The sequence below is a fragment of the Bacillus sp. Marseille-Q3570 genome, from assembly GCF_946151055.1.
In the GTDB taxonomy this organism is placed as follows: domain Bacteria; phylum Bacillota; class Bacilli; order Bacillales; family Fictibacillaceae; genus Pseudalkalibacillus.
Window position 1 is genome coordinate 1 of sequence record NZ_CAMGYZ010000015.1, and the last position, 57,671, is coordinate 57,671.

Below are 57,671 nucleotides of genomic sequence, written 5' to 3' on the forward strand. Positions count from 1 at the left end.
AGTATAAGAGCCAGAAGAACTCCTTTTTTGGTGTAGCCATCAAATCCCCCTTAAACTTATTCATTATGTCCTACTTACCACAGTTCTTTAAACTGGAAACAGAATCAATCTTCAGTTCTCGCCCCCTTATATTGAAGACTTACTATTTTTTATAAATCAATTTATACATTAGAAAAACAATAAATAGGCCAATGATGAGTACAACACTTCCACCAAGTGGAGCACAAGTTCCCTTTCCTCCCATTACACAAATTTGAGGAGTTTCTGATTTTAGAAATTCAATAAAATCGTTCATATATCACCTCATAATCTAAATGGCTTACTCCAGAATCCTGCCCGTTTGTTGAATAACGTCAAATTTGTATTTAATTACAATTTTAGCATATTATCCAACATTAATTTTAAAAAATCTTGATCACCTTCCGCATTTTAACAAAAAATCACATTATTAAAATGATAGGTAATATGCAGGTCAATCTGCAAACATACAAGGGGTTTTCTGTAGGGTTACAAATTCATATGTAAATGGTCATCCGATTTAACGTTCTATTTGTTCAATAATCCTTATTCATAAACAAAAATAGTGCCTCAAATTGCTATGCAATTCGGGGCACTATTTTAGTCAACATTTGTATTGTTTGTGATAATAACGAAACCCGTTAAGGACAGAAACGGTTTTTTATTTTTTAAACCTGTAGTAGTTTCTTGTTTTTTGCATTTCAAGGAGATGAAGCCCCTTCACCCAAGCCGTCAATCCAAACTGACTTACCTTGAAAGCTGGCCAGCACTTGTCTCATTTCCAATACTCATATTTTTGGTTATGAACAAATACAACACCATGGAAATGGTCACTGAAATCGCAGAAGCGATGTAAATTTCACTATATCCATACCACGACGCGATGACCCCAAAGAACATTGCCCCTGTACCTACCCCTAAATCAAAAGAAGAAAAGAATGTAGCATTAGCCATTCCTCTACGGTTCTTAGGTGCGGATTGTACAGCCCAGGCTTGAAGTGCCGGCTGGACAGAACCGAATCCTACACCGAAAAAGAGAGCTGCAGCGATCAGCATCCATTCATTTGCCAATAGAGATAAATCAATCATCGCAAGCAAAATTAAAAATGTTCCTGGTAAGAAGACAGCTTTATGCCCTAAACGATCATAGAGCTTCCCGGAGAACGGGCGGACCATCATCAATGAGAAGGCAAATACAGTGAAGTACCAACCTATTCCGCTAATATTCAACTGCTCTGCATATAACGGAAGAAATGAGGTGATTCCTCCAAAAGCCATCGTTATGAAGAAAAGTAATAACGCTGGGACCAAAGCAGTCTTTTCATACAAATCCCATTTCCTTTGAGGTGCATGACTCTTCTCTCCTGGCCGATAATGGATAAGGGCCGCAATAATCAGAGATGCAAGTCCACAAAAAGCAGCGATCGCAAATGTAATTGAGAAATTCGCTTTGACTACCAACATCAAACCTAGAGCAGGTCCGAATGCCATTGCCAGAGTTCCAGCCAGGCCGAAGAAACCCATCCCCTCACCCCGTCGTTTAGGCGGGATCAAATCCGTGGCTATGGTACCGACAGCTGTGGTGGACATTCCCCAACCAAGTCCTTGTACGACTCGGAGTAAAAATAAAAGCAAGATGCTCGAGGTGAATGAATAGGCAGCTACTGAAACGACAAAGACTGCCAAACCGATCAAATAGACGAACCTACGACCAAGAGTCTCTAAAACATGCCCTGCCCATGGCCGGATGATGAGTGCAGAAAATGTAAAGATTCCAACGATCATTCCGATCATCTCATCTTTTCCGCCAAGTTCGTTGACGAATAAGGGTAATGTCGGCAATGTCATCTGGAACCCTGCAAAAATGAAAAAGTTTGATAAACAAACGAATACGAAATCGCGTGTCCATATTTTATCTTTTTGTAGATGAGACTGGTTCTTCATATCTTGTGATGCCTTCTTTCTAAAATAGGTACTTGTACCATCTTACACCATTATCCACTCAAATGGGTCTTTTCTGCTCAGAGCTGATACGAAAATCCTTTCTGATTGGGGTAACGTTGGGTAGCCCATACGATAAAAAACAGCAAAAAGAATGACCTTGAAAGGAATGTCTTCAAGGTCACTCAACAAGAGTTACTATTGAAAATTAGCCGTGTACCAGCTCTTCGCCTCATCGATTTCTTCTCTCATCAACTGATGTCCGCCTTTTGTCCAAAACTCGGTGACATCAGCATTGACATTTCGCAAGGCCTCCGCCAATTCTTTCGTTTCGTCCATCGGGATGAGAGGATCATTCTCACCTGCACCTATGAAAACCGGCGTTCCCTCTAATCCCGGTAGCTGTACATCCCTAAGCGGCACCATCGCGTGGAAAAGGATGGCACCTGCTAAGGCATCTTCATAATGATACATCAGACTTGCAGCAATGTTCGCACCATTCGAATAACCAATGGCAACAACTTTATCTCTAGCGAAACCATATTTAGAAGCCATCTCATCAATAAATACGTTCAATTCATCAGTACGGTACTTCAAATCTTCCTCATCAAATACACCTTCACGTAGCCTTCTGAAGAAACGAGGCATACCATTTTCTGAGACATTTCCCCTTACACCTAATATTGAAGCACTACGTGCAATCATATCGGCAAGAGGCAACAAATCCCTTTCATTCCCTCCTGTGCCGTGTAACAATAATAATGTCGGGGCGTGTTGATCCTTTCCTTCTATATATACATGTTCCATGATCCACCTCCAAGTGCGAATTCTATTTTTTCGTTTCCAATGGCTTCAAACCGGCTTCGATCTCTGCCCGGTCTTGTTCAAAGTAAGGAGGCAGGGCTAAGCTTTCCCCAAGATGATCAAATTCCTCATCGCCTTCAAATCCGGGGCCATCTGTTGCTAGTTCGAACAAAATACCGTTTGGTTCTCTGAAGTATAAAGATTTGAAGTAGTAACGTTCTACAAAACCTGAATTTGGAATCCTTAATTCTTTCAGGTAGTTGATCCATTTTTTCAATTCTTCTTCACTTTCGACGCGGAAAGCAACATGGTGGACACTTCCCCGTCCTTGACGTTCCGGTTGTAAGTCATCGCGATGGACTAGATGGACTTCTCCCCCTGTTCCACCTTCCCCTGTTTCATACACATGGACATCATTTTTCTTTCCAGATGCATAAGTTCCTTTTTTTATGAACCCGAGGACATTAATCAATAGCGTTTCAGATAATTCCAGTTTCGGTACTGTCAAAAAGATCGGACCAAGACCTTGAATACCATACTCTGCGGGGACGGGGCTCTTATCCCATGGTTTCCCCGGGGCAACGCCATCATTGTTTTCATCAGACACTAACAGGAGGCGTTGACCTTCAAAATCTTGAAATGCCAATGTTGCACGATCATATTCTTTTGTAACTTCATCATGTTCGACTCCATAATCATCAAATCGTTTTTTCCAAAAGTCTAATGCTTCATCGCTAGGTACACGAAGCGAAGTCGTTGAAATACTATTTGTTCCAGGATAGGTGCTTCCAGCCATCGGAATTTCAAAAAAGGTGAGGTCAGTACCCGGATTTCCCCTTTCATCTGCGTAAAACAAATGATAAACAGAAGGATCATCCTGGTTGATCGTTTTTTTGACAAGCCTCATACCTAGGATGTTCGTATAAAATTCATAATTCTTTTTGGCATCGCCAGTGATTGCTGATACGTGATGAATTCCTTTTAAAGGTTTTCGATCCATTTAGAACACTCCAATCTTTATATACTTATTAATAGTAAGTTACTTAATACTATTGTACATCTTTAATAACCGGATTAAAACTTTTATGCTTAGGATGTGAAGTAAGTACCTTTTTTCTTTACCTCTCAATGATTTTCATTGTCCAATCTACGATATCTTTCGTGCAATCTACGACAAATTCCTGACCGCGGGCAACAGACTGGAAGTACTGATCTTTCCAACTTGTCGGTTTATGGTAGCTTATTTCGACCTCTTTAAAGCATTCAGGCAACGCCCAACAGGATTTGTTCATACCTTTTTTCGTCAATACCTGTCTTTTATCGTATTTAAACGTCCCATACCCAGAAAGTCTTTTATTCCAGCTAAGATTCTGACTTCCTACATAAATCGTGTTCCCTTTGCTTTTCCTTTTGAGGGGTGTGCAATGGGGATGCCTTTTCAACCAATCAGGTACTCGAGTGGTGGAGTCTACTTGAAAGATGTCTTCGATTTGTAAGTACCCATAAATAATATGTCTGCCGTTGCGGTCGTTGGGATCAAAGACAATCTTGTTTTCCTTTTGGATCGTTTTACGGAACCACCCGAAAAACAAAAATACATCTCCAGGCTCTACTCCCTGGTTTTCTAAATGTTTTTGCGCACCACCGCTTTGACCAAAAGTACCTCTCCAATCATCTGTTCGAGTCATGACATTTGCATCTATATCAGGATCTAAGTGACAACAGCTCTGTGGTATTAGTTCAATCCACTTCTTTCCTATTTTTATCGTCTTTTTCATTGTGTGCATTTGTTTATAAAATGATGAATCATTAATGATAAGGTCACCGTAACTAATTGAACTTTCCTGATCAGGTATTGGCAAGGAAAGTAGCGTGCCATCCGGCAATATAGGACTTGGATACCCACCGGCTGATGAATCAAACCCTTTCCTGCTGAGAATGATCTTCAAGACTCCACCTCAATTCGTACAAGATTCATTACCTTTCACTTTAAACAGTAACAACCACTTTTCCTTCTTACAAATGATAAATAGTTCCAATAAAGACCTCGACCGAAGACTTGTACGAGGGGCATTAAGAAATGATGAATTGAATATCTTTGTTTTATGAAGATGGTTCGCTATTGGAAAGTATTGGAAGGGTGATGGAATCATGATGAATTATTTGCCTCCCTATTACACACCCTCACAGTTGATTTCATGGATTCGAGGTGGTCTCCCTAAGCCGAAAAGACCCAAAACAGTCATCATCGCTGGTGCTGGGATGTCGGGACTTGTTGCAGGCTCATTACTAAAACAAGCTGGTCATAGCGTAAAAATAATTGAAGCTCGAAACCGGATTGGTGGTCGAGTCTATACGATTAGAAAACCATTTACCGACGGGCACTATTTTGAGGCTGGAGCAATGCGTATTCCGAATACACATTTTTTAGTTTTTGAATATATTAAGAAATTTGGATTAGAAATCAACCCATTCATCAATTCCACACCGAACGACCTCATCTACGCTAATGGTGTGAAGACAAGGTCTTTTTTTTATAAAAAACATCCAGATGTATTAAGATATCCTGTAGGACCAGGGGAACAAGGGAAAACAGATATGCAACTGACTCAATCCATTATGAATCCTCTTATTAATTTTCTCGAAAGAGATCCTATAAACAATTGGCAATTTGTAGTCCCGTTATTGGAAAAGTATTCATTTTCAACTTTTTTCCGCCACAACCCAGCTGGACCTAAGTTATCTGATGGAGCAATTGAAATGATCAAAGTCCTCTCGATTGTTGAGGGCTTACCAGAATTGTCTTTTCTAGAAATCCTCCGGGAGTATATAATCTTATTCAGTAAAGATATTTCTTTTTATGAGATTAAAGGGGGACTTGATCGGCTCCCTGAATCTTTTCTTCCACAACTTAATGAAAACATGTTTTTCAACCAAAAACTTAGAAGAATAGATCAAACAACCAACCAGGTAGTGTTTTCATGTATTGATACTAAAACAGGGCAATCAACTGAAATCCAGGGAGATTCAGCGATCGTCACCTTACCTTTTACTGTCCTGCAATTTGTCGATATCCAGCCGCGAGACTCCTTCTCTCACAACAAATGGAAAGCAATACGTGAGTTGCACTATGTTCCATCGACAAAAATCGGTTTACAGTTCAAAGATCGATTTTGGGAGCAACAAGGCCTTTATGGCGGAAAAACAGTCACTGATCTACCGATACGATTAGTCCATTATCCTAGTCATGATTTTAACAGTAAGAGTGGGGTTATCTTAGGAAGTTATACTTGGGAAGATGACGCACTAATCTGGACAGGTATGAGTGAACAAGAACGGATTCATGCTGCTCTGAAAAACCTGGCAGAAATTCATGGGAGAAACATTATCAAGGAATTTGAAACAGGAGCAGCTCACAGCTGGGTGCTGGATCCATATGCATCCGGAGCTTTCACTCTATTCAAGCCAGAACAAGAATCAGAATTAATGCCTTATTTATCTTCACCTGAAGGAAAAGTCCATTTTGCCGGAGAACATACTTCCCTTCCCCATGGTTGGATACAAGGTGCAATCGAATCAGGTTTAAGGGCTGCCATTGAAGTGAATGAGGGGGGCTAGTATCATAATTGTTGTCAGCATAGAAAACAGTCATTTAATATGTACAAGTTGAATAGTGCAAAAAAGACTGGCTCAGGAAATGCTCCTTCCAATTCATGTTGGAAGTATGCGACATGCCTGAGCCAGTCTCATTATCCTCATTATTTCAATAACCATGATTCCATAGTAGTTTCCCGGATTTATTTTCATAATCCAATTCGACATGGAAATTGTGTTTTTTATAAAAGTGCAAGAGACGATCAACATGGTCCCAATCTCTTTCTGCAATATCACCAGTAATATAAGGGATATTATTATCCTTGGCGATTTCTTTCAGATAGTTCAAGCATATGGAACCATACCCTTTGTTGGCAGGTCCTTTAATATCTCCAATATGGATTCGATCATGCTCGGGATAATACGCTTGAACTGAATAGTCCCATACCCCTTTAAATGCACTCTCACAATCATTCAACATGATGTTGCATCGTTTCTTTTCTTCCGATTTATAGACAATGACTAAGTTCTCATCTTTCGTTTGATCGATTCCTACTACATCCCACTTCTTCGCAATCCGTTTCATATCTTCCTGCATCCGGAATACTTGAAATTCAAGTTCTTCAAGATCCATTGTACTTTCGTTGGAAAATGGTTGTCGTAGTGTTAATGACATTGTTATCTCCTTCCTTATTTTAATATCTATTGAAGTGTTTTAATAGTCTAATTTTCCTGGTTTGGTGCACACAATTTTCCATTCTACAAGAGGTTGATCATTTTTTCAAATGGCTCTGCAACTTGCGACATGTTCCAAACAAAATAAAAAAGGCTTGCCACACTTTTGGGGGCAAGTCCTTTTGATAGTATATAGGCTATTGATCATCATCAAGTGCTCTTAGCGCAAGGGTTTGGATCACGGCATCGTCCATAGGAGGATTGTGTAAACCAGCACGTACATCCCGATAGTACCTTTCAAAGTTTGAGGACTTCGATAACCCTCTTCCACCCACGATCCTCATTGCTAGATCAACAACTTTATTGGCAGTATTCGTTGCAATTGTTTTTACAGATGCTAATTCTGGACCGAGTTTCATTCGTTCTTCAGGATATCGATCCCACTTCTCTGCTATAGCATACATGAAGTGTCTGGCATTCAACAGCTCAAGATCCATTTGTCCGATTTTTTCTCTTACATGTGAGACTTCAGAAATGGTAGTCTGCAAACTGTTAGGCTGATAATTTTTCGCAAATTCAATAGCTTCGTTCCGAGCGGCAATGGCAATGCCAAGGTAACATGCAGGTATGTGCAATAACCAACCTTTAGGTAGAGGATTTCTTCGTTTATCGGATTTTCGTTCTACAAGTCTTGCGGAGTCGACTTGAACATCTGTAAGTACGAGATCGTCGCTTCCTGTCCCACGCATCCCTAGCGTATCCCATGTATGATCGACAGACACTCCAGGTTGTTCTTTATCGATGAGGAACCATGCAATTTCATCGGATTCTTCGATATATGCTGAAACGAGAAAATAATTTAAAACATCCGCCATCGTTGTGAATGATTTACGACCATTGATCGTATAACCGATTTCACTTTTTATAGCCTTTGTTTCAGGAATACCACCTCTAGTTGGGCTGCCTGTAGCAGGCTCAGTAGCTGCACGGTTTATCGTTTTTTTATGATTAGCGACTTCGGAACATAGCCATTCAAATGCAGCAGGCTCCCACAGGCTTTCATCTCGGATTTCCATGATGATACCAAGATGCCATCCAATAGATAGGGCTACAGAGGCATCTCCCTCAGCAAGTTTTTCTTGTAAAAGGACGAACTCATAAAGAGATAGACCTTCTCCCCCTGATTCTTTCGGGAGAGACAATGATACATAATTCGATTTCTTCAAATCCTCTAAATTCTCAAGGGAAAAGGTTCCTTTCCTGTCCGTTTCCGAAGCTCTTTTATGGATTTTACCTGCAAGTTGTTCAGATAGCTTGAATAAATGACTCTGTCGTTTAGTTTTGATAAAAGGTTCATATACATCCCACATCAGCATTCACTCCAACGTTCATAATAATCAAATCGTACTAAACATGTCGGATTTATTTCAACTTCTATGTACTGAATGATAGAACCTTTCAGTTGATAGTTAGTTTGACGCTCTTCTCTCATCTGATAATTCAGTGAGGTAATTACGTTTCAATAAATATCTTAAATGTTGGACAGGCATGGAACCATAGCCTTGTTGGTTCCCCAGATTAAAGGAAACTACACTTCTATGATGAGAGGTGATCTTAAGAGTTTTTGCAGAATTGAAGTTACCTGATGCATGATCCATGATTTGATAAACAGTTCCATCTTTAATGTTCATTGAAAGTCTCCTTAGATTCTTTTTCTTTATTATTGGCATTATGTAAAATTTTTATCGTTCCTAATCAACATTAAAGTGGAAAAATAGTCAATAAAATAACCATTTGAAACGTGCTCATTCCAAATGGTTCATACTTTCAGTTTAAGGTCGTCCAGTTCTTTTTCTTTATTCCTTTCTCCTTCATGATATGCTAGTTCCAAATACATGGATACAAGTTGTTTCACTTTCTTATCCACCCCTAACAGATCAAGATGATCCATACATTTACTTCGGGTATTGATTGGGACCAATTCATTTATCACACGCAGTTCACATCCATTCTTTGACATGCAAAACAACATCATTCTTGTAGAAAATTTGTGAAAAATAGCATTTATTTCTGAAGAAGTTGTTTATGTTCCTAGTATGAAGGTTAGTCCATAATAATAATACCCTTTCGCCTAAACTTCTCATGCTTCGACAATAAAATTTTTTCTAAACATCATATACAAAATATAAAGAAAACTTGAACTTTGCCAAGCCTTAGTAGCCTTTATATTGAAGGAAATATTTGTACTTCCTTCAATATAAAAAAGTCGGGACTCTGTCATCCCGACTCTTTTTATTTGAATATTTCGTTTAACCTACTAATTCGTCCTTCTTCTTATCTTGATCTCCCCAGCATTCAGTATTATGAATACCGAGTTTCTTAGGATTGAAAGTAGGATCTTTACCTTCCTTACGCTGCATTTCATAATCTTGAAGGACTTTGAAGGCAATTTTACCAAGCAAAGCGATTCCTACCAGGTTGATCAATGTCATAAAGGCCATGAACAGATCAGCAAGGCTCCATACGAAAGCTAATGGTAATACTGCCCCGACCATTACCATAGCCATTGTTCCTAAACGGTATACGAAAATGGCTGGTTTGCTTTCCTTGATGAATTCGATATTCGTTTCACCATAGTAGTAGCTTCCAATAATCGAACTGAACGCGAATAGGAAGATTGCTATAGCAATGAATATACTTGCAGCTCCACCGATGTGATCACCTAGTGAATCTTGCAGCAACTGGATTCCTGCAGTGTCTCCAGAAGAATAAATACCAGACATCAAGATGATGAATGCTGTAGCGGAACAAACAATGATTGTATCCAAGAAAACACCAAGTGTTTGGATGAATCCTTGCTTCGCAGGATGGGAAACACTTGCTGTAGCTGCGGCGTTCGGTGCACTACCCATACCAGCTTCGTTAGAGAATAGTCCACGTTTTACACCATTCATGATTGCTGCACCAATTCCCCCACCGACAGCCTGTTCAAGTCCGAATGCACTTTTTACGATAAGTGCGAACATAGCCGGAATCTGTCCGATGTTAAGTGCTAAAACAATAAGTGCAATGATGATGTAAAGAACTGCCATGATCGGAACGACGACTGCAGAAACATTTGCAATACGTTGAACTCCTCCGAAAATAACCAATCCTGTAAGTACTGTAATGATGATTCCAACAACCGCTCCATTTAAACCAAAAGCATTAGCGTATGCTTCAGAAATCGTATTACTTTGTACCGAGTTGAAAATAAGTCCGAATGTTACAGCGATCAAAACAGCAAAAAGAATACCTAACCATCTTTTCCCGAGACCTTTTTCAATATAATAGGCTGGTCCGCCACGGAAAGCTGTTTTGTCTTTTACTTTGTACACTTGTGCTAACGTACTCTCAACGAAACTCGTCGCTCCACCTACAAGTGCAACGATCCACATCCAGAATACCGCACCTGGTCCTCCAAGGCCGATTGCCACTGCAACACCGGCTAAGTTCCCTGTTCCGATCCTTGTTGCTGCACCAATACAGAAAGATTTGAATGAAGAAATACTTTTTCCATCTTGAATTGTGGATTTTTCAAATAGGACTCGTCCCATCTCACCTAAGTATCGGAATTGCACGAATCTTGTAGCTATCGTGAAATATAGACCTAGGCCGAGCAATCCAGCTATAAGAACATACCCCCATAAATAACCGTTTAAAGTTCCTACGATACTTTCTAACACATTACCTAACCCCTTTTCATTTTTTATTTTTTCTGAATATTTGCTCAAGAACAATTATATGTTCAAGGTAAAAATATTGCAACAATTTTCTGCATTATCCTACAAACAGGCTGAAGTGGTAAAAACTGGGCTTACTCTGATTTTTCTTATCATATCAGTAGTTAGCAAGGTTCAATTTACGAAAATGATGCTAGTAATTTAGGGTGAAAAAAATATAGACCTACCTAGGAAATAAGTCCTTTTCCCTTTTAGAGAATTCGTAATTATCCAAATTTTTTGGGGATATCTCCTGAGCACACATAAAAGAGGCTCCTCCAAAGGAAAAGCCTCTAATAAATCACTTATAAACCTTTTTGCAACCTTTTATATTGGTATTGGCTCCATTTATAGCGAATAAAACAACCTACACAGAATCCTAATATCGCTACAAATGAGGCGATTGCGACGAAAAGTGAAGCAATATGGCCAATAATGACCATGCCCATTAGATAACTTCCGAAAGCAATTGTCAGAAGTATGGTTGCAATCCATTGGTTGAATTTCTGTTGTTGTTTGTCTTCAGCAATATACTTTGAATATGGACGTTTAAGAAACAATTTAGCAAATTCCATGATAGGATTGTATTTTAACAACAGTCCAGATAATCCACTTAAGAGTGGTATCAGAAGGATCCATTCTACACCACTGATCCATACACTAAGAACAGATGAAAATAATACCCATTGATTTGTTCGAACTAACGGTCTTGGTATTGTTTGGTTCGTCTCGCCCATGTTAAATCCGACCTTTCCCATAAGAATGATATACTTATGATAAATGTATTCAAGACAAATGTGAAATGTTTTGGATTATTTTTCAGTCCCTCAGCTCGAGTTGCCCGATTTTTTCGTAAGTAGATAATTCGTGAGCAACCATTTTACTCCTTGATAACGAATAAATCGTATCCTGGATATACAGAAGACGTTGGATCTCCGTTTCCCATTGATCAAATCGTTTCTCCCCTTCTGTTTGCTTGTGAGAGAGTTTTGCTGCCAAGTTGAAACCTTCCTTCATGTCAATGTTATAGACCATCGCACCTTGGAATGAATTTTCAAGGTGCGCTTTCCCTTCTTCGTAATTATAGATATGGATAGGAAAAGCAAAAATATTTCGTTGTTTATCAAATAACAGCGATTTATGATCATGATTAAGTGGTGAATAGGTTCCATTCCCTTTGATGATTTCTGTGTGTTTTTCTATAGGATTGTTCATATCACTGACATCGAAAATCGACATTTTGAGGCCGTCCGTTTGAACGAATGGTTCACTTTCGGAAGAGTTCTCAACTAATTTTGTATTTTGTCCAAATCCAATAAGATGATTTTCATCGTATGGATGTAGATAATTACTGAAACCTGGTATTTTAAGTTCACCTTTCACTTTTGGTTTTGTTGGGTTGCTGGCGTCAATGACGAACAAAGGATCTACTTGTTTGAACGTTACGATGTAGATACGGTCTTGCATGAATCGTGCAGAATATATCCGTTCACCTTGTGCAAGATCAGTTATCTCCCCTGTTTTTCTTAATTTCTCATCAAATATGAACAAATGATTAGATGATGGTTTATCATCATTCCACATATTCCCGCTTGTAGTAGCCACTCGGAAATAACCTTTGTATTCATCCATTGAAAATTGATTTAATATCATGCCCTCAATTTCAGTCGAATTCTTGAATTCAACAGCATCTTCATTGATAGTGAATTTATAAACTGCGGTATCAGGAGAAAATTCAACTCTCGAATCTGTTGTAAGATCCGGATACGTGTTGACTGCAATAAAAATGTTTTCCTTGGACATATATAATTGATTTCCGCTTCCTAAATAAGTGGTGAACCGCGCTTTTTTCTTTGGTTTGTCTATAGGAATAGATGAAATGATAGTAAAGTTGGTATCTTTCGAATCGGAAAAGTAATTGATTTTCCCGTAGTCGATATATCTTGAACCATCGTTATCCGCACTATCCCTCACTTTCGGTCTGAGGTCGATATCTTGATCCTTATCCTTCATTTCTGCTAAAGGCCAGTAGTCAGGGTGATGATTGGCAATCAAGTACAGATAGTCATTTGATCGACGTGCAGTTAAATAGGAGCCTTCAATTTCCACTTCCCTTTCCAATACAGGTTCAGAACGATGTTTTATATCATAAATGTAAGCTTTTAATGTGTGATGTACCGGTAGTAACGAAGTGTCTTTAGCAGATGGTCCACTATCCCGGATTGCTTGCATTTCATTTACACTGTGCCCGATAACGACTAAGTGGTCTTTATATAATATCAATTCCTGTGGAGAGAATTCATGCTCCTTGAAGGTGATTGCCGCTACCTTCTTCATTTCACTGGCTGGAAATGCCTTCGTTATGATAACCCTGTCTTGGAGGACTTGGTATACATATTTGCCATCATTCTTAACGATATCGGCTTCATCCACCCCATCTACCTGAACATTCGTTTCTGAAAAATCTCCAGCTCCGCTGCTATCAGCTTTTGCACTGGCACTTGCATCCGAAGACTCTTCTGTAGCTATAGCATCCCCACGTGAGAATAGACGTGTCTTTTGTTTATTTTCTCTGATTGCTTGCAAAAAGTATTCGTTTAATTTCTCTTTCGATCCGATTACAGGTAAGGTTCGCTCCACAATGAATTTCATAGGTGGGATTTCTTTTATTTTTCTCCCTTTGGTTGAACGAATACCATTTTCAACATGGAGTGTAAAATAAGTACTTGAAAGATTGTAACCTGTTCTTGGTGGTTGGATCAGAACAGTTCGTTGATCATCATCAATAGTAAGAGACACATTTTGTCTCTTGCCATCAGAATCTGTGACATAAATATTATCCTCTTTGAGTGTTTTGATATCGATCTTCTTGGAAAAGTGGATTTTCCACGTTTTATTTTGCAATACAACGGGTGTTTCTTGATTCTCATCCCAGGCGTTCAATACTTTAGGTTGATTAGTCCAATAAAAAGAACCAATTGCGATTATTACAAGCAAACCAGTTAATAACCACCACTTTTTCATTTGCCTGCCCCCTTTTTCCTAAAGACGTATGAAACTGAAAAAAGGTTACAAATTCCAATTCCTTTTCATCTTCCTTTCTTTTTGGTACGTTTAAGATGGTTACAAAGAAAGGATGTGTATGAATGATTCCATCCAGGTTATTGGTAATTGGCGCAGGTCGTATGGCTGAAGCGATTGTTTCCGGTTTAAAATCTACAAAAGAACCATTTTTTTCTTCCATTACGATAGCGAATCGATCTGACAGGCAACGTCTGGACAAATTAGCTTCTACATATAAGGTTGAAATAACTCGAAATTGGAAAGAATCAATGTCATCGTTTGATGTAGTCTTGTTGGCAGCTCCCCCAGATGCACATGATAGCTTGTTCTCCGAGTTATCGAGTTGTATGGCCGGCCAACTCGTTATCACAGTAGCCGCGGGCATCGATCCTTCTACTATGGAAGCCAATCTGCCCGCAGGCACTCCTGTTTGTTGGATGATGCCTAACACTGCAGCTTTAGTAGGAAAATCAATGACTACTTTTGCATGTGGGAAAAATATCAATCAATCTCACCGGCATGTGATTGAACAGATATTAAGCGCAATTGGAGAGTATGAAGAATTGTCAGAAGATCAAGTCCATGATTTGACTGCGATAACAGGAAGTGCTCCTGCCTTCCTCTATTTATTTTCTGAAGCATTAGAAGAAGTAGCGGTCAATTATGGAGTAACAAGTGAACAAGCTCAGCGGCTAGTTACCAAAATGATTGCAGGTTCAGCTTCTATGCTTGAAACAGGGACGTCTGCAGAAACATTAAGAAATCAGGTCACAACCCCAGGTGGTTCTACTGCAGCAGGTGTTAAAGTTTTGGAGAAACACAATATGAAAAATATCCTCAAAGAAGCAGTCAAAGCTACGAATCAACATGCGAGGGGAAAATAGGATGTTAAGATTGGAAGGGAAATCAATTTTTACACCGAAAACGAATATAGGAAGATGAAATGAGGAGGTAAATAACTATGGGAATTCTAGATGGACTGATGGGAAATGCATCAGAAGCAGATTTGCAAGCTGTTGAAAAAGACCTGGAAAATATCGTCACGGAAAATGAACGGATAGAGAAGGCTTTCAAAATAATTCGTGATTTAATCGTCTTTACTGACAAGCGCCTTATTTTGATTGATAAACAAGGAATGACTGGTAAGAAAATCGAGTACCATTCTGTCCCTTACCGAAGTGTTACTCATTATAGTGTAGAAACAGCTGGTACATTTGATATGGATGCAGAATTGAAGATTTTCATATCCAGTACAGCTCATCCGATTTCTAAACAGTTCCGCAAGGATAAGAGCATTTATGATGTTCAAAGAGCACTCGCAACGTATGTAAACCAATAGCTTACAAAGTGAAATGGGGCTGCCAATTTATAATTGGATCAGTCCCATTCTTTCATTACCCTTTAAGCCAGCCCGGCATAAACTCCGAAATTTAGCTTTGCCAAGTGTTCCTTATTCTGATTTGTTTCGTTCGATTTGTTTGTTGATGGCATCGGCTGTTTTGTCTACTGCATTCATTGCAGTGCTTTCAGTAGCTTCAATTGCATTTTCTACACTATCAAACGCAGTATCCGCTCCATCTTTGATGTTCTTGGCTGTGCGTTCTACAGCTTTTTGGTTTTGATTTCGTTTATGTGGCATCCTGATTCCTCCTTAATAGGGTTAGTATTAGGATGAAACCTGTAAACGAAATTATACATATCTTCAACTATAAAACAGTTTCCTTCTATTAATTAGCGACATCCCTTTTTGTGAACGCGTACCACGATGCAGCAATGAAGACACCTAAATATATACACAGGGTTATAATCGAACCTGTAAAAGTCATTTCTCTGAATAATGGTCGGTTTCCACTGAAAAATTGAGTAAGGTTCGTATTGGCAAAAAGGATGTATTTCCCCCAGCTAATCTGATAATGAGCAAGCACTTCAACAAACGTCCTGCCTGTCAAAATCAAGAATATAGAGGTACCGGTCGCAATCACACTGCTTCTGAATACAGTGGAGAGTGTGAAGGCAAATGTCGACATGACTGAAATCTCAACGAAAGTCGTCATATATCGTAAAAAGATATTCCTCACGTTATCAAAATCCCCTGCGAAATCAGAGATTCCAAAAAAGACAAATCCGTACAAAAAAGCAAATATCGCATAACCCACCAATAGATAAACTCCAACTAGCAAGACAGTCAAGTACTTGGATAACAGGACTTTTGATCGTTGCGCCGGTCTTATTAAAAGAAATTTGATCGTTCCCCAATCATATTCATTTGCAACGATTGATCCTGCAATGATGACAGATACGAATTGTAACAAGAACAAGAAATTCGTACTAAAAACGAAATAATCAGCGAAGCTTTCATTATCGCCAGAGGACGATAAGATGTTCTTCGTCATTAAGGCAAGCAAAAGACACCCAATGGCAAAAATCAAAACAAGAACTTGATTTCCCTTTTTATAAAAAATCTTGATGTGTTCGTTACGGATCAAATTAAACATCATTGGAAGGTTCCTCCGTTGCTTCAAAAAACGCCTCTTCAAGCGTTTGATGCTTTGCTGTTATGGAATATATCTTGATACCTTCATTCACAAGGTTTTCTACAACATGAGGAATATCCTGTTTGCTTACCATGACATCTATACCAAGACCATCAGCTTCAGCTTCAACATTCATATTTCTAAGGATATGTTTTGTTCTTTCTGCTGCATCCACCTTAAAACGGATCATGCTTGTTGATTGTTGTTCCTTATCATTCAGGTGCCTGACTTTCAATATTCTTCCTGATTGAATGATGGCAACTCGATCGCACAAATCTTCAATCTCACGGAGTAAATGACTTGCAATAATGATTGACACATTTTCCGTCTTGCTCAATGCCCTTATGTATTCACGAAATTCCCTCATTCCAAGAGGATCGAGTCCATTAGTCGGTTCATCCAGGATAAGCAGTTTTGGTTGATGTAAAATAGCTTGGGCAATACCCAGGCGTTGTCTCATCCCTAAAGAGTAAGTGCTGACTTTATCATATATTGCCTTACCTAAATTGACGATTCCAACCACTTCTTTGAGTCTATTTTCAGTTATCGTCGGATCCATTGCTGCATATTGTTGTAAATTTTGAAGTCCGCTCAAGTGTTCATAGAACTCAGGGTTCTCAACAATCGCTCCGATATGCTTGATGGCTTGGGTAAACTCCTTATTTAAATCATGTCCGTGGATTAAAATTTGTCCCTTATCTGCCTTCATCAATCCAACGATAATCCTGATCATCGTTGTTTTACCTGAACCATTCGGGCCCAATAAACCCATTATTTCACCATGATTCACTTCCAGCTCAACATCCGAAAGAATTTGATTTTTACCGATTGATTTATGAATATTTTGCAGTTTTAGAATTGGTTTGTTTTTCATGATTTCACCTATATTTATAATATATCCTTCTATAATTGGACGTTTCAGTAGCGAATAAGTTTCTACTGTTTTTGTTCTTATGGTTGATATCTATGAAGTGTCGATAACTTCATTTTAAATCAACAATATGCTAAGACAAATAAAAACACTTGGATAATAAACATCCAAGTGCCTATGTAGATTTTCGATTATAGGATCCTTATGACCAGATATCCCATTACCATTGCAATAAGAGCACTAAGTAAGCTCCCAATTAAATAATATTCTGAGAAGGCTTTGTTCTCGAATTGCTTGAATCTAGTCAATGATTTTACTGCAATCAAGAATGTCATACCATGAGGAATTCCTTGGACGATAAAGATGATGATCAACACACGTTCGACCATTCCGATGTACCTTCCAACATTTTTAGGGGAATCTTTAAAGAACTGCTCGGTCCTTATTCTAGTTACTTCGTTTACTTCTTCCCCTTTTTCATTATAAGATGTCTTTATTTCTGTCTTTTCGTCTGAAATACTATATTTATCTTTTGATAGTGTAGGATTGGGCCCTAGATCACTCAACAATATCCCAAGGAAATAACCTGAACCCGATGTCACCAGAATGAAAAGGATACTGATGAATAGAAACTTCGAAACATGTTCCGTTTCCGTTCCTTCAAACAAAAATTGTAAGATTCCAAATGCAATGTCAGTTGAAGAGTAAGAAATTAAGCCTGTCATATTCAAAATCACGATGATTGATAATACATGGATGAGTTGATCGAATAAAAATAACGTTGAAATTATGATTACATTGTCGTTTTTCTTTTTGATCGACTCTTTCACCCAATCAACGAGATAGTGTGTGATCAGAATGAAAACGATGCTTGTCGTAATTTTAAATAAGGATACCTCTGTAACTCCTCCAACAACCAGGTAATAGATTAATCCAGCGAACACCATAACGATGAAATGGGTGGATATATGTCTCATCAAGCCTTTATGCAATTTTCTTTTTTTTAGTTCGATCATAGAATTTTTCTGGAGCACGAAATCCGCAATGAAATGGGCTAAGATGAATAGTAGGAGTAGTTGAAACATATGATTATTTTTCCTCCTTCCTATAGGGTTCCTGTAGAAAATCCAATAGTTCAATCAAACTAGACTTCATTCGAATGACTGTGTGATAGTCCGATCTGGATAAAAGATAAGAAACAGTAGATTTCGGTGACTTATATCCTAGGTGTCTGCCGATGTCTTCATAAGTAGCGTTCTTGTCCTTTTCAACTAGTTTGATGACTTCTTTCTGTTTATCACTGCGATTGATGATCTTTTCATGGATGGCAAAAATCAGAGCATTTAAAGATTGGTATGGGTAATCTTCAGAATAGAAAAAGAATGAACTGTTTTCTTCATTAAACTGCCAATACTTTGCCTCAGGGTGGTTGTCTTTCAAAAATTGATCGCGTGCATCTAGTGCATTAAGAACCGCTGAGCCATTCATCGTATGAATAGTAGAATCAGTGGTCTCCAACTCACCTAAACCAATTCCGATATACACATATATCCCATCGGCTCCCAATCTTGTGTTTATTTCTTCTATAGCGAGATATCCAGCTGAATAACGGTTCAGGACACCGAGCAGCTCATCTCCATTTCGAACATCGAACGGTACCAACAACTCTTGGTTCCATTCTTCATTCAAGTGTTCAGCACATTTCAATAAAGCTTTTTGAAGCTGTTCTTTATCCAATTGTCTTGAGTGTTTTACATCACAAGCGATACATACACATGACATTACTAATCACCTCACAAATAATAGCACGAAACATAGGTTGATATAAAAACATCAATAATTATGGTGTTGATATTTTAATAACAACTATAACAGAAGGAAGCTATTTTTCAATAGGTAATTGGTTTTAAATCGGTTCAGTGTTTCTGCCTCTTACCTCGCCCTGTAGTCTAGAAAATGATATAATCTTCTAGTAGCTGAATTATGGAGGAATGTTAAGAATGATTACTGTTACAAATGTAGGTTTGCGTTTTGCAGATCGCAAGCTTTTTGAAGATGTCAATATAAAGTTCACTCCAGGTAACTGTTATGGACTGATTGGTGCTAACGGTGCTGGAAAATCTACGTTTTTGAAAATTCTATCCGGTGAGGTCGAACCTCAAAAAGGAGACGTCCATCTCCCTCCAAGTCAACGTATGGCGGTACTGAAACAGAACCATTTTGAATATGAAGAATATGAAGTACTAAGTGCCGTCATCATGGGGCATGAACGCCTTTACGAAATCATGCAGGAGAAAGATGCGATCTACGCTAAACCGGACTTTTCAGAAGAAGACGGAATAAAAGCTGCTGAACTTGAAGGAGAGTTTGCTGAATTAGATGGCTGGGAAGCTGAGTCGAATGCAGCAGTCCTTTTAAAAGGGTTAGGTATTGAAGAAGAACTTCACACCAAAAAGTTGGCTGATCTTACAGGTGGTCAAAAGGTCAAAGTGTTGCTTGCTCAAGCATTATTCGGCAATCCAGATGTCCTTCTCCTTGACGAGCCGACAAATGGCCTGGATCTACAAGCCACTCACTGGTTAGAAGAATTTCTGATCAATTTTGAAAATACAGTCATAGTCGTTTCCCATGACCGTCATTTTTTGAATAAGGTTTGTACACATATCGCTGACCTTGATTTCGGTAAAATCCAAATTTACGTCGGAAACTATGATTTCTGGTATGAGTCAAGTCAACTAGCTCAAAAGATGGCACAAGAACAAAATAAGAAAAAAGAAGAAAAGATCAAAGAGTTGCAAAACTTCATTGCAAGGTTCAGTGCTAATGCGTCTAAATCGAAACAGGCTACCTCCCGTAAAAAATTGCTGGAGAAGATCTCATTAGACGACATCAAGCCCTCTTCCCGCCGTTACCCGTTCGTCGGATTCACACCAGCAAGGGAAATCGGTAATGACCTTCTTCGTGTAGAAGGACTTACTAAAACAGTCAACGGGGAAAAAGTTCTTGATAATGTAAGCTTCATCATGAATAAAGACGATAAAATCGCTTTGGTAGGTAAAAATGAAATCGCGAAGACGACCTTGATGAAAATTTTGATGGGTGAAATGGAACCGGATAGTGGAACCTTCAAATGGGGAGTCACAACTTCTCAAGCATACTTTCCGAAGGACAATTCGGTATTCTTTGATGGCTGCGACTTGAATCTTGTCGATTGGCTGCGTCAATACTCTCCTGAGGATGATAGCGATACATTCTTAAGAGGATTCCTTGGCCGTATGCTCTTCTCTGGTGAGGAAGTCAAGAAAAAAGCGAGTGTCCTTTCTGGAGGGGAAAAAGTCCGTTGTATGCTTTCCAAGATGATGCTGAGCAATGCAAATGTACTGTTACTGGATGAACCGACTAATCACCTGGACTTAGAATCGATTACAGCCTTGAACAATGGATTGATCAAGTTCAAAGGTTCTATGATCTTCGCTTCACATGACCACCAATTCGTTCAGACGATTGCGAACCGTATCATCGAATTGACAGATAACGGGGTCATGGATAAGCAGATGACTTATGATGAATATCTGGAAAATAAAGATATCCAAAAACAACTCGATACAATGTATTCTTGATAAAGAAAGCTATCCGCAAAGGATAGCTTTTCATTTATTGAAAAAAACAAAAAAATTGTACAAAAACGGATATGATGTCACTGTATGTTGAGTTGTCCTCGAATTCATTTTGAAAGACAGGTACCTATGAAAGCATTCTGTCAACCTTCCTCTCTATCGCAAGTCCAGGTGTATGCTACTAGCACATCCTGTTTGCAATTAGTGAAGTATTAATGAAGGAATGCCTGGCAAGTTTCTACACACTTTCTGCATGCCTCTGCACATAAGCGACAATGGCTGTGCTCATGTTTTTCACATTCCTTTATGCATGCCATACAAACATCTACGCACAGATGGCAATATTGATCAATGAATGGGCTGTTCTTACTCATTGCAACAGCTGTGTACTCACAAATTTCAGCGCATTCTCGCGTCAGACGAAGACACTCATTTAACTGAGGGTCTTCGTGTTTTAAACAAGAATCAAAACAATGATTACACGTTACAAGGCATGATAAACATTCTTCGATACATTCTCCATACTCTTCATCCATTCTTTTAAATCCTCCTGCAATAGGTTGTTAGTATCCACTTACCACCATCCTCATAGAGATAAACTAGATGTATGCATTATAAATAAAGATGTTAGGCTCCCTCCTCTATATAAATAGGAAGAATGATGTGATTATTTACAATTGTATTAATTTTAAGATAGAAATATTTATTTCTAATGAAATCTTCTATATAATGAAAACTAACTCTTTTTGTCCACCCGTTATAAATCCGTCAGAAGGTGTTTCATTCGAATTCTCCTTTCACATCATTACTCTCAACTTCTGCTCACTGACTAGTGAAACCCTCGGATAAATTGAATTTTTTTAAGAAAGTAGGTAGTTTCCATGGAATCATTGATCATCCGTTCGTTCCACAAGGATGAAGTAAGATTTGCATTTGTATATGAAGGAAGACTGTATACGATGATTATGAAATGGTCCGTGGACAAAAACCATTGGAATTTGCACACGTACGATCAAGAATTGCGCAAGAACCCAGAACAATATCGGTTCATTGTGGAAAGGTTGTTATCTACTGATCGGGTTAAAGAATTTTTTAAAGACCGGAATATAAAAATGGATTCAGTATATTGTAAAGGCTGTAACAATGTTTCTGTTGAGTAAATAGCCAATAATCCAAACAAAATTGTATGGCAGCTGTACTCTATTCAAATACTTAATCGAATAAATAAGCAGAACTTATCACTTGGATCTGGACCTGATAAGTAAACCGTCATTTACCAAGTATTTGAAGGGGTTTAAAATTTATGGCAAAAGAAATAGTAATAAAATACAATTCTGTTTCTAAAGCCATCTGAAATCCATTATGTTTGGAGGGTCCAGGTTGTTCCGCTTACGCCTGTATTTCATTGGTATTCTAGCAGGTTCTACTTTAGGTCTGGTCAGTCACATCTTGAATTGATATCCCCGTTTCCCCCTATTCATTAGGGGGATTTTTTTGCATTTAAAGAAAGTGAAAATACTTCCTTCAATATAAGGGCAACTAAGGCTAGCCTACGCTAAGGCTTGGCTAAGCCAAGTTTTCTTTATGCGTACACTCTTTTCTATGCTAAATAATTTCATCCCAAATTACACAAGATAAATACAGAAGTGTGATTCGGAGGTGTTATGTATTGAGATTTAAAGTGGTTACAGTGGCATTTGTTTCGTTAGTGGCGATTTTTGCAGTCTATTTCTTTTATCCTGCTAATAATGTGGAAGCTCCTCGAGTTCAACAAGATATTACGCAAAAAAGGATTATTCCTGGTGAATTACGTACAACACAGTCTAAAGATCTTGTGAGATTGAATTCAATCAAATATGGTGAAAATCTTGTTCGAAAACTGGATACCAACTCATCTATAGGAGTTATCCAGCATAAAACGAAAGTGAAGAGCCATTATCAAGAACGCCAGGCTACAGTCAAGTTCAAGGAGAAACCAAGCCCAGAAAAAATAAAACTCATCTATAATGACATTGATGGCGAAGTGGCAAAACAATTGGATTCAACGTATATATTCAAATCTAAATCATTGACTACTCCTCAAATACTCAGTTACTTCAATTCAAGAAAAGATATTGAATACGCTGAACCCAACTATATCTATTTGCAAAATGAGATTGTTACAGATGATGAGTATTATCAACAGTACCAATGGAACCTCCCTGCAATCAGGACTGAACAGGGTTGGGAAGTCACCCGTGGAAATGAGGATGTGATCATCGCCATCATTGATACGGGTATAGATATGAAACACCCGGATTTAGCCCAAAGACTTGTAGAAGGTCATAACATATTAAACGACACCCCTTATCCGAATGATGATAATGGTCACGGTACACATGTCGCAGGCATCATCGCCTCTCAAACGAATAATGGTCTCGGCGTTGCAGGAATGACCTGGTACAACAAAATCATGCCGATCAAAACGATGAATGCAGATGGATATGGTACATCCTTTGATGTAGCGCAGGGTGTACGGTGGGCTACTGATCATGGAGCTGATGTCATAAATCTCAGTCTTGGTAATTATAAAGAATCAAAAGCATTAAAAGAAGCAATCGATTATGCTTATGAAAAAGATGTCATTCTCGTTGCAGCTTCGGGTAATGATAATACAAATCAAATCAGTTATCCCGCTGCGTTTGATAATGTACTTGGAGTGGCGGCAGTCAACACAAATTTGGAACGAGCAGATTTTTCAAATTATGGCGATTATATCGACGTCGCAGCACCTGGAGTAGATATCGCCAGTACGTATATTAACAACCAGTATGCTTCGCTTTCAGGTACATCAATGGCTACGCCCCATGTTGCAGCCCTGGCAGGATTAATACGCTCTTCGCAACCGGAACTTAAAAACAGTGAAGTGATCCAGCTTATTAAAGATTCAACAGATGATGTTGGAAGACCCGGGAAAGATCAATACACCGGAAATGGTGTCATTAATGTGGCCGCTGCACTCGATTCAAGTTATCAAAAGAAAAAACCATTCGGTAAATTAGGTGAATGGTTCAACTTAATTGGAAAATAAAAATAACTTAGAAGAGCCTGGGCAAAACAATTTGTCCGGGTTTTCTTTAGTGAGTAATAAATGAAGGTTCCGCTTCGCCAACATCCTTCGCTTTCCGCGGGGCGGCCCCAGCCTCCTCAAAAAGCACAGACCGCTTTCTTCCGGGGTCTTAGACTCATGCTGTTCCCGCAGCAGTCTATGGATCTCGCCTACGCTTTTCGTCTACATTTTATCCATTTTATTTTATTGTTCGTCGTTTCTGTTGACAGTAATAGTTTTTTCTCAGCTTCTTTTTCTTTGTTGGATTTAGCGATTGCAAAATCACCAATTTCTGCAGCGATCCGCAACTTTCCCAAAGGAATGTCATAAACCCTGGACTTCTTTTAAATGCTTGATGTAACATGATTCCGGAAATGTGATCATATCATGTGAATTAAGACAATTTATTTGAGGGGATATATAATGACATTTGTAATCGTACTCATATCGATATTATCATTTAAATTATTCATTTATAGTGTGTTGCTCATGATTGAAAATCGCAACCAGGTTACATTGATGGAAGCGAAAAGTATCGCGATGTCTACCGGTATGGTATTTGGGTTGATTTCAGGATTATACATGATGTACGTTTTAAGCGATGAGATATCTTCAGCGACTTTCATCTCAATGGCGATTGGAAGTCTTGCAGGTCTCACATTAAGTGCACCGATACATGTCCTTGCCGTAATGGAAGGTCTGATGGCTGGGATTATGGGTGGTATGATGGGGGTGATGCTTGGGGCGATGCTCCCGGTATCTGATTGGGATTTGATGATGAAAGTCCTTATGTTGATAATGGTGATTGTATTGTCAATCAACGTCAGCTATTTATATAAAAAGTCCTCAAAAAAGTACCCGACTAATTTACGCTTTTTCATGTTGTTTACAATCATCCTCTTATATGCTGGGGTCATTTTCAATCTCATTTCTACAGGTCCTGTCATTCAAATAGAGAACGTACCGACTCCTCACAATGAACATGGAAATTGAAACAAACAAAAAAGTGACTTGATAAACGGAGGGCATACCGTCTTGTATCAAATCACTTTTCTTTTTATTCTGGTTCGATATCGATGATCTTCGATTGTGTATCATGTGTTTTCGGGAGTTTGACAGTAAGTTGATTTCCAGACATCGATGCTTTGATATCCTCTGTTAACACGTTAGGGGGGAGTGGCAAATAACGTTCGATACGTTTAGAGTAGTTCTCTTTCCTCAAAATTTCCCCTTTATCGTTCTGGAGTTGCTCTGTTTCAAATTTTTGTATCAAAAGCCGTAATTGATGATTGATCACTTCCAGATTGACCCGATCATTCTCTTCTAGTGGCAGATTTGCCCGGATAATGATTTCGCGATCTGTTTCGGATGTATCTACATCGAAAAAATAATTGGATTGAAAATGGTTCAAATGCTTATCGAATTCCTTCATCGATTGTTGTAAATGCTGATCAATGGACTTCAAGAAATTATCCATCCGCTGGTCATCAAAAATATGCTTCAATTGATTTTTCCAAAAATCCATTTCTCTCTCCTCTTCCCTTCCCTTTCATTTTTATTGGCTTGTTATTGGGCATTCTATAATTCTCTTCCCTATTTCTGCTTAAATTTATTTATAGATTGGCCAGGTTATTTGAATCGTTGATATCTGGATCGATAGTATTCGTGAGGTTCCAGAAGTTATTTACAAGCATGAAATCACCAGTATTCGCTCCTCCACTCCCACTTGCACCTTTTGATGTCGACTTTGGCGATATATATAAGGTATCACCGAAGTTTACGGTAGCATTGGTTGCAACAGTACTGATTTTGATTGGAGCTAAAATGACAGATGGCACGTGAAACACTCCTCTTCTTTCGAATATGGGCACTTTTTCTAATGTATCGTATGCAAGCGATAAGAATGTGGTACCAATTAACAATGGAATGGGTATCCGCATATGTTGTTGTATAAATACCCCCTGAAAAGGATGTTCATTATGCCTGCTATGGTTGGAGCAATAAAAATAAACGAGGTGTCAGGTTCTGCAGTCTTTAACATTGGAGACGTCTATCATATAGGACCTAACAGTAGATCAAAAACGTTTGCGGGGGCAGGGTCTTTTAATACGGGTGACAACTTGCAGGTCAACAATGGATACAGCATCACACATACAATAGATTCAGATGTCATTGATAATAGTAATATTGGAAATACAGGCTGAAAAACACCTCTTTTTAAGCTTACCTTGTGTTAAATTCATACTGAGTTTGCATAGGTTAGTTATGAGGGGGTGAGAGCTTGAGTAATAATTATTATTTAGAGCACCGGATCCAGCAGCTTGAAGAAATCATCAGGCAATTACAAGATAAAACGCAATCGATCGAAACCATCGTCCAAGGAATGCAAAATGAAGTTGAACATTTGAAAAGCTCGCCTCAAACCTCAATTGAATATAATTTTGACCAATTGAAAATCGAAACGTTAGAAGGGACGTTGAATATCGGGCTCTCTCCTGGTGGGACCGGTCTTGATAATATTGAGGATCTTGGTGTAAACGGTAAGAAAATCCAGATGAATGAAAACAAAACCACTGATACCAAACCCCCTATTCCAGATGATATGTATAAATGGATCAATCAAGGAGTCGATCATTATTTGAATCACGATATCTTCAATGATATCAAAAAAATGGAAAAGCGGACTCGATTCAGTTTGACTGAATCGCAGCAAAAGTTGATTGTTGATGATATCAAAAGACAGATGGGGCTTCGTCTTCCCCATTATGTGATGTCATCTGATCCCGAAATTGCACATAGAAATCCTAATCAAGAGGCTGACAGGATAATGGAGCAAATCAAAAAAGATATCGTGAACGGGATTGAAATCTATATGAATAACGAAAAGAAGAAATTCCAAGGAGGAAAACAGGATGGAACTTAACGTGATCAATCGAGAGCTATCTGTTGGCGATATTCGGATCAATGGAATCTCGACTTCTTCAATGCTGTTGGTCGGTGATAGCGATGTGATCAATTGTCAATCCATGTTCGATACACCTCCAGAATCGTTAATCATCGGTGCTCCTCTCGTACCATTGTCGAAGGAATTTTAAGATGGACCGAATTTCAGTCGTTCAATATATCGAAATCGTCTCAGTCACTACCTCTTCCATCGTTCAAGCAGGTGACACGACTATACTGACTCCGGTTTCAAGGGCATTGGCTGTACAGAGACAAGAATCGACGTATGACGAAGAGGAGCATCAATTTGATATGTATCCGATTTTTTCAATACCTTTCCCGCCTTTGTACTATGAAACGATCCCTGTGAAGACAGTTCAAGAAAACCCTGCTATACATGTCAACTCCATCAATATCATCGGGGTAGCTGCATCCTCTGCAGTCCGAATAGGAAAAACAGATTTCGTCTCAAGTGAGGCTCGTGTCAAACACATTCGCCAATTCACTGTCAATCCTTATGAATAGGAGGATGAGCATGAATGTGTATGTCAATCAGACAATCACCATACAAACTCTGCGTGTAGAAGGCTTACAAAACTCTTCCATCCTCCAAATCGGTACCACCGGAGTTTTAAAACCTATCTCATATTCAGCCAACACAGGGGGCTTTACAGAACCTGCGCCTCAAATGCAGCAACCGTTCGGCGGTGTAGAAGAAATTACTGGCCCGCTCGTCCCATTTGCCCCTGAAAGTTGAGCATTTTATTAATTGCGAGGAGATTTTTATGGATTCATGGTCAAAAATGATGGATTGGAAACAGATGGCTGATAAATATATCAATCAAAGTTTCTTTCCAAATCAACAAGAACACAAAAACTCCGGGCCGCAAGTTAATGTTTATGAATCAGAAAATGAGCTATTATGTTTGATCTCGCTTCCAGGTCTGGAAAATGTGGATGATGTTGAAGTTTATGTATATAAAAGTTCTATCAAATTGATTGGAAATACGTCCTTGCACATACATGGCATGTCGATTAAACAAGATGAAATTTTCCAAGGCAGATTTGAACGTGAAGTGTCATTGCCTTACTCTGTCAGGGAAGATCCAATTGATGCGTATTATCAGAAAGGAGTTCTGTATATCCGTTTATATCGGTTGCTTACAGATGATCGTCCGCGGAAAAAAGTTGATATCAAGTACCATGCTGATTAAAATACGGGCTGACACTAAATACGAGCCAACCCTGCATTGAACCTATGCATTTCCAACATTATTACTATCTGCCACATCGGGATCTATCGTAATGGAAACACTGAATAGATTGTTTTCTGTCAAGAAATCACCAGTGTTACCTCCTCCAGACCCTCCAGCACTTTTTGAAGTTGATACGGGTGTATTAAAAAACAAGTCTCCAAAATTAACAGTTCCACCACTTACAGTGGAAATTTTGATGGGTGCAATGATGATAGTTGGCATATCTACTCTCCTTTACCCCCTTTATACATGAAAAGGGTTGACCTCTATAGTCAAGGCAAACTCCTGCACACCATCTTTCAAGATGTATACCACGTCACGTGTTGGAGCGGACTGACTTTTGATATGGTCAAACCCTTTATTAAGATGACAAACATGTAATTTTTATTTCAGGTAGCAAAAGGAGTCCGACAACTCCTTTGCTTACCTTCTATTGATCGTTTTGGTCAAATTAGCTTACAAAAGCTACTCCCACAATGATAAGGAGAATAAACAAAACTACGATCAAAGCAAAACCTGCTCCATAGCCGTAACCCATGAAAGACATCCTCCTTCCTTCAGGTCATTAAAAGAAACGATTCTCCATAAGAGAATGTTCTTTTCACTACATACTATGTAAAAGTACAGGTTTTGATAGGGACAAGTGGCGATATTTTTAAGAAGTTTTCAGGTTTTTTTATAAAAAAACACACGAAAATCCTTTATGTCTATTTTTCTTCATTCTTGTCTTATCGAATTCAAGCTTCATGAAATGATGAAATGGAACACAGCTGATTTGATATGGTCATGAACACTTCATGGGGTGATCAAAATGAGAAACAGCTGATTTGATATGCTCATGAACGCTTCATGAGGTGATCAAAATGGGAAACAGCTGATTCGATATGCTCATGAACGCTTCATGGGGTGATCAAAATGAGAAACAGCTGATTTGATATACTCATGAACGCTTCATGAAGTGATCAAAATAGGAAACATGGGTATTGATAATGGCGGTGTATCTGAGGTGTGTTTCCAAACGAAGCTTTGCCAATGGTTCATATCCTTGAATTTCATCTTTTTTTGAAAATTTAAGTATGTTATAATTATACTGTTTGGTTTTTATAAATGCATCTTTATGCGCAGTATAAGTGGTCCTATTTCCGACTTTTGCATGATTTCTCTTCGAATCTTTTGATCTATATTCTTTACATTCATATACATTTTCGGACAAGCTGTCCCTTAAGTAGGTCAATTGTTTATAAATATGTGCGAAAGGCGGAAAAATCAAATTTATTTAACAACGAGGTGAAATGCACAAATGGACAACGAGAAAACACAGCTTCAACCTAGTACAACAAGTTATTTGAAATTCCTCATCCCATCGTTGATCGGAATATTCCTATTTATGATTCCAATCAGTTTTAAGGGAGAAGTGACGATACCGGTTGCGTTGCTCGCAGACTGGTTACAAGGATTACTTGGTGACAGTATTCCTGTAATCATGACATGGATCATCGCTCTTGCTGTCATACTTTCCTTTATCGCAGTTATTGTAAAACCAGCATTCATCATGAATAACACTTTTCTAAAATCTTTATTTCATGTACGGCCATTCTGGTTGATTACGAGATTATTAGGAATGATTTTCGCATTTATGACATTGTATGAAATCGGCCCTGAGTGGATTTGGTCTCCAGATACTGGCGGCTTACTATTGACTGGACTGATTCCTGTATTATTCTCAGTCTTCTTGTTTGCAGGCTTGTTCCTGCCGTTATTGTTGAATTTCGGATTGTTGGAATTATTCGGAGCACTTTTGACAAAAATCATGCGCCCTATTTTCACCTTGCCAGGTCGCTCCTCAATCGACTGTTTAGCATCTTGGCTAGGTGATGGGACGATTGGAGTCCTACTCACGAGTAAACAATATGAAGAAGGAAACTATTCGAAACGGGAAGCAGCAGTAATTGGGACTACCTTTTCAGTCGTATCAATCACTTTTACAATCGTCGTATTGAAACAGATGGAATTGGATGCATACTTTGGTCCATATTATTTGACGATTGTATTGGCTGGATTCGTAGCAGCATTGATTTTACCCCGTATTCCGCCGTTATCAAAAAAGAAGGATACGTATGTTGATGAATCAGATGTTCGGAAGACGGAAGATATCCCTGAAGGTATGTCTATCTTTTCCTGGGGGCTGAAATCCGCAGCAAACACTGCGCAAAAAACAAAAAGCTTTGATGTCATCGTCAAAGGCGGCTTCCAAAACGTTCTTGACATGTGGATGGGGGTCATCCCGATTGTCATGGCTATTGGAACTGTCGCATTAGGAATTGAGGCAGCTACACCAATTTTTGAATGGCTAGGTAAACCATTCGTACCACTGCTTCAAATCATGCAGGTTCCTGAAGCTGCCAATGCTGCGCAGACCATTGTCGTCGGTTTTGCCGATATGTTCTTGCCAGCTCTTATCGGTGTAGAAATCATCGAAAGTGAAATGACAAGGTTCATCATAGCTTGTCTATCTGTAACACAGCTTATTTACATGTCAGAGGTTGGTGGCCTGTTGCTCGGTTCTAAGATACCAGTGAACTTTAAAGACCTGGTCCTTATATTCTTAGAACGTACGCTTGTTACATTGCCTGTCATCGTTTTGATGGCACATATCATTTTTTAATTCGGTATTTGAGGGCAGTTCTTAGGAGCTGCTCTTTTTTTATTTCCAAAAACAACAATCTATGCAAAAACCGCCTTATGGGTTTAGGCTAAATGAGGTCAAATTCCTCTCAAATCAACAAAGCCCTAATTGAGCCTTTATTAAGAAAAGGCTGAGAACATGAGATCTCAGCCAGAAAAGATTACCATTTGAACCAAGGATCTGAATTTTCATCCTCTTCTGTTTCATCATCATCATCTTCTTCATCTGTTTCATCTTCATATTCATCATCTGAATCATCATCGCTGACTTCTTCATCATTTCGATTCTCACCGAGGCCCCACATTGCATCCCAAGGATTTACAACTTCTTCTTTTTCTTCTTCGTTGCTGTCTATATTTTTTGTTTTAATTTCTTTGTTATTTTTCTTTTCCATGATAGCCCTCCTTTCCGGAAACACCAGGAGTATTTACTGATGAACCATCTCTAATTACAATATTGAAAAATTGATATTTCGATACGGCCACATGCCTAATTTCATGAAAAAAAGAGAAGACGTGGATTGTCTCCTCTTTTGGTCTATCTGACAGTAGTCAAAAATTCTTTTACTGATTCTGGTGTTTTGGCATTTGCGCTATGCAAGTGAGCAAGCTTTTCTCCATTTTGGTAAACAAGTAGGCTTGGTATGCCCATCACCTCATATTTTTCAGCAATTTCCGGAAATTGATCCTTATCGATCTGATACCAGTCTTTATCCGGATTTTCTTCAATTATTTCCCCGATGAACATATCGAGACGTTTGCAATCTGGGCACCAATCGGTAACGAATTTGATTACAGTTTGCTTAGATCGATTGATAAGGTTGTTGAATTCCTGTTCTGAAGTTACTTCTTTCATTCTGATCCCCCTCTGGTACTCGATATCATTATTATACAAAATCTTTGTGCCCAGTGTTAAATATGGCGCTTCAAGCATGAAAGTTGTTCATACCTATTCCTTATGGTCCACTAGTCATATAGAGGATAAATATTCAATGAGTTCATTAAAAAACGACAACAGTATAAACTATAAAAGATAAATGGACATGCGAGGGGAGGAAATCTTATGAGTCACGTACATGATCATCATGCTAACAAAAAAGCGTTGAAAATATCTTTATTATTGATCAGTCTTTTCATGATTGTAGAAGTGATCGGGGGTATAGTGACGAATAGTTTGGCATTGCTTTCAGATGCCGGGCATATGTTCAGTGATGCCGCTTCATTGGGATTAAGTTTTCTAGCAATCCATTACGGAAGTAAAAAGCCGAGTGATAATAAGACCTTTGGCTATAAACGTTTTGAAATTCTAGCTGCTTTTATCAACGGAATTGCTCTTATCGTCATATCATTCATCATCTTATATGAAGCCTATCACCGTTTCATTGAACCACCTGATGTGGCTGGCCATGGAATGCTATCGATTGCGATAATCGGGTTGATCGTTAATGTGATTGTCGCTTATATCTTGATGAAAGGTGATACAAGCGGAAACTTGAATGTGAAAAGTGCATTCCTGCATGTATTAGGAGACCTTCTTGGTTCCGTGGGGGCTATTATCGCAGCGATCTTCATCATCGTGCTTGGCTGGGGGTATGCAGATCCTATCGCAAGTGTCATTGTTTCATTACTGATTTTGATAAGTGGTTGGAGAGTGACCAAGGAAGCGATCCATGTACTGATGGAAGGGACACCAGGTCATATTGATATAGAAGAAATCAAATCTTCACTATCAACCTTCCCTGCAATAAAAAATGTCCATGATCTTCATGTCTGGTCGATTACTTCAGGTTACATTGCGTTAAGCTGCCATATAACAATCGATGAGGAAACGGATCACCAACAGTTATTGGTGCAGGTATCTGATTATCTAAAAGAAGATTTCCATATCAACCATACAACGATCCAAATAGAATACAAAGATAGAGATTGTGATCCATGTAATTAATAAAGGCTGTTTTTGCAAACTTTGTTGCACTTGCACTTAAAGAAAGTAAAAAATACTTTCTTCAGTATAAGGGCAACTAAGGCTCGACCTACAAAAGGCTTGGTCTTGCCAAGTTTTTTTAAAAGTCGTGATTTCCGCTCAAGGATGCTCGCTTTCCGGGGGGGGGGGGCGTGCGGTGAGCCTACTCGTTCGCCTTACGACATAGAATGGTCTCACCTGTCCCGCTGTTCCCGAAAGAGTCTACGGATGTCGGCTTCGCTTTTCGTGTTTCATTTTATCCATTCAATTTATCTATTCAATTTTATTGTTCGTCTTTTGTTGGAAGTTATAGTTTTGTCCCAGCCTCTTTTAAAAATTTTGGTTGTTAGTTTTGGTTCTATGAAACTCAATCCATTAGCGAACCCCAAGCTTATTTGCCGATAGTTCGGATAAGGTTTTCTACCTCTTCTCCCTTTTGCGTACCGATAAGATATTTTCTTCCGTCCTTCATTTCAATACGGATTCCTTCAGACCCTTTAACATTGTAAGCAGTTGTTCCATTGAATGAAAATCTTAATCCAAAACCTAAAAATTCCTTTAAAGGATTATACATCTCCACATTGATGGATTTCATTTCAGAAAACATGAATTTCCTCTCTTTAAGATGGAACGGTCTGAATCTGACAAAGATCCCACTTTCGTTTATTTTTGTCGTTAACGTAATCGTTAATAAGAATATTGGAAAGCAGATTCCAAATAAAATCCATAGAACCCATAACGTTGTATCAGATGCTGGGTTTGTTCCAAATGGTTTTCCAAAGTATATTTGTTGAATGAAACCATACCACATCACTCCTATTAGGATCAAAACGATAAGGATGTAATACCAGCTAGTGAAGCGTTGTTTTTCTTTATAAAGAACTTCCACCTAAGTTGCATCCTCTCTCTTAAACTGATTTAAATTGATATACGATAGAATCACCGATGGGTCTGTAGCCGATTCTTTTGTAGATACTGTTCGACGTAGGATTTGCAAGGTCTGTATACAAGGTACAAAACTCATATCCCTCTTTTAACAACATTCGGCTTAATTGAGATACACATGAAGTAGCATATCCTCTCTTTTCATATTTTTTCGGTGTGTAAACATAATTCACACTCATACCTTTGGAAGTTCCTCTTGCTTTACGAGCCATAGAAACGGGTTCTCCATCCACCCACACGTATAGACTTTCTTGTTGAATGAACTCCTTCGTTTTTTCTTTTGCTTCAGCAATCGTAAATGGGGTTTCAGTCACGAATGAAAATTCATATCCCCATTTTGAGAGAAGCTCATGATCTTCCATAGTAGCTAAACGTATGAACCCTGGGCTTTGAGGAACATCCATCACTTTTGTCAATTTAAAAATGCATTGCTCCATCGCAGTCTCATATATAATTTTCTCGTCTTTACACCATTTTTCAGCAAACGTTCCCGCAAGATGTTTAGTGCCAATCACACCAGGTATTATAAGTTGGATCTTTTTAAGGTTTGCAATTGCATGTTCAATCGCTTCATTAATCTGTATGTGAGAGCTGTCACCAAATACCCCCAAATTATAGGGTGGTGTCATGATCAATACCAGGACAAGTTCATTGTCATCGTCTGTTATTGTTGCAAAAAATGGAGCAGGCTTGGATATGGTACCTTGTTTATCATTATGAAGACACCGATTTAAAATGCCAAGAGGAAGATTATTTAATGCTTCATCCTTTTGTAAAAACGTTTCAGCGTCTTTAGCAAATACACTTGCATCCTTGTATTGTCGAAAATCCATTCTCCACGGCCCCTCTCTTTGTACGATTTAGATTAAGGAATTCACTAGCTTTTACTTAAAATGCATTAAGTGGTCAATTTAACCGAAACGCCAAAATCTGCACGGTCTTATCCCCATCTAATACTTATACAAATAAACACGGATTCCTATTTAGTGCTGCAATAAATACTTGTTAACATAATTAAAATACAATCTACTGGTTACCTGGTCTTTCTCATCTCTTCTGGGAATTTCCGCTCTGCTGAAACAAAAAAAACTAATCCTAATTCAAGGATACACAAAGAAACAATTGCAATAAATCCAAACATATCGAACACCAGCCTTATGTAAGTAATCATAAGTAATTATAAGTCAAACTGGTAGTTATTACAATAAGTTAAAATAAGCATAACTTAAAACTCTTTTTGCTCACTTTGCTTAATTGCATTATAATAGATATACAGAAAGGCTGTTTTTGCATAAATTGTCTGATTACGGGACTATCTCATGGCTTTCGCCGTCTTCCTGATCCACACTCAATAACACCAGCCTTTAAAAAAGTGAGGTTTTGTTATGTATCAAGACGAACGCTTAATAAGGATCCTTGAATACTTAAAAGACAATGAACGGATTACGGTAAATGAGATGATGAATCTCTACGGTATCTCCCGAGATACTGCAAGAAGGGATTTAGTGAAATTAGAAGAACAAGGTGAGATATTTCGAACAAGAGGTGGAGCACTTCTTGCTTCGGAGATGAAAGAGGCTGAGAAACAGGTAGAAAATCGCCAGGAGGATTCCGTTTTCATATCTAAAGAAAAAAGAGCAATTGCAAAAGCTGCGCTTACGTTCATTAAACCTGGTGAAAGCTTGATGTTCGACTCCTCAATGTATGTTCAATACCTTGCAAACATTTTAACTGAGCCAAGTGTGGTTATTACGAATTCATTGAAACAAGCAAGTATACTTTCAAACAGGAAGGATATGGATCTTCACCTTCTGGGAGGACGCTTGAATATCGATTATGAGTCTCTTCAAGGTCCATACTTATTCGAGGATATGGAACGGTATTTTGTGGACAAAGTCTTCATCAGTGCAGATGGAATTGATTCTGAGGGTATCACTTATATTGATGAAAACGAAGGCATGGTCACCAAAGAAATGACTAAACGGGGGAAACAGGTGATTTTATTGGCTGATTCAACGGTGTTCGGGACACAAAAACTATATAAATGTTTATCTTTCAATGAGTTAGATGTGTTGGTGACTGATCAGAACCCGAGAAATGATTTCCTCCCTTTGTTGGAAAAATCGAATGTGAAATTAGTTGTTGCCAGTGATAAATGAAAGAGGCTGGTCCCGGTTGACGGGTTCCGTTTTGAGGTACAAAATCGGAATTCGCGGCCAAAATCGCAAGGCAAATTACATAATTTTCACGGACAATTTCTCATAGGAATTCACAAGAAAGAGCTCAGATCTGAGCTCTTTTTTGCGTTATTTGATTAAGGAGCTTACTACATTAAAGCCCCCTTTTCTGTAAGACTCGTATTCGAGGTATCTCTTTCTGTTTTTTTACTTTAGCACTCGTTAACGGAAGAATGGATAAGTAGTTTATTATTCTTTTTTAGTTTTACTTGAGTCAATTGCCGTTCCAACTGTTATTCCAAGAACCAAACCTATACCAGCTCCGATTGCTAGGTTATCAAATATAATTAACCCAAGCACTGCTCCTAAGGGTAACCCTATACCAATACCAGCCGCCAGATAAGTATTCCCTGTTGTTTTTTTATTTTTTCCCATCTTTTAAATTTCCTCTCTGATAACTCTATTTGCTTTTATTCTTCCTCAATCTTGCTCCGCCAGTTAAAAAGCTACATTTATGGTGGTCATTATGCTTAAGTAATTAGGGCAATTCCTCTATTAAGAACACGCCCCCTTTAATTGAATTAACATCTATATTGAGAAGAAGTGCCTTTTACTCTTAATTTGTAGTACAGTAATAATTCACAATTTCTATAAGACGCTCGGAATTTTCAGATGATACTCCTTCTGACAATCTTGCTGCAGCGATTATTGGCGCCCATTGAAAGATTTCATCTTTTGACAACCCGTACTTCTCACAACAAAGATGCATATACATTTTAGCCAATTCTTCTGAAAACTGGGAACACAAAAGATAAGTTCTATAAATGTCAGCCCGTAGATCTCCTGCACTTGAATCAACCCAGTCTATAATTACAACTCTATTTTCTGACATAATTAAGTTAAATGGATGGAAATCTCCATGACATAATCTTTTCTCGAATGTCATCATATCCAACTTTCCTAATAAAACTAATTTGAGTTTATTTTCCAGGTTAGGGGCATTTTCTATTTGTCGACTTAATTTTTCCGACATTTGTTCAATAGAACGAGCTTCATTTTGATGAATTCTTTGTTGTACATCAACGCAAATATTCATGTAATGTTCTGCTTGTTCTATATTATTAGATATGATAGCGCCTATTGTTTTTCCCTCAATGTATTCCATTATAATTGCTTGTTTCCCCTCTATTTTAGTGACATCCATTACTTTTGGTACAGAGAGTCCACATGAATATGCCATTTTTTGCTTATATGCTTCATTTATAGATTCCATGTCTGGTAAATTGTCATTGAACACTTTGACGATTTTATTTTCATAAAGATAAACCTTTGCTGTATTTCCTATAGCTATCGGGGTGCCTAAATTCATTTTTACTCTCCTTAGGTTTGATTTATCCTCCACTTGTTTTAAGCAATCGCCCCCGTTCGTATTATAAGGTCAGCCAGTCATTTCTGATTTTGTTATATATTTCTCTTAAATTTTAATTCAAACTGCGGCTTAGTTATATAGTCCATATAATGAACACTTCCGTTATAATCTAAATATGCTTGATAGCGTGTCCGCAATGCAGGGGCTGAGACCATATTAAGAACTTCGCCTTTACTAACCCAGCGACTTTCTGATGTTTCATCCGATGTTGTCAATTCCCCACCTACGGGTTCACATACAAAATCAAACATTACTTTTGTGGGTACTATCTTTACCCCACTATGTCCCTCATATGTTGCTGTATTAGAGAAAACTCCTATCAAATGAGAAACTTTAACATCAATTCCACTCTCTTCTTTAACTTCTCTGATTACCCCTTCTATTAAATTTTCCCCGACCTCTACTTGACCTCCTGGAAATACCCACTGTCCATCTCGACGAGTTTTTACTAATAATATTTCATCCTTAACATTTTCAACAAATCCCCCCGCAGCAACAATATGTACTGGCATTTGCATTATATATCCCTCCATTTAAATATGATTTTTCTTCCACAATTCTGCTCAGTTCTTGAACAAATGAAAATCTGGAGAGCACGTATCGATCTTCAGCTCACGCCCCCGTTTGAGGAAGAATAACTCATTCATTAAACTTAACGGACACAGAGGACCTTATTTTTATGAAATACATGTGTTTCCAAACTCTAACGGACACAGGAGACCTTATTTGCTCCAAAATCATCAAAAACAACCTACTTCTTAACGAATAGCGTCTCTGGTGTCCGTTAGCATCCCGAAATTAGTGTTTTTGTCACAAATAACGGCTCTCCTGTCCGTTAGGCACATCTACAATCCTTATTCCACAATCCTCCCTCTATAAAGAAAGGGTAATCTTGCGAATTCTCTAGTTTTCTTAAGTTTTTATAGTGATTCATTATTAATAATGGTTTGAATCATGGGATTATGTTGAATTAATGGGCAATTTTGGAGTTTGAGAGTAAAAAGACTCATATCCACCTAACCACTTAATTCCAGAAAGTGGGTAATGGGCGAAAATATAATCGCACATATGGATGTCCACAAATCTCATGGAGGTCAACCCTCCCATGTCTCACAGAGTCTCTGCTCCAAAATTCCTTCGTTCAACCTTTCCATGAGGTGGATGTCAGCTATGCTGCCCGACAGGATCATTGTCCGTACTTTAGTTGGTTTGCCTGACTAATCCGTGCTTCAAGTTGTATAAATAATGAACTAAATAATTACAAAATAAAACTAGCGTAATCTATGCTGCTTCCTGTGATAATGCCATATGAGGGATATCGCTTAACATTCTTTCTTCACTAAACTCAAACTTCTTTTTACCGATAGCGAACAATATACGAATCAACTTATTACACAAAGCAATCATGGATTGCATCTTCTTTAATGGATTGTTGGGTCGAGTTGTATAGTATTCATGTAAGGCTTTAAAAGCTGAATTCTTAGCGACAAGGGGCATTACTACTTTAAACAAAAGGGCTCTTAATTTTTTTCTGCCTCTCTTTGTAATCTTGGTCTGGCCCTTGTGCTTACCCGATGTATTTTCTTTTAGGTTAAGACCAGCTAGTTTGATAATCTGTCTCGGATGGGTGTATTGGCTGAGGTCTCCGACCTCTGAGAAGAAGCCTATGATTGTGTCCCTACCAATACCTGTGATCCCTAACATTTGTTCAACACCTGGAACGTGTTCAAGTAGGGAGTCCATTTGGGACTCGAGATCTTCGAATTTCATTTGTATAAACTCATACTTTTCTAAAAGAGTTTGCAGTTCTAACTTCGCCATCTCTGAACCTTGACGAATACCAATCGAAAGATTGGCTACTTGTTTCAATTCTTGCATCTTCGCTAAACCTACTCCACGTTTTACAGCTTTCCTCAGGTGGGTTAATAACTCTTGATCAGAGAGCTTTACTAGCTCATGTGGCAAAAGATTTAGCTTTAATATTTGTAAAGCTGCTTTCCCTTCCCATTTTTTAAAGACAGTTAGTAGCTCAGGGAAATACCGATCAATCCAGTTGTGAATTTGTCCTTGAACTGATTGAAGATCAACAGATAAGAGATCGCGTATTTTTCTAGCACCACGAAGTTCCGCATAAACACCCTCTGGAATGTTGGGTTCAGCGTATCTCGCATCTTTCACTAATTGTGCAATGACCTTCGCATCTTTCACATCATTCTTGGTTGGTGAGTTATCATCTAACTCCTTAGCTTTCTTCACATGTAGAGGGTTTACCACGACAAATTTGATTTTGTTTTCCTTCAAAAATTGGGCTAAATTAAGCCAATAATGACCAGTAGGTTCCATCCCAATGATCACTTGATCCATTTTATGATTTACGATGAGTTTTTGGATCCACTCTAATAGACTATTGAATCCCATTATCGTGTTTTCAAAAGAAAGAGATGATCCCAACTCTACACCTCTAAAGTCCTGAGCACGTGCAACGTGATTGAACTTCGCGATATCAACACCTATAATGAGTGTTTGAGAAGTAATTTGAGCAAGTTTTTGATTTTGGTTATAATTCATTGTACAGCCTCCTGGAATGTTGTTTTTTTGCTGGCCAGCTAAAAACATCATACCAAGGGGCTTATTTATTTCTCAACTCGGATATTACTTCATAACAGGAATGCTGCCCTTTTACTGAATAACGGTTACCATTAATTCATATCTATATATGTTTCTAGCCTCTTTTGTTATTCACATAGAAAATCACACAAGTTCCACACCCCCTACATAAATTATTTCTTACCCTGTGAATCGGGGTGTAATTCAAATGTATTTTTCAATCAAGCTTATAATAAAACAAGAAAAACGCATGTGATTTCGTTTGTGACATACGTTTTCATGAATGAGTAAATTGTACTGTGTGTACTTCAAAAGAGACCCCGTTGAGGACCCGGTCAGCCACTTTTATATGTTCAAATCAGTCGTTTTCTGGGCACGTATGAACAGAAATTGCGGTTTCTTGGTCAGTTTTTCATATTTTTCGGGGATTGCGTGTTTAAATTCATCTGTAGGCATCGGCTCGATCAGCTTTTCGATTACAAAACCATTCAGATGGAGTGGTTTAAGTATTTCATTCAATGGTCTCCTGTAAAACTGGACTTCAACCTTCCCATCCGGTGTGTCCCATTCATCTGTCAATAATTCTGTAGCAAAATAATTATCACGATCGAATTCGACATAATCCATGAATGGATGATGAACTGAGAATATGAATCTCCCTTTGTCTTTAAGAATCCGGTTGAATTCTCTCATCGGAAGTTCCCAATTCTTCAGATAATGAAGTGTCAATGGGGAGACGATTAAATCCATCGAATGATCATCAATCATGTCCAATGGATCGTTGAGGTCAGACTGGAAGACTTCCGCTCGCTCGCCAACCCGCTTTTTCGTGTACTTTACCATATTCGGACTGAAATCGATGGAAGTGACTTTGGCAGCACTCTGTTTAATGAACCATTCTGTGTACCATCCTGCACCACAGCCAGCATCCAAAACATGCTTCCCTTCGATATCCGGAAGCAGTGATAAGGTGCCCGGTCTTTCGTAATGCGCATTGAATGGTTCTGCATCAACATTTCGAGCATAGTGAATTGCCAATTGTTCATAAGCATCAAATGAAATCAAGTCTTTCATGTAGAACATCTCCTACGGCTATAAGGATGAAAAAATCGTCAAAATTCGGACATGTAAAGGGAAAACATTGCGGACTATAGTCAACAGGTGTCGTAACCTTCCACTATTTCTACAGGGTAATAGATCCAGCCTTCCTCTACAGCGGTTTCTTTTTTAATACAAGGCTCATTAAGGAATACATTCTTCAAGACCTTCCCATCTCCTGCGTATAGGAGCGCAAGAAAAGCACAAATTGCTGCGTCATATGCGTCTGTATGGACTGGGATTTCCTCAGGTATCAATGAGAGAATCTTGTTGTTTACATCTGATGTTTCAAAGCCTTTGATCAAGGCTGGATACACCTAGATGACGAATTTGTTCCCCTTAGTAGACCTTTGCTGTGGATGGATAACAAAGGATTGTTCATGATACCAATTCATAGCATAGCTCATAGCTAGTGTCGCATTGTTTCCAAGTTTATCGAATGGTGCAGATAATGGTTTTTTGCCAAACCTTTCATACACATGACGTTCGGTTTCGCGATAGGCGTATGGATTGAAAATTTCTTTGGAAGGCTTTTCGACAGAAGTCCGTTCATTATTGACTAACTTTTTATATGCAAGAGGAAAACCCAACGATGCGTCTATACCGAGCACAGTTATTTCAAAATCCTCGATCGAAACGGAAGGGTCCAGTTGATGAATGATGTTTTGCGGTGTCCAAAGGGTATGATCGTAGATTTTCGTATTTTTAGGTTGTCCGATCCATTGGAGTTCTTTCGTCAACGTATCAAATGTGCAAGCTGCGATCCCTTGTTTCGTTCCCATCCACCCTCCAACATCCCATCCAATTCCTAGTTTCATAGCCATGATCTATACCACATCCTGATCATTTTTGCTCTAGTAATAAACGTAGTGAGAAAAATGCAAATACAGTCCCTTTCAGACGGTTGATCCATCGGAATACTGTCGCGTTACTCCAAAGCTTTTCTCCGATTGTACCTGCTGATATTGACAAGATAATGAATATAAGAAGGGCCTGAACGATAAAGAGTAAGCCTAGTATTGTCATCTGAACCGAAATAGAGCCGTTGCTTACCTTTACAAATTGAGGAAGGAAGGCTAAAAAGAAAATCGAAACTTTAGGATTCAAGATATTCATGAAAATACCTTTGCGATATAGATTCATCAACGTGTATTGCTTTACTTTTTGCTGTTCGGGTCTGTTATTTTCTCGGAAAGCTTGGATTGCTAAATATAACAGGTAGATTGCGCCGGCAACTTTAATGATCGTGAAAGCTAAGCTGGATTGATAAAGGATCGCCGAAATTCCGACTGCAGCTGCCAACGTATGCGCGATCAGTCCCGTACAAAGTCCAAGACCGGTTGCAATCCCTGCCTTTTTTCCATGTGAAACACTCTGTGCGAATACAAACATGAAGTCAGGACCGGGTGTGATGGTCAATAAGATAGAGGCAAATAGAAAATAACTGATCGTGTTCAAGTCCATATGTAAGTTCCCCTTTTAATGTCAATTATACGTTGTATCTATCATACCAGAATGGGGTGGAAAGGGGACGTGCAGCCCCCTATTCCTTATCAATCATTGTGACGGTTCTGCAACCTTTACGATATATTTGCCTATATTTTCACCGGTAAATAATCCTAAGAACGCATCAGGAATATTCTCAAATCCTTCGACGATTGTTTCCCGATAAGAAAGTTTCCCTTCTTGAAGCCATTTAGCAAGGTCTTTGACCGCATCCTCAAAGTAGGCACCATAATCGGAGACTATGAAGCCTTTCATCAAGGCACTGTTGATAAGCAGATTTGGTTGGACCCGGATTCCGAGGTCGGACTTCTCAAGGTTATATAATGCAATCTGGCCACAGACAGGAATACGTGCTCCTTTGTTTATCAACCGTAAGACAGCATCAGAAACCTCACCGCCGACATTATCGTAATAAACATCGACTCCGTCTTTACATGCCTCTTTAAGTTGTTGTTTGAATGATTCAGATTTATAATTGACGGCTTCATCAAAGCCAAGTTCGTCTTTAAGATAAGCCATTTTTTCATCCGATCCTGCAATACCTACGACGCGTGCCCCTGCAATTTTCGCAATTTGACCAACGACAGTACCGACTGCTCCGGCAGCACCAGAGACGACCACTGTCTCCCCCAGTTCTGGCTTTCCGATGTCAAGCAAACCGAAATAGGCTGTAATACCAGGCATCCCCAGCACGCCTAAATGCGTCGTAACAGGAGCTTGTTGTGGATCGATTTTTCGAAGCGATTCTTCAGACGCTGTTTGATAGGTTGCCCAGCCAAGGTTCCCAATGACCAGATCCCCGATTTGAAACTCTGTGCTGTTACTTGTAACGACTTCAGCAATCACACCGCCAGTAATGACTTCTCCAACAGCATATGGTTCAACATAAGATTTCTGATCATTCATCCTTCCTCTCATGTATGGATCGACTGAAATATATAATGCTTTAAGTAAAACTTCCCCACTTTCAGGTTCATTCAACTGTGATTCTGTCCATTCAAAGGTCTCATGGCCCGGCATTCCAACTGGTCTTTTTGCTAAACGTATTTGTTTTGAAGTTCGTTCGTTCATAATCAATCCCACCTTTAAGACAATGTATCTTTATTATAATTTTCAAGAGGTCATAAATAAAATAGATTGCTTGAAACGTAAGAGGATTGGTTTTACATATTTTATGATATAATTACCGGATGACATGGATCAGGAGATTACGATATGTACGAGACACATACAAAGAAACAGAAGCTTAAACAATTTTTATACATTCTTTTTCCCATTTTAATCACCCAGGTCGGGTTGTTAGCGATGAATTTCTTCGATACGTTGATGAGCGGACAAGCAGGTGCAGAGGACTTAGCCGGTGTTGCGATCGGCTCAAGCATTTGGGTTCCTGTTTTTACGGGATTAAGCGGCATTCTTATGGCTCTGACCCCTATCGTGTCACAGCTGATCGGGGGAACTCGAAAAGATAAAGTGCCCTTTTCAGTCATTCAAACAATCTATCTAGCTATATTTCTCTCACTTGCAATAGTGGTTATAGGCATGTTCGTTTTGACGCCAATCCTTAACGCGATGGATCTTACCGCCAAAGTGAGCCATATTGCCTTCCATTATCTGATCGGTTTATCTTTTGGAATCCTCCCATTGTTCGTCTACACAGGGATAAGGAGTTTCATTGATGCATTAGGAGAAACGAGAACGACGATGTTCATCACTCTGCTCTCCCTTCCTATCAATATCTTATTCAACTATCTTCTTATATTCGGGAAACTTGGATTTCCAAAGCTGGGAGGGATCGGAGCAGGATATGCATCTGCTATCACCTATTGGTTCATCATGTTCGTTGCCATCATCGTTGTGCATAAAAATCCGCCATTCACCATCTATAGAATTTTTCGGAACTGGTACCCAGTTTCTCTTAACGCATGGAAAGAAGTATTGAAAATCGGAGTACCGATCGGCCTTGCCATCTTTTTTGAAGTGAGTATTTTTGCGGCTGTAACTCTACTCATGAGTCGGTTCGATACGATCACCATTGCAGCACATCAGGCAGCCATCAATTTTGCTTCTTTACTTTATATGGGACCGCTGAGCGTCTCTATGACACTGACGATCGCTGTTGGATTTGAAGTCGGTGCAAAACGTTTAAAAGATGCAAAAGAGTACAGCATTCTAGGCATCGGCATTGCGCTCTTTTTGGCATGTGTTTCAGCTGTATTTCTATGGTTATTCAATGAACAGGTAGCAGGTCTGTATACAAAAGAGGCTGCTGTGTTGAAATTGATTTCGCATTTCTTGATTTATGCTATATTCTTTCAGCTGTCAGATGCGATAGCTGCTCCGATCCAGGGTGCACTGCGAGGTTATAAGGATGTCAATATGACTCTGGTGATGGCGCTTATTTCATATTGGGTCGTAGGGTTGCCCTTAGGATATATTCTTGCAAATCACACGACTTTCGGACCTTTTGGATATTGGATCGGCTTAAGTTCAGGATTGACTTCTGGAGCGATAACCTTATATTTGCGTCTGAGGTATCTACAGCGGCGATATGCAGCCTCCTTAAATTCCGGATGAAAATACCGATAATAGGATTAAGCTGAAAGCGCAGGAGGTGGAAAATCACTAATGGAATTATCTTCATTCATGGCAAACGATCTTCAACAATTAAGGCATACGTTGAATATGAATTTGTTGGATGGGAATTTAGCAACTCAAGCGGCACAGAGTACAGTGATGTTGAAGGATTTTGAAGAAGCACAACAAGCCGTTCAAGCCCAACATCCTACGTCGGGACATACGATTGATTTGAAAGGCTGAAGAGAGTCTGGATTTGCAAAAAAGAAGCGGAGTCGACCAACTAGAAATGGTACGAATCCTAGGGGGTCTTCTCCGCAATTTCATGAATTATATTCCAAAAATTTCGCATGTCATTCTAATTGAGCTAAAATAATCGTATCCTGCAGCTCTCTGCTACTTCATAACAAAGGTCTGCGCATTTTTGGGTTTGGGTCGAATCACTTGAAGTGCATTCATTTCCGCAAGATTCACAAATCAACTCACAAAGCTGGCAGATTTCCTTAGCAAACGGTGTTTCCCTTTGTAGAGCAGTGATTGTATATGAACAAATATCATAGCATTCCAACATAAGCTTTTCACAATCATTGGAAGCCTGTAATGGCGATTTGATATTGTGTTCTTCCAGCCAATCCGCACACATGTCTTTACACGAAATGCATAGTTCTATGATGTTCTTATCTCTTTCTATAGCCATTTTCTACGCCTCCATCAGTATGTTAATATACTTTATCCGTTATGAGGCGATGATAAACGTATTCTGGCCATTATACATGCATCAAACGACGATTTCGTGAAGTTTCTCATAAATCCGGATAATATCTATTATTTTCATTCTGACAAGGCCGCTTGATGATGGGGCGACAAATTCTTTCATACCTGAAATGACAGGTTCTTTCTGCAATCCCCACTCTACTTTTCGTCTTCCGCTATATTGATTATATACACCTTTTCCAACAAAACAGACCACCTGTGGTTGGTATCTCTTTAGTTTCTTCCTCAACAATACTTTACCGTCCTTATATTCCGCTTTTGTGATTTCAGCAGCTTCTTTTGTCGGTCGTTCAACGATGTTGGTGAACCCATAACCAAACTTTGTCAGCAGCAGCCTGTCTTCTCTTGGATCATAAACCCGGTCTGTCAACCCAGATTGATGGAGGATGTTCCAGAAACGATTCCTGGGATTTGCGTAATGATGACCCGTCTCGCCAGAACGGATACTAGGATTGAAGCCTACGAATACGATTTTCAGATTATCATCAAGTAAATCTGGAATCGGTTCAAGCATTACATTCCTCCTTGTTTATCCTGTGTTTCTTTTTTCCGAACAGTCATACCACCGGAAAGAACGAATTTCATTGCTTCTTCTGGTTTCATATCCAATATTTGAACATCTGATTTTGGTATGAGAAATGTCATTCCTGCTACCTGGAATGTTTGAGGAATGTAAACAGCGATATGGTCAACCAGTGGGTCAGCGATTTCATCGATATCCTCGGAAGTTACGAAACCAATGGATTTCATATTCGTACCGGGAATATGAACTAGAGCAACCTTCGAAAACGACTTCTTCTCCCCCAGGAAAGATTGGATTGTATCTTTAATGACACTATATAAGCTTTTCACAATCGGGATACGATCAAGGAGCATATCCAATAGCTCTACAATTTTTCCGCTTAAATATTGTCTTGATAACCAACCTAGAAGAGTAATTAAAACGATGGATGCGAGTAAACCAAGTCCTGGTACATAATCTTCCTTCAAAATGCTCCTGAACGTATTTCCAAGAATGTTGTCCAAGAATTCAAATACTTTTATGACCACATAAATGACCAGGATGATCGGTAAGACGGTCACGACGCCGTTCAAGAAATTTTTAGCCAAAGCCTTCATGTCAACCTCCAATTGATATACTCTTTCGTTGTAGATGGACTTTTATATTGATATATTTGTTTTACGCGAAACTCACTTCGGGTGCGAAATTTCACTTGATCATTTTTACTATACCAACCATCAATAATAGCACTAGAGAAAAAGAGTGACCTCAAAGGATTTGATCACCCTCCAGGTCACCCCGCTCTATTTACCTCAACATTATATCATGTTCGTTCATAAACCCCATATTTCAAGATATCAATATATTGCTCCAGCCGATTAAGCAGAGGATTGAAATCTTCAAGCAGATCTGCTTCTTTCCCTTTATATTGCTGCAAAAGCCCCCGATTGAGTTGATCCATGACATTCATAACAAATTCTATTACAAACTCTTTCGTCAAACCAGTTCGTATTTGATCTTCATGCAAATAATCGAAAAGTTGGTTTGAGTTGAATTGCATGATTTGTTTGTACAGCTTTTCATATAAATCAGTGATGTCTTTTTCTAATTCCTTTGGTGTATTGAAAAATCCATTGATCAAAATAAGGTATTCATTCGGATGTTTTGAAAAGAAGTTCATTTTCAAGATAGCGACTGTTTTGATTCGTTCAAAAAAATCTGTTTCAGTCTCATCGTCTAAATGATCAAATACTTGATCGGACACGAGCCGTGCAGAGCGTTCCAACAGGAACAGATACAACGTCTTCTTGTTTTTGAAATAATGGAACAATAATCCTTTAGAGATTTCTGCCCGCTCGATGATTTTATTTGTGGAGGTATTTTCAAAACCGTTTTCAGCAAACTCTTCCATACAGGCATTTATGATCTGCTGTTTCTTCTTTTCAGGCAATCTTTCAAAAGCTGGATTCATGAACGACTTACCACCCTTAAACTGCAATATCTTTTTTTCTGTAATATAAATACGATGCTATCGTACAAATCAATATAATACCTGCCATGATCAAAATATACAAACCATCGAGTGTTTCATTCTTGATGATATCTGCGGGATCCACATATTCAAATGGGCTGAAGTACTTCAATACTTCCAATTGATCAGATACACTCGAGATCACCTGTAGGAAGTAGGTGATGAATACCAATCCAACCGTTACTGATAGGATCTGCCGCCCCTTTTTCAATACGGTTGACAGTAAAAACGCTATTGATGCAAACGTGAAATGTAACAGGATCGGTGCGACTGACAAAAGCAGGAATGGTACAAATTCAAATGATCCATCATCTACAATGATGAATGCAGCAAAGTTGAACAATGAAACGAAAACATTGAAAAGAATGATATTAACAACCACAATGAACAATTTTTGAGTGAGCATTTCTGATCTTGTTATCGGTTTTGATAACAAGAATTCGATCGTTTTCTCGCCCTCTTCTTTTGCCACCATATTCCCTGCTAATAGAACTACATAAATGCTCCCGATCAATGTATTCAACATATAACCTTCAATTGCGTAGAAACCAAGCACTGTTCCTAGACTGACCTGGTCCATATTGAAAGCTTTTTTGATCCCTTCAGGGTATGCGGACATCAATGCTTCCAAGTTTTCTTGTTGTTTTGCGAAGTCAGGAAAGATCTGCATCATCAGGAATACCAACCCACCGAGAATGACTGACCAGATTAACAAGCCGCGGAAATTCCATTTGAATTCCTGTTTGAAGATCATTTGTCTGTCCCCCCATTCGGTTCTGTCTCATAGAAATGCATGAAGATTTCATCAAGGGATGGTTCCTCGATTACTACATCCCGATAGGATTCTTGGGTCAAAGCATGTATGAGTTTATGGATATCCCCACGGAACAGGATGTTTAATGTATGGCCGATCTGTTCTTGTTGGATGATTCCATCAAGCCCAAGGTCGACTTCCTGACCTTCCTCCATTAGAATCGTGACTGTTTTGAACTGGTTTTTTGTTAAATTTTCAATCGTATCATTTGCAATCAATCTTCCTTCTTTGATGATTGCAACACGATCACACATCTTTTGTACTTCACTTAAAATGTGTGAAGAGAAGAAAATCGTTACACCCTTCTTCTTTTCTTCAAGTAAAAGATCGAAGAAAGTATGCTGCATCAACGGGTCAAGACCACCAGTCGGTTCATCCATGATCAAGATCCGAGGTTCATGCAACAAGGCTTGAACGATCCCGACCTTTTTCCGATTACCAAATGAAAGATCTTCAAATCGTTTGTTCAAATCCAATTCCAAACGCTCGGAAAGTTCTTGGACTCTCTTTTTTGCAGTTGGTTTTCTGTAAAAACTCGCTGAATAATTCAGCAATTCTTTCACCTTCATATTTTCATAATAATGGACTTCAGAAGGTAGATAGCCTACCTCTTGTTTGATTTCTTTTGATTCAGTGATGATATCTTTACCGAAAATTTTAGCAGAACCGTTTGTAGGATAGATGAAATTGAGCAGTGTTCGAATCGTGGTACTTTTCCCTGCCCCATTCGGTCCTATGAAACCATACACTTCCCCTTCTTCAACAGAAAATGTAAGATCGGAAACTGCCTGATGTTTACCGTAATATTTCGTGAGGTTGATCATTTCTATCGCTTTCATCACTAGCCCCCCTTTGGTGATTGACCACCTAGTCAAAATCCATTTTACTCCATTTTGACCAAGTGGTCAATCAGTTTCAAAAAAATAAACCTGGGGACTTGATGTTACACACTAGATAATTAAAGGCTGTTTTCGCAAACTTTGTTGCTCTTGCACTTAAAGAAAGTAAAAAATACTTTCTTCAGTATAAGGGCAACTAAGGCTCGATCTATAAAAGGCTTGGTCTCGCCAAGTTTTCTTTAAAAGTCGTTGATTTCCTCTCCAGGATGCTCGCTTTCCGCGGGGTGTATGGTGAGCCCACTCGTCGCCTTGCTACCTCAGGAGTCTCCTTTTCAAGGAGGCATTTGTGCTCCTGCGTCTACAAGAAAGTCTTGTCGAAGCGAGCTTCCTTGTCGCATACCTTGAGAGGAGATTATTCAGGAACGCTGATCCCGCAGGACAAGGAAAGCTTCAGCAGCGTTACATCGCACGAAGAAAATGCGATTTTCATTTTCGAGGAGTCTCGCACCTTGCTCTCCAATCCACTTGCACAGGGTGATTTTTTTACAATAACTCAAAAGCAACAATCTTTTAGAAAAGAGTCTAATTAAAAAAGGGACTGCCTATTCTGACAGTCTCCAACTTTTAAAAATCAAAATTATCCGGATCTGGTCCAAACCGTTCATTGCGATTCAATGCATCGATCTTGATCATTTCTTCCTCCGTCAATTGGAAATCGTATAAATCAACGTTCGCATAGATCCTTTCTTCCCGGACGGATTTCGGAATCGTTATGATGCCATGCTGTAAATCCCAGCGAAGGATGACTTGTGCCGGTGATTTCCCATAGCGACGCCCTATTTTGATCAAATCAGGATGATCGAGCAATTTTCCATGCATCAACGGGGACCATGCTTCAACTTGGATATCGTTCGCTTCACAGAACATCCGCACTTCTTCTTGTAATAATCGTGGATGAAACTCAATCTGGTTCACCATTGGTTTGATTTCTGAGTCCTTCATCAAGTCTTCTAAATGATGGACATTGAAATTACAAACTCCGATCGCTTTCGTACGACCTTCTTTATAGAGCTTTTCCATCGCTTTCCACGTTTCCTTGTACAGCCCTTCAACTGGCCAGTGTATAAGATAAAGGTCTACATAGTCGAGTCCAAGTTTATCTAGACTTCTTTCAAAGGATGTCATCGTTCGGTCATAACCCTGTCCTTTATTCCAGACTTTAGTGGTGATGAATAGTTCGTCTCTAGGGATACCAGTTTCACGGATGGCTTTGCCTACTCCTTCCTCGTTGCGGTAGATGGCCGCTGTATCAATACTTCTGTAACCTGCTTCAAGTGTTGCTTTTACAGATTTGATGACTTCCTTCCCGTCTTCTATTTTATACACACCGAAACCTAAGTAAGGCATTCTGACACCATTATGTAGTTGCGCTGTATCTTGTATGCTCTTAATCAATTTCTTCACTCCTTAGGTGCAATATTCTAGTCGTCCTTATTGACCGATTGAAATAACTCTGTAAGTTGCTCAGTCAATAGATTGAGAATCTGTTTATCTTTCACATATTGAAAATGGGAAGCAGGGTTCCAGCTCGTCAACAGATTACCAGTATTCACTTCTTTATCCTCCTGGATCACCAAACCATAAGCATTACTGATGGTTTTTAAAGGATAAGCGAGAATATCGTCACGATCGTAAATATTCCACCAGCCACCCTCTCCATCTGGATAATGCTTGTAAAAGTCGCGGGAAGGAACTTTTATAGGTCGGTCAAAATCGGTGTAACGTAAACTCCATAAAGCCAATGGTGATCCGAGAGAAATGAATCTTGCGAGTGTTTCCCCCTTTTCCAGTGGAGTAGCATTTTCCGTCCACTCCTCAATATACGCCATTCGTTCTGAAGTCTTTTGTAAGTCATAAAAGAGATTACTGGTAATCACAGTCCCTAAACTGTGCCCGATGACAGTGAGGGGCGCATTTGATCCTGCTTTTTCACTCAGTTTGGTCAATGCCTTGAAATAGATTTCATGTACTTGTTCATAATTTTGAAATTGGTCGCTTGTCGGCTGATAAGCAATTGCATCACCTAAAAATTCAATCACGAATTTCCTTAATACGGAGAAATCGAGGCGACCACTTTTCTGGACGGCCTCCCATAAGTCCTTCTCCCTTTGATTGAATACCTCACCCCAATAAATTGGTTGGAAGATAAATTCGTCACCTGTGTATGTGCGCCCTTGATCGTCCATCCATTTCTCCAACTTATCTTGTAAATTATTGATGAGGATCTCAGCAAAATCCTCTTTTTGGATACCGGCCCCATGTATGACTGCTACTGCGATTGGTTGCACGTTTCAAGTCCCCCTAATTGTATTTATTTAAGATGTGAGCATGGAATTGATTGATTTTATATGGCCATTTTATGGTTTTCGTCATCGGTGTATGTTCCACCTTCTACATTTTTCACAAGTTCACCTATCGAATAGGTATGTAGAGCGGTTGTGATATGTAAATGAATAGGACTGACCTTGTCTGGCAAGTCCTTATCGGTTCATCTTCTTGACTTTATTCCTCTTGATACATCCAGTAATCCTGCTCCGATCGTTTCACGGTCGAAATCCATTTTTACTGTATTATTGATAAGAAGGTTATATATTTCTTTTTCAGTCAGTTTACGATTCAACTTCTCTTCATACCCCTGGATCAATAGAGCTGCTGCCCCAGCTACATGAGGGGTAGCCATCGAAGTTCCTGATAATTCAGCATATCTTGTCCCTGTATAGGTTGATAAGATATTCACTCCTGGAGCAACCAGGTCAATTTCATCGTTCGTATTTGTAAAAGGTGCAGGTTTCCGATCCTCTGTCGTCGCTCCTACACATACCACTTCTGGATAGAAACCAGGATACGTATGGTCAAATGATTTTGAAATCTTATCACCTAAATTTCCTGCTGCACAAACCACAAGGATATTATTTGCAACGGCTCGTCTTACCGCAGAATGTAAACGAGGATCATGGACAGGTCCACCTAGAGACATTGAAATCACTCTAACCCGTTCTTTACCCGGTCCTTTCCAATTTATTGCGTAATGTATGCCTCTGATCAAACTATCATAAGAACTTGTACCGTTCGAGCGTATGACTTTTAATATCAACAGGTTCGCTTCAGGCGCCACACCTGCGACTCCTTGGCCATTCAATTCTGCAGCGATTGTTCCAGCGACATGGGTACCGTGGAAATGATTATCCGAATAATTCCTCGGATCCCCATTATGATCTGAAGTAAAATTCCTTCCCCCGATGATTCTATTTTTGAGATCAGGATGATTCGTTTGGCAGCCTGTATCCAAAACAGCTATGACAACACCCTTACCTTTATAACCAAGGTTCCACATCTTCTCTGCATTGATCATTTCAACACCATAGGGGATTTCCTGGGTGAATTCATTCTTGTTTCTTATCTTTGTGGGAAACAGTTGTAGGTCTGACATGCATTTATCTCCTTTTCACTTAAATCACAATCTCTTATTCTTAGTAGATTCAAGTGAAAGGGTATTGGTATAGGGAGTTGTCCCAATAAATGCAAAAAAGGGGCTGACCCATAAGTGTCTTGATATTCCTAATAAATATGACACTTTGTTAAAGGATCAACCCATATTTTTATTCATCTCGAGCCAGTCGTATTCCACTGTATTGCCACCGTTTATCAGGATGGAAAAAGTTACGGTATGAGTGTCTCACATGGGTAGAATGGGTTGTACAAGACCCTCCTCTGAGCACCATTTGATTACACATGAATTTTGCATTGTATTCACCTAACGTACCTTCAAGCGGCTTCGATCCAGGGTAAAGCGTGTAAGGGCTGGATGTCCACTCCCATACATCACCGAAAACCTTATACATTTGATTGCACGAGTGATAATCGCGATCAGGATGAAACATCTTATTATCGGCAAAGTTTCCATCAATTTCAACGTTTTTCATCGCATGCTCCCATTCGGTCTCTGTAGGCAACCGTTTTCCCGACCACCTTGCAAAGGCATCTGCTTCATAAAAACTGATATGGGTGACTGGTTCATCAAGTTCCACCTTCTTCATCCCAGATAGCGTGAATGTGTACCAGCTTCCATCTATGTTCTCCCAATACAATGGGGCTTCCCATTGGTCGTCTTTTATTTTCGTCCAGCCTTCTGATAACCAAAATGCCGGTTCTTGATATCCACCATCTTCTATGAAGTCTAGATATTCCCCATTTGTCACTGGCCGATTTGCAATTGCGTAGGCGTCCAGCCAGGATTTATGTCTCGGTCTTTCATTATCAAATGAAAACCCTTCATCAGAATAGCCAGTTTCAACAACCCCTTCTTGAAATGTGATCCAATCCATTTCTGGCAGAGAAGAACCTGGTTCGTTTCTTTTATCATGATAGATCGGTTTTAAGGGGTTTATGGAAAAATTATATTTGATATCTGTGACAAGGAGTTCCTGGTGTTGCTGTTCGTGATGTAATCCGATTTCAAGGATCGGTGCTATTTCTTCCAACGTATTTTCATGACAGTTGTCTAAGAAGTTAAACATGCTTTTATCTACATGTTGTCTGTATTCGATGATTTCTCTAACAGATGGCCTGGAAAGCAGGCCTCTTGCATGCCTTGGGTATGGTTTACCATGTGTCTCATAATAGGAATTGAATAAGTAGTCGAATGTTTCATTGAATCGAATGTACGTTGAATGATAAGGAATGAGAATGAACGTTTCGAAAAACCAGGTCGTATGGGCAAGATGCCACTTTGGGGGACTGACATCAGGAATCGATTGAACGACAAAATCTTCTGGTTCTAATGGCGCTATGATTTGTTCTGAAAATGCTCTGATCTGTTGGTAGCTTTTCAACAATAAAGTGGATTTTTGTTCAGTAATGGACAATGGGTTCGCTCCTCTCTTGACTACATCTATTTTCTATTTTGACTCTTCCCCTCCTCCTCCAGCAGCAAACCTACTCTTAAAAAAACAAAAAAGCTGGCAATTGCCAGCTTTGCAGTATGATGTCTATCGTTCTTTTTCTTTATTTTCCTGTTTCTCTAGATCAATCGGTTCATCTCTTGCAAATTCTTCCCTTGCAATTTTAGAGCCTTTAGGTGGACGGTTGATCGTCCCTTGCCGCTTGTGATCGAAGTTTTTGCCTCTACCCACTCTTCAAACCTCCTTTAAGGTGAACAAGAATGTCTTCACCATTTATTAAAAGGATAGCCTAAAGGAGTGTTTTTTACTCGGAGTTGCAGACGGATTTATCAACCAGTATAAGCGGCTTTATGTTGATTCACTAAGAAGGAATGACATTCATCGGCAACTTCTCTGCCTTCGCGGATCGCCCAAACGACCAGACTTTGACCGCGTCTTGCATCTCCCGCAGCGAATACACCTTCTTGATTAGTCATATAACTGGATTTTTCCGTCCAAATCAGACCTCTGTCTGTCTTCTTCAAATTGAATTGATCCAAGAAATCTTTTTCTGGTCCAGTAAAACCGATGGCAATCAGCACGAGTTGCGCATCCCATTCCTTTTCTGTTCCAGGGATTTCTTGCGTAATGATTTTCCCATCCACTAATTCCTTCTTGACTTGAACTGTTTGAAGAGACTTGAGTGAACCATCATCGGCAGTCTCGAAGCGCTTCGTCAAAATTTCATATTCCCTTGGGTCTTTCTTGTATTTTTTGTATGCTTCTTCGTACGCGTATTCCAAAGAAAAGGTTAACGGAAAATGTGGCCAAGGATTATCTTCTGTCCGATCCTTCGGCTGTTCCGGATGTTTACCGAACTGTACGACACTTTTACAATTTTGGCGTAATGCCGTTGCTACACAGTCTGCACCGGTATCCCCTCCACCAATGACGATGACGTCTTTCCCTTCTGCAGAAATCGGGAATTCAGATCCTTCGTTGAAGGCTTTCGTCGAACTTGTTAAATAGTCCATTGCAAAGTGAACGCCTTTACTTTCCCGTTTCTCAATCGGTAGATCACGAGGCTGCTGTGCACCTGTACAGACAATGACAGCATCATAATCTTTTGTAAGCTGTTCACGGCTGATATCGACGCCGATTTCCGTATTTAGCTTGAATTCGATCCCTTCTTCTTTCAAAAGGTTGACTCTACGTTCTACAGTCTCTTTTTCAAGCTTCATATTCGGGATTCCATACATGAGCAACCCGCCAGCACGATCGTCCCTTTCATAAACAGTCACCCAATGACCGGCTTTATTTAATTGGTCCGCTGCAGCTAACCCTGCTGGTCCAGAGCCGACGATTGCAACTTTCTTTCCCGTTCTGTGGGTTGGAGGTTCTGGTTGGACCCAACCGTTGTCGAAGCCGCGTTCAATGATTTCATTCTCAATCGACTTGATTGTCACCGGGTCGCTGTTAATTGCGAGTGTACATGATCCTTCACACGGTGCTGGACATACTCTTCCGGTGAATTCCGGGAAGTTGTTGGTTTCATCCAACCGAGCGAGTGCTTGTTTCCACTTTCCTTGATACACAAGTTCATTGAATTCTGGAATCAAATTATTGATCGGACACCCGATTGCAGAACGCCCCCATTCTGCTCCTGTATGACAAAACGGTGTGCCACAGTCCATGCACCGGGCACTTTGTTCTTTCATATCTTTTTCAGAATGCCGAAGGGTATATTCTTCCCAATCCTTCGTCCTCGTCAATGGATTACGCTCTGGATTTTTCTTCCGAGGATACGTCAGGAATCCTTTTACTTTACTCATCTCAACCCCTCCTTTTATTTTTAACACCTGATTTTAAAGGTAAGAGGCTGACCAATCTTCTGGCCAGACCCCTTTTGTTTAATTCGGTATTTTTGCGATCTTTTCACGATCGTTCTCATTTTCAGTGAGTGTACGTTTGAATTCTTCAGGAATGATCTTCACGAAATGGGAAACAGTCTCATTCCAATTGCTGAGCAATTGTTTCGCTCTCTTGCTGCCAGTATATTGAACATGTCTGAGAAGCATTGCATGGATATTTTGGATTTCATCATAATCCTCGAGTTTTTCAAACAATACCATTTCGCGGTTACATTGCCTCTTGACAGATCTTTGGTCAGGATTCCAGATATACGCGATACCGCCAGACATACCAGCAGCAAAGTTTTTCCCTATCGATCCTAGTACAATGACTTTACCACCTGTCATATATTCACAGCCATTATCGCCTAAGCCTTCAACAACCGCATGGACACCACTGTTCCGTACCGCGAAACGTTCACCTGCAGAACCGTTGATATAGACTTCACCATCAGTAGCGCCAAACAATGAAACATTACCAATGATCACTTCTTCCATTTGGCGGACAATCGATTTTGAACTTGGAGCGACAATGATCTTTCCACCTGATAGTCCTTTACCGACATAGTCATTCGCATCTCCGTTGACTCTCAACGTAATTCCCTTTGGAACGAACGCGCCGAAACTTTGTCCCGCCGATCCATTGAAAGTGAGATCGATTGTATCTTCAGGCAGTCCTTTACCGCCATATCGTTTCGTAACTTCATAACCCAAACGCGTCCCGACTGCTCTGTCTGTATTACGTATCGGCAGTGTCAAGGAGATCGGTTTCTGATTGATGATGTTGTTTTCGACTGTTGGAATGATTTCAGCAAGATCAAGATGATTTTCATCATATTCAGTCCGGTAAGGACGGTCCTTCTTCTTCCATTCTTCATCTGATTGGATCAGTAATGGTGAAAGATCCATCTGCTTCGCCTTTGGATGTTGATAGGATTTTTCATTCAGTTTCAGAAGGTCCGTCCTTCCGATCAATTCATCCAACGTTTTTACACCAAGCTGAGCCATTATTTCGCGAATTTCTTCAGCGATGAATCGCATATAATTCACGACATGTTCTGCTTCACCCATGAACTTTTTACGTAGTTCCGGGTTTTGTGTTGCGATCCCTACTGGACACGTATCAAGGTGACAAGCTCTCATTAAGATACATCCAAGTACGACAAGTGGTGCAGTTGAAAATCCATATTCCTCAGCACCAAGAAGCGC

The 57,671-nt window shown here is 39.3% G+C and carries 66 protein-coding genes (1 of these 66 running past the window's edge); 19 read left to right on the top strand and 47 right to left on the bottom strand.

Annotated elements, in window-relative coordinates; genetic code table 11:
- Positions 1–765: 765 nt before the first annotated feature.
- From N8M93_RS18005 to N8M93_RS18020, 4 genes are all read right to left on the bottom strand, one after another.
- Complete coding sequence (locus tag N8M93_RS18005) at positions 766–1,962, bottom strand: MFS transporter (RefSeq protein WP_261134021.1); 1,197 nt, start codon at positions 1,960–1,962, stop codon at positions 766–768.
- A 195-nt stretch (positions 1,963–2,157) separates the two neighbouring features.
- Positions 2,158–2,766, bottom strand: a complete 609-nt coding sequence (locus tag N8M93_RS18010) for an alpha/beta hydrolase (RefSeq protein WP_261134022.1) — start codon at positions 2,764–2,766, stop codon at positions 2,158–2,160.
- Positions 2,767–2,788: 22 nt separating this feature from the next.
- Positions 2,789–3,763, bottom strand: coding sequence for a ring-cleaving dioxygenase (locus N8M93_RS18015; RefSeq protein ID WP_261134023.1), 975 nt, complete (start codon positions 3,761–3,763; stop codon positions 2,789–2,791).
- Positions 3,764–3,881: 118 nt separating this feature from the next.
- Complete coding sequence (locus tag N8M93_RS18020; RefSeq protein WP_261134024.1) at positions 3,882–4,712, bottom strand: hypothetical protein; 831 nt, start codon at positions 4,710–4,712, stop codon at positions 3,882–3,884.
- A gap of 202 nt (positions 4,713–4,914) precedes the next feature.
- Between N8M93_RS18020 and N8M93_RS18025 the strand changes: the two genes are divergently transcribed.
- Positions 4,915–6,381 carry a flavin monoamine oxidase family protein gene (locus N8M93_RS18025; protein ID WP_261134025.1) on the top strand — a complete coding sequence of 489 codons (1,467 nt, stop codon included), beginning with the start codon at positions 4,915–4,917 and terminating at the stop codon, positions 6,379–6,381.
- 145 nt (positions 6,382–6,526) lie between these two features.
- Here the strand turns inward: N8M93_RS18025 and N8M93_RS18030 are convergent, their stop codons facing one another.
- The 7 genes from N8M93_RS18030 to N8M93_RS18060 all read right to left on the bottom strand — a co-directional run bounded on the left by N8M93_RS18030 (position 6,527) and on the right by N8M93_RS18060 (position 13,817).
- Complete coding sequence (locus N8M93_RS18030) at positions 6,527–7,033, bottom strand: hypothetical protein (RefSeq protein ID WP_261134026.1); 507 nt, start codon at positions 7,031–7,033, stop codon at positions 6,527–6,529.
- Positions 7,034–7,229: 196 nt separating this feature from the next.
- The gene (locus N8M93_RS18035) at positions 7,230–8,402 is read right to left on the bottom strand and encodes an acyl-CoA dehydrogenase family protein (protein ID WP_261134027.1); all 1,173 of its coding nucleotides are present in this window, start codon (positions 8,400–8,402) and stop codon (positions 7,230–7,232) included.
- A 99-nt stretch (positions 8,403–8,501) separates the two neighbouring features.
- Complete coding sequence (locus tag N8M93_RS18040; protein WP_261134028.1) at positions 8,502–8,723, bottom strand: hypothetical protein; 222 nt, start codon at positions 8,721–8,723, stop codon at positions 8,502–8,504.
- A gap of 128 nt (positions 8,724–8,851) precedes the next feature.
- Positions 8,852–9,052: a hypothetical protein gene (locus N8M93_RS18045; RefSeq protein ID WP_261134029.1), complete on the bottom strand. Its 201-nt coding sequence runs from the start codon at positions 9,050–9,052 to the stop codon at positions 8,852–8,854.
- Between the two features lie 289 nt (positions 9,053–9,341).
- Positions 9,342–10,757, bottom strand: a complete 1,416-nt coding sequence (locus N8M93_RS18050) for a sodium:alanine symporter family protein (RefSeq protein WP_261134030.1) — start codon at positions 10,755–10,757, stop codon at positions 9,342–9,344.
- Between the two features lie 341 nt (positions 10,758–11,098).
- Entirely contained in the window at positions 11,099–11,530 is a 432-nt protein-coding gene (locus N8M93_RS18055) for a DUF4395 domain-containing protein (protein WP_261134032.1), read from the bottom strand.
- Positions 11,531–11,612: 82 nt separating this feature from the next.
- A complete protein-coding gene (locus tag N8M93_RS18060; protein WP_261134034.1) occupies positions 11,613–13,817 on the bottom strand; it encodes a beta-propeller domain-containing protein in 2,205 nt (734 codons plus the stop codon).
- 122 nt (positions 13,818–13,939) lie between these two features.
- On the opposite strand from N8M93_RS18060, the gene proC reads away from it, so the two are divergent.
- Positions 13,940–14,740: a pyrroline-5-carboxylate reductase gene (proC, locus tag N8M93_RS18065; RefSeq protein ID WP_261134035.1), complete on the top strand. Its 801-nt coding sequence runs from the start codon at positions 13,940–13,942 to the stop codon at positions 14,738–14,740.
- A gap of 77 nt (positions 14,741–14,817) precedes the next feature.
- Positions 14,818–15,195: a PH domain-containing protein gene (locus N8M93_RS18070; RefSeq protein ID WP_261134036.1), complete on the top strand. Its 378-nt coding sequence runs from the start codon at positions 14,818–14,820 to the stop codon at positions 15,193–15,195.
- Between the two features lie 111 nt (positions 15,196–15,306).
- On the opposite strand, the gene N8M93_RS18075 is transcribed toward N8M93_RS18070, so the two are convergent.
- From N8M93_RS18075 to N8M93_RS18095, 5 genes are all read right to left on the bottom strand, one after another.
- On the bottom strand, positions 15,307–15,495 hold the full coding sequence (locus tag N8M93_RS18075) for a hypothetical protein (protein ID WP_261134037.1): 189 nt from the start codon (positions 15,493–15,495) through the stop codon (positions 15,307–15,309).
- 88 nt (positions 15,496–15,583) lie between these two features.
- Positions 15,584–16,354 (bottom strand): ABC transporter permease, encoded by a 771-nt coding sequence (locus N8M93_RS18080; RefSeq protein ID WP_261134038.1) that lies wholly within the window; start codon positions 16,352–16,354, stop codon positions 15,584–15,586.
- Positions 16,344–17,264, bottom strand: coding sequence for an ABC transporter ATP-binding protein (locus N8M93_RS18085; protein ID WP_261134039.1), 921 nt, complete (start codon positions 17,262–17,264; stop codon positions 16,344–16,346). The genes N8M93_RS18080 and N8M93_RS18085 overlap by 11 nt, the downstream gene beginning before the upstream one ends.
- Positions 17,265–17,452: 188 nt before the next feature.
- Entirely contained in the window at positions 17,453–18,346 is an 894-nt protein-coding gene (locus tag N8M93_RS18090; RefSeq protein WP_261134040.1) for a DUF3307 domain-containing protein, read from the bottom strand.
- 4 nt (positions 18,347–18,350) lie between these two features.
- Positions 18,351–19,043: a SatD family protein gene (locus N8M93_RS18095; protein WP_261134041.1), complete on the bottom strand. Its 693-nt coding sequence runs from the start codon at positions 19,041–19,043 to the stop codon at positions 18,351–18,353.
- Positions 19,044–19,261: 218 nt separating this feature from the next.
- On the opposite strand from N8M93_RS18095, the gene N8M93_RS18100 reads away from it, so the two are divergent.
- Entirely contained in the window at positions 19,262–20,881 is a 1,620-nt protein-coding gene (locus tag N8M93_RS18100; RefSeq protein ID WP_261134042.1) for an ABC-F family ATP-binding cassette domain-containing protein, read from the top strand.
- Between the two features lie 209 nt (positions 20,882–21,090).
- Here N8M93_RS18100 and N8M93_RS22820 read toward each other — a convergent pair whose 3' ends face one another.
- Entirely contained in the window at positions 21,091–21,252 is a 162-nt protein-coding gene (locus N8M93_RS22820; protein WP_314728309.1) for a four-helix bundle copper-binding protein, read from the bottom strand.
- Between the two features lie 507 nt (positions 21,253–21,759).
- Here N8M93_RS22820 and N8M93_RS18110 point away from each other — a divergent pair.
- The 4 genes from N8M93_RS18110 (at position 21,760) to N8M93_RS18125 (ending at position 24,959) form a co-directional block, all read left to right on the top strand.
- Positions 21,760–22,038 carry a hypothetical protein gene (locus tag N8M93_RS18110; protein WP_261134043.1) on the top strand — a complete coding sequence of 93 codons (279 nt, stop codon included), beginning with the start codon at positions 21,760–21,762 and terminating at the stop codon, positions 22,036–22,038.
- Between the two features lie 509 nt (positions 22,039–22,547).
- Positions 22,548–23,948 (top strand): S8 family peptidase, encoded by a 1,401-nt coding sequence (locus tag N8M93_RS18115; RefSeq protein WP_261134045.1) that lies wholly within the window; start codon positions 22,548–22,550, stop codon positions 23,946–23,948.
- Positions 23,949–24,008: 60 nt separating this feature from the next.
- The gene (locus N8M93_RS18120) at positions 24,009–24,296 is read left to right on the top strand and encodes a hypothetical protein (protein ID WP_261134046.1); all 288 of its coding nucleotides are present in this window, start codon (positions 24,009–24,011) and stop codon (positions 24,294–24,296) included.
- A gap of 93 nt (positions 24,297–24,389) precedes the next feature.
- Positions 24,390–24,959 (top strand): hypothetical protein, encoded by a 570-nt coding sequence (locus N8M93_RS18125; protein ID WP_261134047.1) that lies wholly within the window; start codon positions 24,390–24,392, stop codon positions 24,957–24,959.
- 64 nt (positions 24,960–25,023) lie between these two features.
- Here N8M93_RS18125 and N8M93_RS18130 read toward each other — a convergent pair whose 3' ends face one another.
- Both N8M93_RS18130 and N8M93_RS18135 read right to left on the bottom strand, forming a co-directional pair.
- On the bottom strand, positions 25,024–25,491 hold the full coding sequence (locus N8M93_RS18130; RefSeq protein WP_261134048.1) for an Hsp20/alpha crystallin family protein: 468 nt from the start codon (positions 25,489–25,491) through the stop codon (positions 25,024–25,026).
- A gap of 88 nt (positions 25,492–25,579) precedes the next feature.
- A complete protein-coding gene (locus tag N8M93_RS18135; protein WP_261134049.1) occupies positions 25,580–25,804 on the bottom strand; it encodes a spore germination protein in 225 nt (74 codons plus the stop codon).
- Positions 25,805–25,945: 141 nt separating this feature from the next.
- Here N8M93_RS18135 and N8M93_RS18140 point away from each other — a divergent pair, with 141 nt between their 5' ends.
- From N8M93_RS18140 to N8M93_RS18165, 6 genes are all read left to right on the top strand, one after another.
- Positions 25,946–26,170, top strand: coding sequence for a spore germination protein (locus N8M93_RS18140; protein WP_261134050.1), 225 nt, complete (start codon positions 25,946–25,948; stop codon positions 26,168–26,170).
- A gap of 77 nt (positions 26,171–26,247) precedes the next feature.
- Positions 26,248–26,889, top strand: coding sequence for a spore germination protein GerPC (gene gerPC, locus N8M93_RS18145; RefSeq protein ID WP_261134051.1), 642 nt, complete (start codon positions 26,248–26,250; stop codon positions 26,887–26,889).
- Positions 26,879–27,061 carry a spore gernimation protein GerPD gene (locus tag N8M93_RS18150; RefSeq protein WP_261134052.1) on the top strand — a complete coding sequence of 61 codons (183 nt, stop codon included), beginning with the start codon at positions 26,879–26,881 and terminating at the stop codon, positions 27,059–27,061. Before gerPC ends, N8M93_RS18150 begins: the two co-directional genes overlap by 11 nt.
- Before the next feature lies 1 nt (position 27,062).
- The gene (locus N8M93_RS18155; protein ID WP_261134053.1) at positions 27,063–27,434 is read left to right on the top strand and encodes a spore germination protein GerPE; all 372 of its coding nucleotides are present in this window, start codon (positions 27,063–27,065) and stop codon (positions 27,432–27,434) included.
- Between the two features lie 10 nt (positions 27,435–27,444).
- Complete coding sequence (locus N8M93_RS18160) at positions 27,445–27,666, top strand: spore germination protein GerPB (protein ID WP_261134054.1); 222 nt, start codon at positions 27,445–27,447, stop codon at positions 27,664–27,666.
- 28 nt (positions 27,667–27,694) lie between these two features.
- Positions 27,695–28,123: an Hsp20/alpha crystallin family protein gene (locus N8M93_RS18165; RefSeq protein ID WP_261134055.1), complete on the top strand. Its 429-nt coding sequence runs from the start codon at positions 27,695–27,697 to the stop codon at positions 28,121–28,123.
- Between the two features lie 42 nt (positions 28,124–28,165).
- On the opposite strand, the gene N8M93_RS18170 is transcribed toward N8M93_RS18165, so the two are convergent.
- Both N8M93_RS18170 and N8M93_RS18175 read right to left on the bottom strand, forming a co-directional pair.
- Positions 28,166–28,387, bottom strand: coding sequence for a spore germination protein (locus N8M93_RS18170; RefSeq protein WP_261134056.1), 222 nt, complete (start codon positions 28,385–28,387; stop codon positions 28,166–28,168).
- Between the two features lie 229 nt (positions 28,388–28,616).
- The gene (locus tag N8M93_RS18175; protein WP_221564876.1) at positions 28,617–28,712 is read right to left on the bottom strand and encodes a YjcZ family sporulation protein; all 96 of its coding nucleotides are present in this window, start codon (positions 28,710–28,712) and stop codon (positions 28,617–28,619) included.
- Between the two features lie 753 nt (positions 28,713–29,465).
- Here N8M93_RS18175 and N8M93_RS18180 point away from each other — a divergent pair.
- Positions 29,466–30,830, top strand: a complete 1,365-nt coding sequence (locus N8M93_RS18180) for a YjiH family protein (protein ID WP_261134057.1) — start codon at positions 29,466–29,468, stop codon at positions 30,828–30,830.
- A gap of 181 nt (positions 30,831–31,011) precedes the next feature.
- On the opposite strand, the gene N8M93_RS18185 is transcribed toward N8M93_RS18180, so the two are convergent.
- Together N8M93_RS18185 and N8M93_RS18190 are read right to left on the bottom strand one after the other, a co-directional pair.
- On the bottom strand, positions 31,012–31,245 hold the full coding sequence (locus tag N8M93_RS18185) for a hypothetical protein (RefSeq protein ID WP_261134058.1): 234 nt from the start codon (positions 31,243–31,245) through the stop codon (positions 31,012–31,014).
- 143 nt (positions 31,246–31,388) lie between these two features.
- Positions 31,389–31,745: a thioredoxin family protein gene (locus N8M93_RS18190; protein WP_396125690.1), complete on the bottom strand. Its 357-nt coding sequence runs from the start codon at positions 31,743–31,745 to the stop codon at positions 31,389–31,391.
- 168 nt (positions 31,746–31,913) lie between these two features.
- Here N8M93_RS18190 and N8M93_RS18195 point away from each other — a divergent pair, with 168 nt between their 5' ends.
- A complete protein-coding gene (locus N8M93_RS18195; RefSeq protein WP_261134060.1) occupies positions 31,914–32,795 on the top strand; it encodes a cation diffusion facilitator family transporter in 882 nt (293 codons plus the stop codon).
- 409 nt (positions 32,796–33,204) lie between these two features.
- Here N8M93_RS18195 and N8M93_RS18200 read toward each other — a convergent pair whose 3' ends face one another.
- Entirely contained in the window at positions 33,205–33,702 is a 498-nt protein-coding gene (locus N8M93_RS18200) for a DUF6141 family protein (RefSeq protein WP_261134061.1), read from the bottom strand.
- A gap of 19 nt (positions 33,703–33,721) precedes the next feature.
- Entirely contained in the window at positions 33,722–34,591 is an 870-nt protein-coding gene (locus N8M93_RS18205) for a GNAT family N-acetyltransferase (RefSeq protein ID WP_261134063.1), read from the bottom strand.
- Between the two features lie 552 nt (positions 34,592–35,143).
- Between N8M93_RS18205 and N8M93_RS18210 the strand changes: the two genes are divergently transcribed.
- Positions 35,144–35,917 (top strand): DeoR/GlpR family DNA-binding transcription regulator, encoded by a 774-nt coding sequence (locus N8M93_RS18210; RefSeq protein WP_261134065.1) that lies wholly within the window; start codon positions 35,144–35,146, stop codon positions 35,915–35,917.
- A 267-nt stretch (positions 35,918–36,184) separates the two neighbouring features.
- On the opposite strand, the gene N8M93_RS18215 is transcribed toward N8M93_RS18210, so the two are convergent.
- The 9 genes from N8M93_RS18215 to N8M93_RS18255 form a co-directional block, all read right to left on the bottom strand.
- A complete protein-coding gene (locus tag N8M93_RS18215) occupies positions 36,185–36,370 on the bottom strand; it encodes a glycine zipper family protein (protein ID WP_261134067.1) in 186 nt (61 codons plus the stop codon).
- A gap of 181 nt (positions 36,371–36,551) precedes the next feature.
- Positions 36,552–37,304: an aminoglycoside phosphotransferase family protein gene (locus tag N8M93_RS18220; RefSeq protein ID WP_261134069.1), complete on the bottom strand. Its 753-nt coding sequence runs from the start codon at positions 37,302–37,304 to the stop codon at positions 36,552–36,554.
- A 92-nt stretch (positions 37,305–37,396) separates the two neighbouring features.
- On the bottom strand, positions 37,397–37,882 hold the full coding sequence (locus tag N8M93_RS18225) for an NUDIX hydrolase (RefSeq protein WP_261134070.1): 486 nt from the start codon (positions 37,880–37,882) through the stop codon (positions 37,397–37,399).
- Positions 37,883–38,645: 763 nt separating this feature from the next.
- A complete protein-coding gene (locus N8M93_RS18230; protein ID WP_261134071.1) occupies positions 38,646–39,932 on the bottom strand; it encodes an IS110 family transposase in 1,287 nt (428 codons plus the stop codon).
- 384 nt (positions 39,933–40,316) lie between these two features.
- Entirely contained in the window at positions 40,317–41,045 is a 729-nt protein-coding gene (locus N8M93_RS18235) for a class I SAM-dependent methyltransferase (protein ID WP_261134072.1), read from the bottom strand.
- An 80-nt stretch (positions 41,046–41,125) separates the two neighbouring features.
- Entirely contained in the window at positions 41,126–41,374 is a 249-nt protein-coding gene (locus tag N8M93_RS18240) for a hypothetical protein (protein ID WP_261134073.1), read from the bottom strand.
- A 12-nt stretch (positions 41,375–41,386) separates the two neighbouring features.
- Positions 41,387–41,893, bottom strand: coding sequence for a hypothetical protein (locus N8M93_RS18245; protein ID WP_261134074.1), 507 nt, complete (start codon positions 41,891–41,893; stop codon positions 41,387–41,389).
- Positions 41,894–41,912: 19 nt separating this feature from the next.
- On the bottom strand, positions 41,913–42,533 hold the full coding sequence (locus tag N8M93_RS18250; protein ID WP_261134075.1) for a LysE family translocator: 621 nt from the start codon (positions 42,531–42,533) through the stop codon (positions 41,913–41,915).
- Between the two features lie 93 nt (positions 42,534–42,626).
- On the bottom strand, positions 42,627–43,646 hold the full coding sequence (locus N8M93_RS18255; protein WP_261134076.1) for an NADP-dependent oxidoreductase: 1,020 nt from the start codon (positions 43,644–43,646) through the stop codon (positions 42,627–42,629).
- Positions 43,647–43,790: 144 nt separating this feature from the next.
- Between N8M93_RS18255 and N8M93_RS18260 the strand changes: the two genes are divergently transcribed.
- Positions 43,791–45,152 carry an MATE family efflux transporter gene (locus N8M93_RS18260; protein WP_261134077.1) on the top strand — a complete coding sequence of 454 codons (1,362 nt, stop codon included), beginning with the start codon at positions 43,791–43,793 and terminating at the stop codon, positions 45,150–45,152.
- Between the two features lie 51 nt (positions 45,153–45,203).
- A complete protein-coding gene (locus N8M93_RS18265) occupies positions 45,204–45,395 on the top strand; it encodes a polyribonucleotide nucleotidyltransferase (protein WP_261134078.1) in 192 nt (63 codons plus the stop codon).
- Positions 45,396–45,519: 124 nt separating this feature from the next.
- On the opposite strand, the gene N8M93_RS18270 is transcribed toward N8M93_RS18265, so the two are convergent.
- The 13 genes from N8M93_RS18270 to gltB all read right to left on the bottom strand — a co-directional run.
- A complete protein-coding gene (locus tag N8M93_RS18270; RefSeq protein WP_261134079.1) occupies positions 45,520–45,849 on the bottom strand; it encodes a four-helix bundle copper-binding protein in 330 nt (109 codons plus the stop codon).
- Positions 45,850–45,930: 81 nt separating this feature from the next.
- Positions 45,931–46,440 carry a mismatch-specific DNA-glycosylase gene (locus N8M93_RS18275; RefSeq protein ID WP_261134080.1) on the bottom strand — a complete coding sequence of 170 codons (510 nt, stop codon included), beginning with the start codon at positions 46,438–46,440 and terminating at the stop codon, positions 45,931–45,933.
- Positions 46,440–47,045: a DUF502 domain-containing protein gene (locus N8M93_RS18280; protein WP_261134081.1), complete on the bottom strand. Its 606-nt coding sequence runs from the start codon at positions 47,043–47,045 to the stop codon at positions 46,440–46,442. Before N8M93_RS18280 ends, N8M93_RS18275 begins: the two co-directional genes overlap by 1 nt.
- A gap of 206 nt (positions 47,046–47,251) precedes the next feature.
- Entirely contained in the window at positions 47,252–47,899 is a 648-nt protein-coding gene (locus N8M93_RS18285; RefSeq protein WP_261134083.1) for a TetR/AcrR family transcriptional regulator, read from the bottom strand.
- A 16-nt stretch (positions 47,900–47,915) separates the two neighbouring features.
- Positions 47,916–48,713, bottom strand: a complete 798-nt coding sequence (locus N8M93_RS18290) for an ABC transporter permease (protein WP_261134085.1) — start codon at positions 48,711–48,713, stop codon at positions 47,916–47,918.
- Positions 48,710–49,612 carry an ABC transporter ATP-binding protein gene (locus N8M93_RS18295; protein ID WP_261134086.1) on the bottom strand — a complete coding sequence of 301 codons (903 nt, stop codon included), beginning with the start codon at positions 49,610–49,612 and terminating at the stop codon, positions 48,710–48,712. The genes N8M93_RS18290 and N8M93_RS18295 overlap by 4 nt, the downstream gene beginning before the upstream one ends.
- A gap of 624 nt (positions 49,613–50,236) precedes the next feature.
- Positions 50,237–51,019, bottom strand: coding sequence for an aldo/keto reductase (locus N8M93_RS18300; protein WP_396125703.1), 783 nt, complete (start codon positions 51,017–51,019; stop codon positions 50,237–50,239).
- A gap of 74 nt (positions 51,020–51,093) precedes the next feature.
- Positions 51,094–51,960 (bottom strand): chemotaxis protein, encoded by an 867-nt coding sequence (locus N8M93_RS18305; protein WP_261134088.1) that lies wholly within the window; start codon positions 51,958–51,960, stop codon positions 51,094–51,096.
- Between the two features lie 200 nt (positions 51,961–52,160).
- Positions 52,161–53,102 carry a S8 family peptidase gene (locus tag N8M93_RS18310; protein WP_261134089.1) on the bottom strand — a complete coding sequence of 314 codons (942 nt, stop codon included), beginning with the start codon at positions 53,100–53,102 and terminating at the stop codon, positions 52,161–52,163.
- A gap of 169 nt (positions 53,103–53,271) precedes the next feature.
- On the bottom strand, positions 53,272–54,537 hold the full coding sequence (egtB, locus tag N8M93_RS18315) for an ergothioneine biosynthesis protein EgtB (RefSeq protein ID WP_314728307.1): 1,266 nt from the start codon (positions 54,535–54,537) through the stop codon (positions 53,272–53,274).
- 123 nt (positions 54,538–54,660) lie between these two features.
- The gene (locus N8M93_RS18320) at positions 54,661–54,804 is read right to left on the bottom strand and encodes a hypothetical protein (RefSeq protein WP_221564841.1); all 144 of its coding nucleotides are present in this window, start codon (positions 54,802–54,804) and stop codon (positions 54,661–54,663) included.
- Positions 54,805–54,902: 98 nt separating this feature from the next.
- A complete protein-coding gene (locus N8M93_RS18325) occupies positions 54,903–56,384 on the bottom strand; it encodes a glutamate synthase subunit beta (protein ID WP_261134090.1) in 1,482 nt (493 codons plus the stop codon).
- 78 nt (positions 56,385–56,462) lie between these two features.
- On the bottom strand, positions 56,463–57,671 hold the 3' portion of the coding sequence (gene gltB, locus N8M93_RS18330) for a glutamate synthase large subunit (protein ID WP_261134091.1). 3,309 nt of this gene lie beyond the right edge of the window; the window shows 1,209 of its 4,518 coding nt (coding positions 3,310–4,518); the start codon falls outside the window, past its right edge; its stop codon occupies positions 56,463–56,465.

Excerpts from the sequence above, each read along its gene's own strand:
- N8M93_RS18100 (WP_261134042.1), top strand. The coding sequence starts at position 19,262 with ATGATTACTGTTACAAATGTAGGTTTGCGTTTTGCAGATCGCAAGCTT.
- N8M93_RS18270 (WP_261134079.1), bottom strand. The coding sequence starts at position 45,849 with ATGGCTATAGAAAGAGATAAGAACATCATAGAACTATGCATTTCGTGT.
- N8M93_RS18125 (WP_261134047.1), top strand. The coding sequence starts at position 24,390 with ATGACATTTGTAATCGTACTCATATCGATATTATCATTTAAATTATTC.
- N8M93_RS18005 (WP_261134021.1), bottom strand. The coding sequence starts at position 1,962 with ATGAAGAACCAGTCTCATCTACAAAAAGATAAAATATGGACACGCGAT.
- N8M93_RS18160 (WP_261134054.1), top strand. The coding sequence starts at position 27,445 with ATGAATGTGTATGTCAATCAGACAATCACCATACAAACTCTGCGTGTA.
- N8M93_RS18310 (WP_261134089.1), bottom strand. The coding sequence starts at position 53,102 with ATGTCAGACCTACAACTGTTTCCCACAAAGATAAGAAACAAGAATGAA.
- N8M93_RS18215 (WP_261134067.1), bottom strand. The coding sequence starts at position 36,370 with ATGGGAAAAAATAAAAAAACAACAGGGAATACTTATCTGGCGGCTGGT.
- N8M93_RS18085 (WP_261134039.1), bottom strand. The coding sequence starts at position 17,264 with ATGAAAAACAAACCAATTCTAAAACTGCAAAATATTCATAAATCAATC.
- N8M93_RS18265 (WP_261134078.1), top strand. The coding sequence starts at position 45,204 with ATGGAATTATCTTCATTCATGGCAAACGATCTTCAACAATTAAGGCAT.
- proC (WP_261134035.1), top strand. The coding sequence starts at position 13,940 with ATGATTCCATCCAGGTTATTGGTAATTGGCGCAGGTCGTATGGCTGAA.
- N8M93_RS18195 (WP_261134060.1), top strand. The coding sequence starts at position 31,914 with ATGAGTCACGTACATGATCATCATGCTAACAAAAAAGCGTTGAAAATA.
- N8M93_RS18040 (WP_261134028.1), bottom strand. The coding sequence starts at position 8,723 with ATGAACATTAAAGATGGAACTGTTTATCAAATCATGGATCATGCATCA.
- N8M93_RS18055 (WP_261134032.1), bottom strand. The coding sequence starts at position 11,530 with ATGGGCGAGACGAACCAAACAATACCAAGACCGTTAGTTCGAACAAAT.
- N8M93_RS18035 (WP_261134027.1), bottom strand. The coding sequence starts at position 8,402 with ATGTGGGATGTATATGAACCTTTTATCAAAACTAAACGACAGAGTCAT.
- N8M93_RS18075 (WP_261134037.1), bottom strand. The coding sequence starts at position 15,495 with ATGCCACATAAACGAAATCAAAACCAAAAAGCTGTAGAACGCACAGCC.
- N8M93_RS18095 (WP_261134041.1), bottom strand. The coding sequence starts at position 19,043 with ATGTCATGTGTATGTATCGCTTGTGATGTAAAACACTCAAGACAATTG.
- N8M93_RS18170 (WP_261134056.1), bottom strand. The coding sequence starts at position 28,387 with ATGCCAACTATCATCATTGCACCCATCAAAATTTCCACTGTAAGTGGT.
- N8M93_RS18140 (WP_261134050.1), top strand. The coding sequence starts at position 25,946 with ATGCCTGCTATGGTTGGAGCAATAAAAATAAACGAGGTGTCAGGTTCT.
- N8M93_RS18060 (WP_261134034.1), bottom strand. The coding sequence starts at position 13,817 with ATGAAAAAGTGGTGGTTATTAACTGGTTTGCTTGTAATAATCGCAATT.
- N8M93_RS18325 (WP_261134090.1), bottom strand. The coding sequence starts at position 56,384 with ATGAGTAAAGTAAAAGGATTCCTGACGTATCCTCGGAAGAAAAATCCA.
- N8M93_RS18275 (WP_261134080.1), bottom strand. The coding sequence starts at position 46,440 with ATGCTTGAACCGATTCCAGATTTACTTGATGATAATCTGAAAATCGTA.
- N8M93_RS18205 (WP_261134063.1), bottom strand. The coding sequence starts at position 34,591 with ATGGATTTTCGACAATACAAGGATGCAAGTGTATTTGCTAAAGACGCT.
- N8M93_RS18150 (WP_261134052.1), top strand. The coding sequence starts at position 26,879 with ATGGAACTTAACGTGATCAATCGAGAGCTATCTGTTGGCGATATTCGG.
- N8M93_RS18285 (WP_261134083.1), bottom strand. The coding sequence starts at position 47,899 with ATGAATCCAGCTTTTGAAAGATTGCCTGAAAAGAAGAAACAGCAGATC.
- N8M93_RS18155 (WP_261134053.1), top strand. The coding sequence starts at position 27,063 with ATGGACCGAATTTCAGTCGTTCAATATATCGAAATCGTCTCAGTCACT.
- N8M93_RS18255 (WP_261134076.1), bottom strand. The coding sequence starts at position 43,646 with ATGAACGAACGAACTTCAAAACAAATACGTTTAGCAAAAAGACCAGTT.
- N8M93_RS18025 (WP_261134025.1), top strand. The coding sequence starts at position 4,915 with ATGATGAATTATTTGCCTCCCTATTACACACCCTCACAGTTGATTTCA.
- N8M93_RS18245 (WP_261134074.1), bottom strand. The coding sequence starts at position 41,893 with ATGGCTATGAAACTAGGAATTGGATGGGATGTTGGAGGGTGGATGGGA.
- N8M93_RS22820 (WP_314728309.1), bottom strand. The coding sequence starts at position 21,252 with ATGAGTAAGAACAGCCCATTCATTGATCAATATTGCCATCTGTGCGTA.
- N8M93_RS18080 (WP_261134038.1), bottom strand. The coding sequence starts at position 16,354 with ATGATGTTTAATTTGATCCGTAACGAACACATCAAGATTTTTTATAAA.
- N8M93_RS18235 (WP_261134072.1), bottom strand. The coding sequence starts at position 41,045 with ATGAAAGACTTGATTTCATTTGATGCTTATGAACAATTGGCAATTCAC.
- N8M93_RS18185 (WP_261134058.1), bottom strand. The coding sequence starts at position 31,245 with ATGGAAAAGAAAAATAACAAAGAAATTAAAACAAAAAATATAGACAGC.
- N8M93_RS18130 (WP_261134048.1), bottom strand. The coding sequence starts at position 25,491 with ATGGATTTTTGGAAAAATCAATTGAAGCATATTTTTGATGACCAGCGG.
- N8M93_RS18165 (WP_261134055.1), top strand. The coding sequence starts at position 27,695 with ATGGATTCATGGTCAAAAATGATGGATTGGAAACAGATGGCTGATAAA.
- N8M93_RS18280 (WP_261134081.1), bottom strand. The coding sequence starts at position 47,045 with ATGAAGGCTTTGGCTAAAAATTTCTTGAACGGCGTCGTGACCGTCTTA.
- N8M93_RS18015 (WP_261134023.1), bottom strand. The coding sequence starts at position 3,763 with ATGGATCGAAAACCTTTAAAAGGAATTCATCACGTATCAGCAATCACT.
- N8M93_RS18230 (WP_261134071.1), bottom strand. The coding sequence starts at position 39,932 with ATGAATTATAACCAAAATCAAAAACTTGCTCAAATTACTTCTCAAACA.
- N8M93_RS18030 (WP_261134026.1), bottom strand. The coding sequence starts at position 7,033 with ATGTCATTAACACTACGACAACCATTTTCCAACGAAAGTACAATGGAT.
- N8M93_RS18290 (WP_261134085.1), bottom strand. The coding sequence starts at position 48,713 with ATGATCTTCAAACAGGAATTCAAATGGAATTTCCGCGGCTTGTTAATC.
- N8M93_RS18260 (WP_261134077.1), top strand. The coding sequence starts at position 43,791 with ATGTACGAGACACATACAAAGAAACAGAAGCTTAAACAATTTTTATAC.
- N8M93_RS18210 (WP_261134065.1), top strand. The coding sequence starts at position 35,144 with ATGTATCAAGACGAACGCTTAATAAGGATCCTTGAATACTTAAAAGAC.
- N8M93_RS18300 (WP_396125703.1), bottom strand. The coding sequence starts at position 51,019 with ATGCCTTACTTAGGTTTCGGTGTGTATAAAATAGAAGACGGGAAGGAA.
- N8M93_RS18070 (WP_261134036.1), top strand. The coding sequence starts at position 14,818 with ATGGGAATTCTAGATGGACTGATGGGAAATGCATCAGAAGCAGATTTG.
- N8M93_RS18250 (WP_261134075.1), bottom strand. The coding sequence starts at position 42,533 with ATGGACTTGAACACGATCAGTTATTTTCTATTTGCCTCTATCTTATTG.
- N8M93_RS18045 (WP_261134029.1), bottom strand. The coding sequence starts at position 9,052 with ATGTCAAAGAATGGATGTGAACTGCGTGTGATAAATGAATTGGTCCCA.
- N8M93_RS18220 (WP_261134069.1), bottom strand. The coding sequence starts at position 37,304 with ATGAATTTAGGCACCCCGATAGCTATAGGAAATACAGCAAAGGTTTAT.
- N8M93_RS18010 (WP_261134022.1), bottom strand. The coding sequence starts at position 2,766 with ATGGAACATGTATATATAGAAGGAAAGGATCAACACGCCCCGACATTA.
- N8M93_RS18090 (WP_261134040.1), bottom strand. The coding sequence starts at position 18,346 with ATGTTTCAACTACTCCTACTATTCATCTTAGCCCATTTCATTGCGGAT.
- N8M93_RS18120 (WP_261134046.1), top strand. The coding sequence starts at position 24,009 with ATGAAGGTTCCGCTTCGCCAACATCCTTCGCTTTCCGCGGGGCGGCCC.
- N8M93_RS18225 (WP_261134070.1), bottom strand. The coding sequence starts at position 37,882 with ATGCAAATGCCAGTACATATTGTTGCTGCGGGGGGATTTGTTGAAAAT.
- N8M93_RS18110 (WP_261134043.1), top strand. The coding sequence starts at position 21,760 with ATGGAATCATTGATCATCCGTTCGTTCCACAAGGATGAAGTAAGATTT.
- N8M93_RS18295 (WP_261134086.1), bottom strand. The coding sequence starts at position 49,612 with ATGAAAGCGATAGAAATGATCAACCTCACGAAATATTACGGTAAACAT.
- N8M93_RS18180 (WP_261134057.1), top strand. The coding sequence starts at position 29,466 with ATGGACAACGAGAAAACACAGCTTCAACCTAGTACAACAAGTTATTTG.
- N8M93_RS18175 (WP_221564876.1), bottom strand. The coding sequence starts at position 28,712 with ATGTCTTTCATGGGTTACGGCTATGGAGCAGGTTTTGCTTTGATCGTA.